We start from the raw sequence: 57671 nt of genomic DNA, 5'->3' as shown, positions 1-57671 counted from the left end.
GAAATAAAGAAACTGTCTTCCTTTATATTCCATTCCCAAACTGCTATATTAGCTTCATCTATTGCTTGTTTATATTTTTTTAATATTTCTTCATAATCCAAATCACTTTTTTCTATCTCCATAACAGATTTCTTTGCTCTCCTTAAAAATAAGTTCATTTGATTATCTTTCATGATTATAACCTTCTTTATGGTTGTTCAATTCTTTCATATACTCTACTATCAGATCATCTAAATGCTGGCTTATAGTTAATCCATTATCTATATCTACGTTTCCATCAAGTGTGCAGCAAACTTCATTCAGAATTTCTCTTACAGCACTTATATTTTGATTTAACTCTGATAATTTGATTGTTTTTTCTTTAATATTCGCTGAATCAAATTCATACATACTTTCTTGATTTACAATTGTCCTATTTCTTCCACTAGCTTTGGCTTTATAGAGATTCTTATCTACTTTTGATAATAAATCATAAATATTCACATCTTCATCAGAAGCTTCGTACACGCCAAAACTTGCTGTTATTTTTATCTCAATACCATCATAATTAAAAGATGTATTTTCTAATACTTTTCGTATCTTCTCAGCAACTTTATACGCACCTTTAGCCTCAGTATAATTTAATATTATAATAAATTCTTCTCCACCAAATCTACCTACCCAGTCTGACTTACCTCGGACCGATTTCAATATTAGATCTGAAAAATCAATCAGTATTTTATCACCTATAATGTGACCATATTGATCATTTACTTTTTTAAAGAAATCTATATCTGCCATAATTATCGATAAAGGCATTTTACTAATTTTCATGTAGTTAATATCTACAGGGAGTCTCTCATTTATATACCTTCTATTATATAATCCTGTCAATTCATCTTTAATTACCTTTTCATTCATTGAGATAATTAATTCTTCCACAAAGTCAGAATCCTCAGTCATCTTATGAAATACACTTCCGATATTGGTAATATCCTTTAATATTTCCACAATATATGTCCTGCCATTTAATTCTACTGGTGTTGCTGTGATTAAGACAATTTTTTCTTTATCATACTCTATTTTTACAAATGTATCATTGTTGTTATATGCTCGCATAGAAATACAGTTTTCACAAAATGTATGTTTCTTCCACAACAAATAACATGTGCCATTTAGCCCTTGTAGCTCATTGTCCTTAACAAGAGCCGCTTTTTTATTTATTGGATCCACTATTCTTATAACATCATATAATTTTTTAAAAATAGATAGCCTTTCTTTTACTTGGTCTATTACTTCCATAAGATTCCCTCCCTTTTAAATTTAAAATTCTCTCAATTCCCCTAAAACTTGCTTATTAAATTCATATGTACTTCTTAAAACCTCTTTTAGAATTGTTCTTCTTGTTACGTTAATTCAAAAAATATATCCCATAGCTTTGAAACAACTTTATCGTTTATTCTTATATTTGATGTTATCATTTCATAAAGTAAATAATCCTCAAGCTTTTTACATTTAATCAAATAACTATTTATATTTTTAGTTATAAATTTATCATTATATTGAGGATTACCCATGATATCAAGAATGATTTTGTTTTCTTCAGCTATATAGAATTTATATTTTTCTCGTATTACATTTGCTATCTCTTCTGGTGGAAACATGTGGCATCTAAGAATAAACTTTCTCTTGGATATATCTAATATATAATACTCTATCTTCTTTTTTAATAAAGTATAAAGCTTTTCCTTAAGAGGCATATTCTTGTCCATTGTCTCAATACTCTCCATGTAATCAATATAATCTTTATAAATATAATCATAAATATAGAAAAACAGATCCTGCTTTGACTTATAGTAAAAATATATTGTTGATGCTTTAACTCCAACTTCCTTACAAATATCTCTAATATTAGTAGCCTCATATCCGTTCTCCAGAAAAAGTCTAAAAGAAGTATAAAATATTTTATCTCTTGTTGAATTTTCCAAAATACTTACCTCCATTTACAAATTTACTGAAAGTTTTTTAATAACTTTGTTATTATTCTCATAAATTACAAAATTATATATATAACGTTCGTTACATAAATCATATCACTGTATTTTTCCCCATTCAATTTATTTTGTACTCTATTTTTACTCATAATTCGACTCATTTTGAATGAAAACTATTTCTTTAGGAATGTAATCATATCACTATTCAAATACATATATCTAACAATTATATTTTCTTTATAGATCTCAACCTTCTTAATTAATTTTTTCCTTGATTTATTCACGGCCCAGATTAAATATAAATTTATAAAGAGTAAAAAAAGCAGCACCAATTATTAGTGCTGCCTTATAAGCCTCTATGTTCTTAAGTTGAATTCTATAATATTTAACAAATTTTCAATTTCAAATGGTTTAGATATGTAATCATCCATTTTTGCCTTTATGCATTTTTCTTTATCTTCCCGCATAGCATATGCAGTTATTGCAATTATTGGTATATGTTTTCCTTCTAATTCCTCAACTCTTATAGCCTGTGTTGTTTCAAAACCATTTAGTTCTGGCATCTGTATATCCATTAATATTAAATCAACTTTATTGTTTTTTAATATATTTATAGCCTCATTTCCATTATATGCTGAAATATATTTATACCCGTTACTCCTAATTATGTTTTCCATTACTTCTTGGCTTATTAAGTTATCTTCAACATATAAGATAACTTTATCCTCTCGATCATTATGTTGATTAAGCTTATCACTTTCAATATTTTTTCTTTCCATAACTTGTTTTTTATCATTTGTTTTTTTGAATTCACATGTGAAAATAAATGTTGAGCCCTTACCAAAAGAGCTTTCAAAACTTATTTCTCCATTCATCAAATTAGCAAACTGTTTTGAAATTGATAACCCCAATCCTGTTCCCATATACTTTTTCATTGATGATATATTTCCTTGAGTAAAATTATTAAATATCTTATCTTTGAACTCATCATCTATACCAATCCCTGAGTCCTTAATCGTAAATTGAATTTTTTCACTATCACTATCTTCTGAAATCATACTTACTCTAAATGATATATATCCGTCATCTGTAAACTTTACTGCATTGCTAATTAGATTGGATAATATCTCCTTTAACCTAAGCTCATCACCAATAACTTCAAAATCTATGTTATGGTCTAAATAGTAACTTACTTCTAAGCCCTTAGAATTTCCAGTGACTAAAAGGCTATTATAAATACTATTTATAGTCTCTTTTAAATTAAACGGTTCCCTATTAATTCTAAATGTACCTGACTCTATTTTTGACATATCTAATAAATTATTAATAAGCCTAAGCACAGTATTTGCTGAATCATTTAATATTCTAATATATTTTTTTTGCTTTTCATTAATATCTTCTAACTTTAATAACTGTATAGCCGCCGTAATTCCATTCATTGGAGTTCTTATTTCATGGCTTATATTAGCCAAAAAAATTTATTTCGCTTTATTAGCTTCCTCTGCTTTCTGTTTTAACAATTCTAATTGTTCACACTTTTCCCGCAGATCCTTTTCTATTAGTTTCCTGTCTGTAATATCTTTATACATTGCTACTACTCCGGAAAAGAGATTATTATCATCATAAATCGGAGATGCTGACATTAAGACATTAACCAGGTTTCCCTCCTTGTCTATTCTAACGGTTTCATAATCTTTAATTACCGCTCCTTTAGTAATTGTATTTATTAGTTGTTGTGATTCATTTAATTTATCTTTTGGAATTAGCCGTCTCATATCATTTCCTATTATGTCCGCTTCCTTAAATCCAAACTTTGTCTCAGCGCCTTTACTCCATCGAGATATATTCATTTCTTTGTCAAAAATCACAAATGGATCATCAAGTATATCTAAAGATATTGAAAATATCTTTGAATCTTTAAATAGCCTTTCCATATCCGAAATATCTCTTATAATACTGACTGCCACATCTCTTGATTTCTTATTACTACAAACGGACCTTACTTCAACCGGAAATCTTGTCCCATCTTTTTTGTGATGATAACTTTTAAACTTTATTCCCCTATCTAAAGCTTTATTTAATTGATCTTGGGTGAATTCCCTGCTATCCTCATTTCTAAGGGTAAAGATATTTAAATTTACAAGTTCATCAAAAGAATACCCATACATTTCAATAGCCTTTTTATTTCCATAAAGTATTTCCCCAATTCTGCTTACTACAAGAATACTCTCTAATGCATTATCTATAAAATCTCTTCCTTCTATAAACAACTTTTCATTTGATAATATGCCTTTACTTTTTATGAATGTGCAAAATATATACTTTTCAGCAAATTTACTGAAACTAACTTCATAAACAGTATCTCTAATGACTAATGTATAAATATTGTTATCAATTCTTTTTAAATAACTAAATAAATACTCTCTTAAATACATCTTAATTTCATCAACACAGTTATGGGTTAAGTTTTCACAGTCAAATTCCTTTCTGAAACTTTCATTTATAAATTTAACACTGAAATCATAAATAACTTGATTTGAATCAGTTAATGGTTCGTATATAGATATTATGTTATTAATATTATTTAAATATGATATTCCCTCTAATACTGAGCTAACCATAATTTACACCATCCCCTTATTATTTTTATAACACACTCTTTCATTCTCATAAATAGATTTCGAAGATGTTATAAATTTCTTCAACATTAAATGGTTTTGATATGCAATGATCAATTCCTAGATTCATAAGTATCTCTCTATTTTCCATAATGGTATATGAAGACATTCCGATTATAGGAATATTTTTTCCTTTTACTCTTGATATTCTCATTTCCTTAATTTTTTCAAAATCTTCTAATTTATTTAATTTCATATCTAGCAATATTAAGTCTACATAGTTACAATTTAGGATTTTCAAGGCCTCGCTTATATTATGCGCATGGATATATTTACAGCCTTTTCTCTCCACTATACTCTCCATAACTTCTTTATCAATTGAATTAGTTTCAATGCAAAGGATGGATTTATTCATCCATAAATTATTTATATTATCATCTTCGCTAATTTTATTATCGTTCATTACCTCTATATTCTTTTCATAATAATCACTTTTTTTAAAACTACATGTAAACGTAAATGTAGACCCTTCTCCTAGTGTGCTTTCAAAGCTTATATTCCCATTCATCATCATAGCAAGTTGCTTAGATATAGATAATCCTAGACCAGTTCCTGTATATTTTTTATTTACAGATATATCACCTTGACTAAATATGCCAAAAATTTTACTCTTAAATCTTTCGTCTATTCCTATCCCCGTATCTGCTATTGTAAATTTAATTTTTACATAGTCATTATCTGACGATACTTTTGTTACCCTAAAGGATATATATCCTTTTTCAGTAAATTTTACCGCATTACTAATTAAATTATCTAATATTTGTTTTAACTTTAGTTCATCTCCAATTGCTATAAATTCTGCATTTGGGTCAAAATAATATCTTATCTCTAATCCTTTAGAATTTCCTGATTCCAAGAGATTTGTATAAATATCATCTGTTATCTTTTTCAAAGCAAATTTACCATCATTTAATTTATGTATACCGGCCTCTATTTTTGAAATATCTAAAATATTATTTATAATTGTTAATAGTTTATTTCCAGAGTTTTTTAGCAGTGTTATATACTTACTTTGCTCCTCACTCATAGGTGTTTTTTCAAGAAGCTGAATTGTTCCAAAAATGCCATTCATCGGAGTCCGTATTTCATGGCTCATATTGTCTAAGAATAACGACTTTATTTTATTAGCAATTTCAGCTTCTTCCTTTAATACTTCCAATTGCCTATATTTTTCAACAATGATTTTTTCTTTTTCAGCTAGATCTGTAATATCATGATAACAAGCTAAAGCCATAATTAAATTTCCACTTGTGTCATATATAGGAGTAGAATTTACTCTAATAGTTAGTTCTTTATCTGAACGCTTAATTATGATTGTTCTATTTTTTATTTTTTCGCCTCGTAATGCGCATTTTAAAGACAAATTCTCTACATGGATTTCATTCCCTGATGTATCAAAAGCTTGCTTAGTTATGTTAAAATCTTCTGCATTCTTTACAGCATAATAATCAGAAAGAAGACCTCTTCCTTCTGCATTCATCAAAATTATTTTACCTTCCTTATCTGCAATATAAATTGCATCAGAAATATTTTCAATGACAGCTTCTAATTGCTTTTTTTGCATCTTTATAATTGTATTACTATTAACCTGTTCAGTAACATTTCGAGTGCACAATAGCGCCTTTACTATATCTCCATCTTCATCATATAGAGGACTGCCACTTACATTAAAGTGATATTCTAATCCCTTTCTCTTAAGCGTCATTCTATATTCATTAATCTTTTCACCTTTTAGTACTCGATAGCTAGGCAAATTTTCTGGTTTGATTATATTATCATTGGAATCGTAGAATTTCACTTTTAACAAATTTTCACTGATTTTGTTTGCTAATTCAATATTATAAAAAAAATCTTTTGCACTGGAATTTAGAATATTAATATTACCTTCTTTGTCAATTGTAAACAATCCCTCGGACATATTTCTAATTATAGCTTCTAATTTATTCTTTTGCTCTTCTATAATTTTTGCTTGTACCTTTTCCGTTATATCGTCAATTATTAAAACATATCTTTCAAAATTTCCTTTTCTATCAAATATAGGCTTGCCACTAATAACAACATGTTTCTCTAAATTTCTAGTTCCTATTATTACTCTATAATTATTTATTTCCTTTCCTTTTTCTATATAACTAAACTTACTCTCTTCAAATTCAATTTTATTTTTATTTACATCAAAAATTATTATTTCATCTTTTATATCATTTATATTGCTTATTTTATTTGCTTGAAATAATTCCAAAATAACTTTGCTTATTTTAATTAACCTTCCACTTTTATCAAAGATGCTTATCTGCTCATCTGCTAAATCCATTATTGCCTCGATTTTTTTATCCCTTCTCTCAATTTCAGCAGCTTGAGCTTTAATAACCATTTTATTTCTTATTCTATCTGTTACATCAATACGATTCTCAATATAATATTTTACTTTCCCATCTTCATATATTGGTACTATTGCTGAATCAAAATATGTTGCTCCCGTTCCATGTCTATCACTCATAAAATCTTTTACATAGCCCGTCTTACCTGTTTTTATAACACTTATCCATTTTTCCCTTATTTTATCTTCCTTAAAATCTTTAGCTATTTCTTCTATTGATTTACCAATGCAATTCTCTTTCCTATTAAATGGTTCATCCATATAATAAATGTATTTTTCATTAGCTTTTAATAAAGTTAAATCTGGCGCTGAATAAATTCCAATCCCATATCTATTATCCAAACATAACTGTTCTGCATATAAAAATTTATTTTCAATACGGGAATTCTCTTTTTCATAGAAGAAATATAATATATTCATTTTCTCGTGATCTATCTTCTTAGAAATAATCACTTCTCTTGGCTCAAGTGACTTAGTGAATATGTAGATATCTATTTCATCACTAACACTTCCAAATTCATCACAAAAATCAGATTTCAATATTTTACTCAGTTCTTTATATGATTTTCCTAATAGTTCCTCTTTGTAATACCCTGTTAAATCAACAAATTCTTCGCTTACTTTAATTACTATCTTATTTGAAATAGTAATAGATGCTTCTTGATTTCTTTTACTATTAAGTGGCATTGATTCTTCCTCCGTAAATATAAACTCTTATAACATGTATGGAATTTCCATAATGCATATAAAATATAAATTCTTCAAATAGAATACATTTAATTTATTATATCATCTATACCATTATTAATAAAATAATAAACAGAAGTCTTTGATATATTAATAACTTTAAAATCACAAAAAAGCCAGTAGAACAATTAATTATATAAATAGTTCTACTGGCTTTTCGTAATCTTATTAAATTTCTAAAGAGTTATTTTCACGACCTTAGTCTTATAGTTATTACTTAAGACCTTGTTCGTAATCTTGAATCATATGTTTTACCATATAACCGCCAACATATCCATTTTGTCTTGAAGAAAGGCTTCCTTTATCGATGTTTTCATAATCACTTAATCCAACTTCTGAAGCAACCTCAGTTTTTAATCTGTTTAATCCTGCCTTTGCTTCTGGTACTAATGTTCTATTTCTTCCACTGTTATTTGATGACATATACATCAACCTCCCTTAATTAATATAAATTTTGTTTGGCATTAATATATTAACCATTATGACAAATTATAATCTATTAAAATACTAGCAAAAATAGTACTGATAGCTTGTATTAAATATTTTTCCCTATTGAAGAATTATATTGATATTTATAACTTAGACTTATGCAATAATCCACCGAAATCATAAATATTTTGATTCCAAAAAGCTATAAAAATATCGCTGAAATGCTAAATTGCAGCTTGCACCACTAATGCTTGCTCCCATTTTCATTGTGACAAGCATTAGTTTAACAATCTACAATATATATCCAATATATATAACAAAATCCATAAATAAGGTTTTCCTATTAACATATTGATATATATATGCTAACATAATATACGTTGTAGTATTAAATACTTTAATACTATATACTTTTGAGACACGACAATATTTGAGGCATAATAATGGAATTAAAACATAAAACAAATACCTATAAAACTTTATTTCATTGGCATAGTTTTAGATTAAGACTTGTTGTTGAAGGTATTGGGATAGGTATTACTGCTGGTCTATTGATTGAAAAACAATTAATTTCCAAATCTTTATTTAGACGAAATTCTTACTTATTTAAATATTTTGTTTTCTGCCTTATTAACTAAATACTTGAACCAATAAGTATATGCTTCTGACCTTTCTATAATGTCCTTCTTAACTTCATTAATATCAACCCACTTAAAATCATCTACTTCATCTTTGTTTACAATTATTTCTCCATCATATTTCCCAATGAATACATGATCATATTCATTTTCAAAAAGATTATCTTCAAGTTTTACTTTATAAATAAAACTAAATACTTCTTCAAGTTCACATGTAAAACCCATTTCTTCCTTAAGCCTTCTATAAATCGCATCCTGTAAATTTTCACCGTATTTAGGGTGACTACAGCATGTATTTGTCCATAGACCGGGTGAATGATACTTTTCCAAATTTCTTTTCTGTAATAACAATTGATTTTTAGAATTAAATACTAATATAGAAAAAGCTCTATGTAATGTTCCTTTACGGTGAGCCTCCATTTTTTCAATTGATCCTATTTCTTTATCAAACTCATCTACAGCTATTATATATTCTGCCATTTAATTTCCCCTTCCATTTAAACTAATATAATCAAAATTTACATCATTAAAATAATTGTATTCGCCATATAAGTAAAAAAGCATCTTCCATTAACCAATATATGAATTTGCTATAATAAGCTAACACTATTATCTTCATTTATTAATTTTTTATAGCCTTTTCCCCAGTCACACATTGCACTTAAAATAGGCGCCATGCTTTCTCCAATGCTTGTAAGTCCATATTCTACCCTTGGTGGTGATTCTGGATAAACTTCTCTGTAAATTATCCCATCTCTTTCTAATTCTCTTAACTGCATTGTCAGTGTTTTCTGAGTAATATTAGTTAATAACCGTTGTAATTCATTGAATCTAATAGTTCCTCTTGACAAATGCCAAAGAATTGCTATTTTCCACTTCCCTCTAAGTATATTTATAGTTAAATTCATCGGGCAATTCGATTCTAAATCAATTGATTTTGACATTAATTTATTCTCCTAACACATTTTTGTAACAATCTATCTTCTATTTAATTACCTTAATGGTATCATTTTTGATATCACATATCAAATTTGTGCGTACTTTTATGATAATTCTATTAATGCTATTATTTTATAAAACCAATAAGGAAGGAAGATATTATATGAATGAAGTTTTGAAAGCTATAAGAAATAGGAGAAGTGTAAGAACATATTTACCTACACAAATAAAACAAGAAGATTTAGATCTAATCATTGAATCTGGGATATATGCACCTTCTGGTCATAATGATCAGCCATGGCATTTTACTGTTATTCAAAACAAAGAAATATTAAAACATATCAATGATAAATCAAAAGAGTTAATGGCTCAATCAGAAATCAGTTGGATCAAAAATATGGGATCAAACCCCAAAGTAAATTTAATATACGATGCTCCAACCTTAATAATTGTATCTGGTAATAAAAATGCACTTTCCCCTAAAGTTGATTGCTCCGCAGCGATACAAAATATGCTTTTAGCAGCAGAAAGCTTAAACATTGGTTCTGTTTGGATTGGCCTCATAACGTTTTTCTTAAAATTAGAAGATGAAGCAAAAAAACTCGGTATTCCAGAAGGATATGAAGCCTATTATGGTGTCGCTCTAGGATATAAGTCATTAAACAAAGAATTAATTGCTCCTAAGAGAAAATTAAATGTAGTGAATTATATACGATAATGGTTAAATGATTCAATAAATATCTGTAACTATAGATAACTCAACTAATACCTGAACTTATGCAATACTTTACAGGAAGAAGAAACATTGTTATTTCACAGGACTATGAAAATTTCGTTGAAAGTTCTAAATTGCAGGTTTACCAACTAAAGCTTGCTCCCAATTTCATTGTGACAAGCATTAGTTGAACAACCTACAATTAAGAGCTTTTAACAACTCATTTTCAATGCCTGCTGCATAAAAATGTTTCTTCTTTCTAATAAGGTATATTCTATGTGCCAATTAATTTCTTAATCTCACTTAACAAAACAGGAAATTTAGTATACCCATCACGCGCGATAAAATGCTTTCCTGATTCAAGAATAATAAGATTTGCGTCTAACTCTTCTGCTAGTTTTTGCGTTGCCTCTGTTGGCACAATGTCATCGTCTATTGCAGTAATAGCTATTCTCTTTGGAATTAGACTTTTTATTCTTGCAACATCAAGTAGACTATCTACAAATTCTTGAAGACCTTCTGTTTGTTCATCCATAGGATTTTTATTCATGAAACCTGAGATAAGTATTGCACCTTTTATTTTTATGTTTTTCTCTAGAATATAGCGCAGTGCTGTGATACATCCAAGGCTGTGACCAATTAATATCGTATTTTTATCAATATCCATAATACATTTATGAAGATGATTAATCCAAGGTTCAAGATGTGGATCTTCAGAATCAGGCATATCCGGAACATTAACCTTAATAGAGCTATCTTTAAACTGTTCTTTCAACCATGGAAACCACTCTGATTTACTTGAAGATGTATAACCATGGATAACATATATATTATTGGATTTCATTTTATAATTTCTCCTTGTAAAAAATATTTACACCTTATTTAACTCATTCTTCTAATAGCTTCATCAATTGAGATACATTCTGCATATCTTCCATTCCATATAAATTCATTGTGATATTTATAACTATTTTCTGCTGACATAAATTTATTATCAACTGTTGTATTTGCATAAGCAGGAACTATCATATTGAAGCCATGCTCAAATCCACATTTTATAGTTGCGTCAACACATAGATCTGTTTGAATTCCTACAATTATTATATCTTTTTCGTCTTTATCCATTAAATATTCTAATAAGCCTGTCCCTTTAAACGCGCTGTTTACTTTTTTATCAAATATCTTTTCGTCATTAACTGGTTGAAATTTTTCATATACTTCAAATCCGTCAGTTCCTTTTGTTAACTCGCTCCCAGGTCCATCATCATGACGTATATATATTATTTTAATATCGTTTTTCCTTGCTTCACTAATTATTTTCTCTACATTCGATACAAATGCATTAAAGTTATATAATTTATCGTTTGTTATTAATTTTTGTGTATCAACTACTAATAAAACCATTTTTTTATTCTCCTCTTATAAATTACTACTTTCCTTTATTCCAATTATAAAAATCTTTTAAATCTTCTTTACGTTTCTGTGATAGCTCTGTTTTCTTAATACCATGAATTGCACCTTCCAGTGCCAGCAACCTATGGATACATGCAGAAGGATCAATTTCTTGTATCTTGAGCCATGCCTGCTCTGCTCCAATTGCTTTTAATTCATCATAGGTAAATATCCCTACTTGATTCAATTGCCTTTCCACTTCTTTGCCGATATTAGGTAGATTTGATAATTCTCCCATGATAAAACTTCCTCTCAAATCTGATTAATAAAAATCAAATACATTTTAAAGAAACCTAGATAATTTTTTCTATTTTTAAGTATATCAAAAAGCTTAACATATTTCATCTGATTTTATAACTAGCCTCGCATATTTTTTGAATCTACTTTTTTGAACCATATGAGAAGAATTTTGAATTCAAATATATTTTCTCTTGAGATGTAACCATCTAGTTCCTTCTTTTTCGTAATTTATACTCGTTACAATATCTATTGATTTCACTTCAATATAGACTCCTAGAAAATAAAAAAGAAAGAGAATCTTACCTGTTACAGCTCGATTCCCCTTGATTACTTAAGTAAATTATTAATTTATCATCTAGTCGAGAATATACATTCTAAAATTCTTAAGAATATTTATTCTTCAGAATATGCTCTATTTAACTATGTTCTGCAATGATTCTCATTAAATCTAATATTGACTATAAAATTAAATCATCTAAAAATTATATTCCTTTTAAAAATACATTTGTCCTATGCTATATAGATAAACTAATCATGAACATATTTACAAAGTTGCTGAAACCTTAAGTCTATATCTTCACTAGAAATCATAAATATATTTATGATTTCGGTAAACTATCATGGATATCCATATTAATGACTACCTTAAAAGAATTTTATTTTATCTTCCACTTTGAACTTTCCTGCTGCAATTCTACCATCTTTGCATAAATTCTATTTTGTTTTAATAATTCTGATGGGGTTCCTTGCTCTGCTACATACCCATCGTTTAATACAACTATCTTATCTGCGCCTGATATTGTTCGCATTCTATGAGCAATAACAAGTACTGTTTTATCTTTAATAAGGTTTGAAAGTGCCTCTTGTATCTTTGTCTCATTTTCAACATCAAGAGAGGCTGTTGCTTCATCTAATAAAATTACAGGAGCATTTTTTAACAAGGCTCTTGCAATAGAAATTCTTTGACGCTCTCCTCCTGATAAAGTTGAACCATTTTCTCCTATCACCGTATTATATCCATCTGGCATCCTTTTTATAAACTCATCACAGCATGCTGACTTAGCTGCCGCTATTACTTCTTTGTCTATTGCATTACGTTTCCCCAAACGAATATTATTCATAATTGTATCATTAAATAGTATTACATCTTGAAATACTATAGAATAATTTTTAAGAAGTACTTCTGGATCCACAGAATTTATATTTACTCCCCCAAGAGTTATGCTTCCTTCATTAACATCCCAAAATCTTGCTGCTAACTTTGCTACTGTACTTTTTCCGCCTCCTGATAAACCTACTAAAGCAGTTATTTGTCCCTGCTTCGCAGTAAAAGATACGTCTTTTAAAACTTTTTCGTTATTTTTCTTATCATACGAAAATGCTACATGATTGAAAATTATATCATATCCATTTGTTTTGTATATCTCTGATCCAAGTTGAACTGGATGATCTTGCATCTTCTTCATTCTTTCTATTTTAAGGCTTGATGAAAATATATCTGCAAGATTCATTAATGAATCACAAATTGGGTCATAAAATCTTGAAGCTGCAATCAAAAATACTAAATATATAAATAAATCCGTCTTTCCTTTTGCAAGAAGAGTTCCACCTATTAAAATCACTGTGGCAAAGCCAACTTTTAGAAGCATCTGTCCGCTAACTACCATAATTCCTGTAGTAAGCTCATTTCTAACTTGTATCTTTTCAGCATTATCTATAATATCATCTAACTTTAAAAGATATTCTTTTTCTTGATTATAAGCTTTTAAATCCTTTATAGTCTCTAGACATTCCTGTATTCCATCAGCCACTTTTCGTTTCGCAGCGATGTTTTTTATGCTAAATTTATTTTGCAGTTTCTTAGAGCAAATGACTATTAAAAACGATATAGGAGCTACCCACAAAAGTGCAATTCCAATACGCCAATCAAAAATCAACATTCCAATTCCAACAAGTATTGTAGATACAATAGCACCAATAAACTGCGGTATTGCATGCGAAAATACATGTTCTAAATCTGTACAATCTACCATAATCGAATTTGTTAAATCAGATAAGTCCCTCATTCTAAAAAAAGATAAAGGAAGCTTTCTTAGTCTTTCAGCTAAGTTTATTCTTCTGTTAGCACTTTCACCATAAACTGCAATAAATGAAGATTTGTATTGCATCCAATTTACAGCAAACAATATAACTAATGTTATAAGAATCATTATAATATATTTGGACAGTTGTAAATTACTGTTTATACCATCTGTAATTGGAGCTAACATATCTCTAATAACCATAACAACTAGCCCCACTGGAATCATTAAAGCAATATCTGCCAGTGTACTAAAAAGTATTCCTTGTAGCAAATCTTTTGCACCTTGCTTGGTCAATGCAAATTTATCACATAGCATATTAATCATATAAGAACCTCCTTGTCATTACCTCTACCTAACCTCTTACTTTTCTTGAAATAGCTATCGTTAATCTCATCTAATTTCTTTGTTACCTTCCATGAAATAGATCTGCAGTACTCATTCCACATATGAGCATATATGCCGTCCTCTTTTAATAATTCTTCATGCTTTCCTTGTTCTTTTATCCTTCCACCTGACATAACTAAGATTTTATCCGCTCCACATATAGTAGATAATCTATGAGCTATCATAAGCACTGTTTTTCCTTTAGTAAGTTTTTCGAAAGCCTTTTGTATTTGACTCTCATTCTCAGGATCTGCAAATGCTGTTGCCTCGTCTAATATTACAATCGGTGAATCTTTTAATATAGCCCTAGCCAAAGCTATTCTCTGACACTCTCCACCAGATAAATATATTCCTTTTCCACCAATTACCGTATTAATGCCTTCTGGAAACTTTTCTATAATATCTGCGCATTGTGCTTCTCTAACTGCTTCAAGTACCTCATCTATTGTTGCTTTTGGTTTTGCTATTCTAATATTTTCTAAGATACTTGTTTTTAAGAGCCTTGTATTTTGAAATACGAAGGAAACTTTGTCCATTAAATCCTTTTTTAAAACATCCCGAACATCAACACCATCTATTTTAACATTCCCCTTATTAACATCGAAAAATCGTGGTATTAAGCCTGCTACCGTACTTTTTCCACTACCAGATGGCCCTACTAATGCTATAGTTTCACCTTCATTAATAGAAAAACTTATATCATCTACTGTAGGCGACGTATTTCCTGGATAAGTGAACGTAACATGTTCAAAAGAAACTCTTCTTCCATTTATTTTTTGTGGATCTTCTGGCTCTTTTAAAGGCTTTTCATCCAAAATAGCATCAATCCTTTTAACTGCCTCCTTAGCCACCATGATGTTTTCCATTATCTTCATTATCTTAGTTAACATATTAACACTTACTGGTGTAAATAATACATAAAATATAAAATCAAGTAAAAAACCTTTATAATCTGATGTATTTTTAATAACGAGAATACCAACTGGTATCAAAAATGCGAAAGCCCCATTGACAGCTACTGTGAAGATAGTCATAGGAATCTGACACTCAGCAGCATAACTAGATGCAAATTTACTATATTTATTAATTGAATCGTGGAAACTCTTAAAAGAAAATACAGTTTGTTGAAATACTTTTACTACTGGAATTCCTCTGATATATTCCACAGCTTCATTGGACATTTCTTCAAGAGCATTTTGATATTTTTTTATAGAATCTGCTTTCTCTCCCCCCATCAATTTTTTCAAGCAAAGAACACCTATTACTGTAGGAATTAGGCACACTGCTCCAAGTCTCCAATCAAAAATAAACAGTAAAACAAATATTGCAATTGGTGATACTATCGCTCCTGCTAAATCTGGAAGCTGATGCGCTAAAAATGTCTCTGTTAAACCTGCATTATCATCAATAACCTTTCGGAGCTTCCCAGTATTGTTGCTTGAAAAAAATCCCAATGGAAGTTTTACTATATGATGAATAGCCTTAATTCTCATGTTTCTTGCAATCCTAAATGCAGAAACATGTGAACACATAAGTGCTATAAAATATATAATCATACTTATTACAGACAGCAATACAGCGCGCCATCCATAAAATGAAAGTTCATTAACATTAGGTGCTTTTGGAAGTGACGTAATAATCTCTCTTGCTACAAACCATAAGCAGACAAATGGTCCTAATGCTAAAACAGCACTTATAGCTGACAGAATAAATGCCAGCAAAGTTAAAAACTTATGCCTTCCAGCGAACTCCATCATTCTTGAAAGTCCTTCTTTCTTTTTACTCATTTAAATTCCTCTTTTCTACTATATAATTTCTTCAAAGTAATATGATTATAATACGTACCATTTTACAATTTAACGTAGATTAACACTCATTTATAAATTAATAATTTAGATTATTATTGGGGTAGATACCATTTAGATTCATAAAGTTAAATTTTCAAACGTAGTCATATCTCCTTTTCTATATTCTGTTGGATTCACCCCAATTGCTTCCTTAAAAGCTGCTGCAAATTTGCTTTGGTTTTCATATCCAACTGTCACTGATATATTCATAACAGTTTCATCAGTTTTTCTAAGCAAAGATGCAGCATATTCTATTCGATAGTCCTTTATATATTTTGCGATACTTTTACCATAAATTGCTTTAAAGCAACTGCTAAGCCCTGATTGACTTATATTATATTTTTCTGCTATCTGCTTAAGTGTAATATTATTAGACAGGTTTTTAACAAGCTCATCATGAACATTTTTAGCAATTTCAGTTTGCGCTTTCAAATAGTATTTATTTTTAGCTTCATTTTCATTGGCACAAGTTTCATTTAAAAGCAAAATAAGTTCTAACACTTTAATCTTTAAATAACTTTCTATAACTGCTTCTGGCAAATCAGGCAAACTAAATAAATCAAGAAAAATTCTTTCTATCTTTCCCCCTACCCAATTAATGCAGTTTCCAACTTTTACGAAATATTTTTCTGAGGGAAACAACCTCTTCTGAAAAGCATTTATGTCAATCAAGGCGTCTTTTAAAATTTCAGGTAAACACTTAGAAATTTCATCAATATAAATGTATATGGAAATTCCTTTATACTCTGCGACTGGAAATGTATTAACAGGAGGATATTTTCCCATAAGCCCTGCATACAAATCTCCACTTCCCATATATACACATACGCCTCCCTCAAATTCACACTGAATACGTCCTTCATGGCAATATCCGATTTCAATCATTTCCCCACTTATTTTTGGCATGACTTGTTCATTTGCGAATAATGATAACTCTTTACACTTAAACTCTTCATAGTTAAGTACAATTCCAGGAAATATTTCATGCATGCAAATACTACCACACCCTGGGATATCTATTCTCTCCAAACTAATTCACCTCTTATATTTATAATTTAAACACTCCAGCCAAGTTAGTCTTAACTAACTATACTGAATTATACTATATTCCATTTTTTTCTTACAAGCCCAAAACATTATCTTTAGCTCCAAAACATAATCCAATTTTATAAAAAAGAAATATTGTACGGCTACTTAAAATAGTTGTACAATATTTCTGAATTCCTTTAAATAAATTTTAAACTTTAATTATTACTATTAATATTAGAACACTTGTATTCTAGTATTTTTTTTAGCGCAGTTCCACTGCTCTGATGACATCGTATTAATTCAGCTTCATTTGTATCATTATTAGATAACACGCATTGTATCATTTTATGCGATACAGTATTTGTAAACAATACAAGCAAGTCAGGCTTTCCAATTTGCTTTTTCAAATTACCTTGCATTTGAGTAAAAACCTTTGCTTTACAATTATAATTCTTACATATTTTTTTGTATTCACAAACCATTCGATCATGACCACCAATTATAACAATACTCATTTCTATCTTCACCTCTCCTATCTAACTATATAATAATATTTTTAAGTTAATTTACTTTTCGGCAATTCGCCAATATAATTTCCTTTAACTATTATGTTTTATCTATAAATATTAAAAATTTTTAATTTCATCTTTTTTATTGTTACCTAATATTCTATTCAAAGTTAGTCTTAACTAACTCAATATTATATTTATATAGTGCCCCTATTTCACAATAACATGTATGATAAAATCATCACAAAAATTCAAAACAATTGAACTATTGGATAATAAAACAGTATCAGTTAGTCTCAACTAACTAATACTAGTTTAATATATTCTAGTAAGATTGTCCAGTGCATTAATGACTTTTCTCATAAAATCACAGATAGAATGTATACTGTGACTCCTATGATATCTTAAGTCTGCTGTCTTTTCTAAAAGTACCTTTATATTTTATATTCTCATCACAATGATTTTCATATATACTATTCTTCCTCTAAATTTGATGTTAAATATACATTATGATATACTTACTTCATTAAAATTTAAATTTCATTACATAGATTTTATTGAAAGAGGGTCTTTATATGGCTATAAATGAATCAGTCGAAAACTATTTAGAAACAATTTTAATTTTAAGCCAAAAATCACATGCAGTTCGTTCTATTGATGTTGCTACAGAGCTTAATTTTAAAAAATCCAGTGTAAGCGTTGCTATGAAAAATCTTCGCGAAAAAGAATATATATCTATAACAGATGATGGAAATATAGTTCTCACTGACGCAGGTAAAGAAATAGCAAATATGGTCTATGAAAAGCACACTTTTCTTTCTAACTGGTTAAAATCTATTGGTGTAGATGAGAAAGTTGCTGTTGAAGATGCCTGCAGAATTGAACATGTTATAAGCAATGAGAGTTTTGAGGCTATGAAGAAATATGTAAATAAAAATACTTAAACAATAGATAACCAAAAAGTGGAGAGCCTTGCTCCCCACTTTAATAAGTTTAAATTGATTTAACTAAAGCTCCACAATCTTTGTTGCAACATTTTTGCAAAACTCACTGTCATGTTCTACAAAAAGTAGTGTTGGTGAATATTCAAGCAACAACTCTTCTATCTGCATACGAGAAATAACGTCAATGAAATTAAGGGGTTCATCCCAAATATACAAGTGAGCTTTTTCACAAAGACTTTTTGCAATCAGTACTTTTTTCTTTTGCCCACCACTAAAGGATGATATATCCTTCTCAAATTGCTCTCTTGAAAAATCGAGTTTTCTCAAAATTGCTTTAAAAAGGCTTTCATCAATGCTGTTTTCAAGAGCATAGTTAGTCAAGTTTCCCTTAAGATAAGAAGTATCCTGTGACACGTATGATATTTTTAGTCCGCTGCCTTTTCTAAAGGTACCTGTATATTTTATATTCTCATCACAAATAAGCTTGATAATGCTTGATTTTCCACTTCCATTTTTACCTTTAAGTGATATTCTTTCACCTTGTTCAATACTAAAATTGACATCTTTACAAACCATTGTATCTTCATAAAATATCGACACATTTTCGAGTTCCAAAAGCTTATTTTTATGATAAGCAAGCTGAGAGATCTTCAAGCTATCTGAGCTTTCAATGTTTTTTAAAAGCTTAGATTTTTCTTCAATTGAAGATTCTCGTCTACTTTCAATTGATTTGGAACGCTTCATCATTTTAGCAGATTTATGACCAACATAGCCTTTATCAAGCTTAGAGCCAGAGTTAGTTGTTCCTTTTTTCGATTTCTCCACTTCATTTGACCAGCTACTAGTTCGCTTAGCAGATTCCGATAAACGATTAATGTCTTTTCTAAGTTTTTCGTTTTCTGCTAACTCATATCCATCCTGTCTCTTTTTATTCTCCCACCAACTTGAGAAATCACCTTTCTGTATTTCTATATTGGTCTTATTTATTGAAAGAACATGGTCTATACAATTATCTAAAAAGGCCCTATCATGTGAAATTAAAATAAATCCTTTCTTTTTTCTTAAATAATTACTAAGTTTTTTTCTAGCCTCAGCATCCAAATGATTTGTAGGTTCATCAATAAGCAAAAAGGAATTTTCCTTCAAAAACATAGCAGCTAACAATGCCTTGGTCTGCTCTCCTTTTGATAAAGTATAAAATTGTCTATATAGAATATCATCATCTATATCTAACATGGATAATTCTTTCACTATTTCCCAATCCATTGAATTTGGGCTAATTTCCTTTATAACATCTATTGTAAAAGTTTCTTGTTCTTCTACCTCATACGGAAAGTATTCAAAATTTACGTTGTTTGAAATATTTCCAGTATATTCGTATTTTCCAAGTAAAAGATTCAAAAAAGTAGTCTTTCCTCGTCCATTCCTTCCCGTAAATCCCAATTTCCAATCAGTATCAATTTGGAAACTAACATTTTCAAAAATAGTATCATAATTCCCATCATAAGAGAAGGTAAGGTTTGTAACATTTATTAAAGACATTCATTTGTCCTCCTTTGTAATTAGTTTATTATTAATCTAAAATAACAAAGTCGGAAAATTAGGCGACTGCTTCTACTTCATATAAATATAAACGTCGCTTGAAGTATCCGGCTTTATATGAAGATTGTCATGTGTTAGATTTGTATCTTTATTTTCCATGATACTTTTCACCTCCTTATAATTATAATTTAGAAAAAAATAAGAGCTGCAAGAAATTATTATTCTTACAGCTCATAAATACACATAGTTTAGCCAATTTATATAGCATAACATAAAATATATATTAAGAGAAAATAGAATAACTTTCTTGCATAGGTACAACAAAATAAACTGAGTCCACTCATTCACTCCTCTATTATATTGCACTTTAAAAATTAGCAAGAAAATTTAATCATCATTTCACCTCAAATTTCAAATTTAATGATATTGTACCACCATAAATAAAAAAAATCAACATAAGATATTCCTACGTTGATTTTTTATAAGTTCAAGAATTTCTCAAAATATAAAATAGATTCTTTGCTCTATTATTGGTTTGGTATTAACTAATTTTTTGGAAAGCAGCTTTTAGGGATTAACCACTCAAGAACCCTCACATTATAAAAACCTCTATAGTAAAAATTTATTTACTATAAAATCTAAAATGTAGCAATTATCGTATCATTTTTCTCACCTGTTTTTTTATATATTTTAATATTTTCAGACTATAGAACAAAATCGCAGACTACTTTGAATCTGGAGATTTATTACATATCAACCTCTGATAGGCGAATACATTTTCTTTTTTATTCTCCTCTAAAACATGATCTTCTAAATCAGCCTTTTCCATAATTTATACCCACAGAGGGTACAATACCACTGATTTAATTGTAATTTCCTGCGAAAATAAAACTATTTTCATTATACTTTGCGAATACTTTTGTGTTTACGCACACCTCTAAAGAATCAAAAAAGAGTTATAAGAAAATCTTATAACTCCTAAAATAATCAAAACTATCTTCTATTATTTTGTTGCTTTCTAGCTCTTCTACAATCAGGACATCTAACTGGTTCGTTGTCAAATCCTTTTTCTTTGTAGAATTCTTGTTCTCCAGTTGTGAAAACAAATTCATTTCCACAATCTTTACATACTAAAGTTTTATCTTGCATATTCAATTCCTCCTTCTAAAATTAAAGATTAATATCGATTCATATAATTCTCTAAAAGGAGAAATCCATACTATCTATAAAAAACCTTTTTCTTTTTCTTACAAAATTTATTATAACAGCTTTTACTTTAAATAGCAACCTTTTATTTCATTAATTGCTTAATTTTTTATATCTGTAATTTATGAATGGTTAAATTATAAAAAAAGATTGTAAGATAACTCTTAATATAAACATCAAAACTAGCACTTTAAACATTCATAAATCTACTGTAGTATACACTACATTTCATTTAAAGTATAGTGTTTTTATATGGAAATATAGATATCCAACTTTAAAACTAGATTTATGTGTGGAAAAACCGAAATTAGATACAAATAATAAAGTATAAGTATATCTTTTGAGTTGGATATCTATACCATGAAAAATTTAATTTGTTTTCTTAATATAGAGAATCCTAAATTTCTTCGATACTAATCACTTTTTCTTCACCACTAATCATATCTTTTATTTTAACTTGTTTACTTATTACTTCATCGTCACCTATTAATATCACTTTCTGTATCCACAATTTATTTGCATAATTAAGTTTTTTCTTTAATTTATCATCTTCAAGATATATTTCTACATACTCTTCCAGTCAAATTAATTCATTTAATGATTTCTTAAACCCTTCATTTTCTATCTTATTGAACTTAATGAACAATATTATTTATTATATGTTCCATTAATTCTTTTACATCTATACTCTAATTATTTCCTATATTTTCAGCTTTTGCAGCACGTCTTTCTTCAAGTTCTGCAAGAACTTCATCAAGTCTCTTTTTATTTAATGGATATAAGAATACTAATATTAAAAGTACAATCAAATATGCAATTGCAGGTGTTAATGTTGAAAAATTCTTAATATTAGTTGCCACTTGCGCTGTTTGAGAAGCGGCTCCTCCAACATACCCCAACATTCCAAGTGCAGCTCCTCCAAATCCACCTGAAACTGCTTGCCCAATCTTACGTGCAAATGAATATATTGAGTATATTGTACCTTCTTCACGTGTATCGGTTAAATATTCTTGATAATCGATAACATCTGTAACAAAGGCCCATATTATTATATTAAATACCCCTATTCCAAGTTGTCCAATAAACATAATTGCAAGAAATATATTAACATTTTTTATTGGTAAAATAAACAACAAGAAGTATGCAACTACCGCTGCCGCAACACTATAACAAGCAAATTCTTTTTTACCAAATTTCTTTACCAATGGTGCAACAAATGGTGCGGCTATAATTGAACATGATGTTGTTATTATTCCAGCAATAGTCAATATTTTTGTATTATGGAAATAATCTTTAAATACATATGCATTCATAGAGTGACAAAGCATATTTGAAATTAGTAGTATTAATGCTGCTGTTACAAGTGCTAATAGAGGCTTGTTTCTCTTTATACCTGCAAGTGTCACCTTCCAATAGAGCTTTTCTTTTCTACCTTGACTTACAATACGTTCTGTTGTTAGAAAATAGCATAATGAATAGCATATCATTGCTGAAATTGCGAATCCAATTGCAACCAATCTAAATCTACCTGCATCAGCTCTACCATTAATAAATACAGTAAGAGGAACAACCACACTAATTATTATTCCAGCTATTGCTGCACCAACACATCTGTAAGTTGAAAGGCTTGCACGTTCAGTAGGATCGGATGTAATAACTGAAGCCATAGAACCATACGGAATATTTACTGTACTATATAATGATCCCCAAATTATATATGTTGCAAATGCATAAATTAAGTTAAATCTATCTGACATGCCTGGAAATTTATTAAATGTTAATACACCAAATACTACAAGCGGAAATGCCATACGTATCATCCATGGTTTAAATTTACCAGCCCTTCCAGGTTTACATAAATCTATAAAACGTCCCCATGCAACATCCATAAACGCATCCCAGATACGTGCTACCAAAAATATTACCCCAATCATAGCTCCGCTAATACCCATGACATCTGTATAAAACAACATTAAAAACGAGCTAACAAATGTAAAGAAAAAATCATTTCCAAAATCACCAAATAAATATCCTATTTTATCACTCAAACCAAACTTTTTCATAATTATACTCCTCTTTCTTTTATATAAATGTATATTTTTATGTTAAGTCCCTCTTGATAATCGATTACATTTGATTTAAAATAAACCAAATTTCCTATTACCCTCTGCTTTTTTAATTAATTTATATTTACTTCAAATTATTCATAAACATAGCGTATAGCATAAATTTATGATGTAAGTTTCTTTACATTAAATTTATAAAATTATACTTGAATAATTTTATCTTTCTTATAGTTAATTCCTCAGCATATCTGTATAAAGCAGGATTTGCTTTTAATGTTATAATATATCTTCCATTATGTTATTTTGAAATTTCATAATATTAAACAGCAGCTAAAATATATATCTTTAGATAATGTTTTCTATAAATATAGTTTAAAAAATAACTAATAAATGTTGTTGATTTTTTGGAATTAAAAACATTTATTCAACGAAATCCTGCTTTAATTTTCTTTGCTTATTGAAATTTAATGATTTATCTAATACACTATTAATATGGACTCTCTTCTGTTACGTGTTTTTAGGCAAATTAACCACAATAAATTTGAGTCCTTCTTTTATAATTTGTTCTTTTTCCTACTAAGCTAAAAGAACAAATTATAAAAGCTACTTAACGAATATATGATGTATAATTTTAATATCTGGACTAAGAATTTTGGCAATGTATGAGATTCTTATAACGTCCCTTGAAATTTATCACCAAATATATAATCCATCGCCTTTAAGCTTAAAGATAGCTTCCATAAAATAATAATCCCCATATATGATATTAAAGTGATGTTCTTTACGATTATAAGCTGCTGTACAGTTCTTCAGAATACAATCACACTCAGTAGTCCAATCACAACGCTTTTCATCTAAAGCTTTTAAAAGCTTTAGTGCTGCACTCATATACATATCTTTTTCAAACTCTGGTACTTGTTTTGCTATTTCGATTAAACCACATGCTGCAATTGCTGCTGCTGTAGAGTCTTCCCATCGTGGCTCTTTAGGCTGTCTAAAATCAACTGGAATAATTCCATCCTCAGGAATATTGGCAATAAAATAATTTGCAATGCGTTTTGCTGTATTTAAATATTCTTCTTTTCCTGTGTGTTTATAGCTAATCAAGAATCCATATATTCCCCATGTTTGTCCCCTTGTCCACGAAGAGCCATCTTTATAACCTTGCCCTCCATGAGTTCTCACTAAACCACCATTAAATGGATCAAATTCAACAATATGATTTACAGAACCGTCAGGCCTTACAAATACATTCATAGTTGTATCAGCATGTTTCATGGCAATTTGCTTAAATCTTGGGTCTCCCGTTTCTTCTGTAGCCCAATAAAGCAAAGGTATATTAATCATACAATCTACTATTGCCCAGCCTCTTCTATCAGTTTCACCATCATCATTCCAGGCACGAATAAATTCACCTACTGGATTATAACGTCCTGCTAAAAGGTTAGCCACATGTAAGCTTCTCTTTCTTGATTCAGAATTTTTTGTCATTTTATAATTGGTAACACTTGTAGGCAGCCACATAAAGCCAACATCATGATGAAGTCCATAGAAATTTTCTATACACGCATCTAATTTATTTTCTAGAATATTAGCTATCTCTTTATAACGCTCTTTTTTAGTTTCGTGATACATAAGCCACATCATTCCACCCCAAAAGCCATTAGTCCACCAGCAAATACCATCTTCTGCCTTTCCAGTTGGGTTAATGGCACGATCATCATGTTCTCCATCTATTGTAGTATATGGAATTTTATCAGCCGATTTTTCACTTACCCATTCCATCTTGTTTGTAATCTTTTCTACTACACTGTCTACCCAATTTTTATCATTTTCATTTATCATATAAATTCCTACTTTCCATTATTTCAAGCATAAAACCTATTTAATCACTTGTGTAATTACATGTGTTTCTAATATATTTTCTCCTTTGTGCAATTCATATTTTATTGCTGGTATCCTTGTCTTTGAATTAATCAAATTAGTATTAGGTTCTGATTCAATAATTGTTCCTAGTCCATGCTCATTATGAGAAATCACTTTACAATTTGAAAATGAATTAATCACATATGCTTCTCTATCTGTTGCAATTTCTTCATACTTTCCATCCTCAGTAACAGCTACAGAAAATCCACAATCATAGGCAATACAGTCATAATCACACTTCACTTTATGTCTGCGTATGTGCCCATTTTCATTTGGGATTAGTATTGTTTCTACCATAATCCCTTTAATAGGCGACCATTTTGAATATATTTCATTATTTTCAATTCTAAACTCCTCGCATCTTCTTCTATTAAAAATATATTCATCAACTTCAAATGCAAGCATGCTGTCTGGTGCAGCCTCACGTAAACTACTATTAGTACGAGGAATACTAAAGCCAAATCTTGTTGAATAAGCAAATTTTGAATATTTTGACGGATAATGTACGTGTGGGATTTTCGAATAATTCCCTGGTACATAAGCTACTACATCATGTAATCTTCTTTGAACTACCATATCCGCATATTTTAAAGTTTTTATACTTTCTAACTCTGGCAATGGTTCCGCTTTTGCCTTCCAAAATTCATGTCCATTAGGCAGTGCCAGAATAATGAAAGTTTTAAGTGCCCAATATGGAGATCCTGGTGCATTATATCCTTCAGACATATGAATGTTCGGATATTTATAGCCAATAGTCAGTATCCCTTTTTTATCAAATATAGGAGCATTAATCCAGTCCATAATGTTTCTTTCGATCAATCCTTTCATAATCCCTAACGAAAAAGGATTGACATCAGCAAAAATACATGCTGCCCAAAAACTTGATTGAGCAAATTTATAAGTAAGAGATCTTCCAAATGGCAATGCTGCTCCATTCTCATCAAACCAGTAAATAAATTCATGAGCAAATTCTTTAGCTCTTTCTTTAAATAATGTACTTCTTTTTGGATCTTCTTTTTCCATAACCTTAGCATAAATCAAACTATAGAAATGAATGGCAAATGATATATAATAATCCTTGTGGTTAGAATGTCCATCTTTATACCACCCGTTTCCTAAATAAAAACTTTCAATCCTAGACAATCCACTTTCCAATTTTTCTTCACTATAGCTTTTTCCTAATTGCTTTAGTGCTAGATTAACAAGTACCCTAAAATAATTCCAATTATTATCAGCTAATTCGTATTTGTTTATCTCAAATAGCCATTTTGCCAAATTGTCTTGCTCTTCCTCAGTTAAAGGTTTCCATAACTTATCTGGTGTTATCAACAATCCATAAGAAATAGCTGCCATTTCTACAAAACGCTGATCAATGTTTTTAAAACCACTCCAGTATTCTTCACTAGACGGATTTGCACCCGAGGCAAGACCTTTTAAATATATTTTTTCAAATTCCTCTGACTCTCCGCCACCTGCCCAAAAAGGAACTAATCCCCAAAGAGGTCTAGCAAACGCTTCCATAGGTATTACTTTCTGCTCATATACTGCTGACGTATCACCTATATGAAGTTCTGCTTTTTCTTTTGAATAATATTCCTTTAATGGTTCGATTAATTTAATTAATAATTCTTGAGCATCTTGTTTATTATTAAAATACTCTTTTTTTAATTCCATTAAATCACTCCTTTTTAATTTTTATTCTTTTCAGATAATTTATTAAAATATTTACTATTTACTTTATTATATAATAGGATTATTGTATTTTCTTTGCATATATCGGCAAATATATTGCGAATATCGACTATATTAATGTGTATTACAAAATACACAACTCTGTTAATGCAATTATCCATTTTATTCATTTATAAACTTAAATTTTATTGATTTCTAATGTTTCACCAACTATACTTTATAATTGATATTTTATTTCATTTAGTATACACTGAAATTATTATAAATTACTTACATATATTACAAATAGCTGCTATATAGAGGTGCATTATGAAAAAAGGTTATTTTTATGAATATCTTCCTGAACATATTCACATAAAAAAAAATTATTCTAATTTTGCTACAAATTCTACCTTTCATCTACATAATAGTTTTGAAATTTATCTTTTTTTGAAAGGAGATGTTAATTATTGGGTTGAAAAATCTGTTTACCCCCTAAAAAGAGGAACTCTTCTTATTATTAATAACCAAGAAATTCATAGAGTTGTTAATCCATCCGCTAAGGACTATGAACGTTTGCTAATTCACTTTCATCCTCAATTTGTCGAACTGTTTAATACAGATAATACAAATTTGCTTTCTTGTTTTACAAATAGAGAAAAAGGTCAAAATAATGCTATTTTATTATCTGATCGACAAATGGATATTTTTATATCATTAGTCAAAAAATCAAGTGATAATTTGCATAATAAAAAATATGGAAGTGACGTATTATCTAGAAATTACCTTGTAGAATTACTAGTTTTTATAAATACGCTTTATCAACAGAATAAAGATTTTTTAGTACAATTTACTTTATCTAGAAGGCTTTATGATATATTAACTTTTATAGAATCACATTTATCAGAAGATCTGTCTCTAGATAAAATTAGTCATCATTTTTCTATGGATAAATCATACCTTGGAAGATTATTCAAGAAAGAAACTGGAAGTACTATTTATAATTATATTTTGTTAAAAAGAATTTCTCTTGCAAAACAACTCTTATCAGAAGGTAAAAATGTATCTGAAACCTGTTCTCTATCCGGATTTAATGATTATTCTAACTTTATTCGAACTTTTAAAAAGATTACAGGCTCCTCACCATCTCATTATAATACCCACATTTAGACTCAAAGCTGTACTCAATTGGATTTTAAAAAATTGGATATTATACCTGTTTACCATTTCTAATAAGAAATAAAAAAATTGAAATTATAAAAGCACTTTCTTTCGTTGAGAAAATGCTTTTACAATTTCAATCCCACTATTAAGAATTATTTTTCTTATCTAGTATATACAAATTATCGTCTGTCCATCCGTCATATATAATTTAACAATTTGTTTTATATATTTAAAATCCAAGTTCTTCAGCAACCATTATAACTGTTATTCTTCCTGCTTCTTTACGCCCATTTTCAATTATACCTGTGTAATTACACATAGAGCTTCGTATTTCACAATTCATGCACTTTCCTGTTTCAGTGCAAGGTGTCTTATGTCCAACTCTTGTGGCATTCATAGGTGCAATCTCTTTTATTCTTTTAAATGCTTCTTCTAGATTATCAGCTACTTTATTAGCACCTGCAACTATAATTACGTTTTTAGGTCCAATAATTATTGATGCAACTCTATTTCCAGATGAATCTGTATTAACAAGCTGCCCCTTTTGGGTTATTGCATTAGTGCTTGAAACAAAGTAGTCGGATAATAATGATTGTCTATATAATTCATATAATTCTTCATATGGCATCTTTTGAAATCTATCAAAGAATTTATATTTTTCACTTCTAAATTCTTCTATCATATTCATAGCTCCAAGAGTTTCTGATCCACCTACAGATATGCTTGAACCTTCGGGTATTAAACTTAAAATTTTTTGTTTAGCCTCTTCTTTATCTTCAGCATAATAACTTATGTATCCTTTTTCATTTAAGATACCAACCATTTCTTTGGCTAATAAGCGATATTTGATTTTTTTATATTTATTCATGCTCTAATCCTCCAATATACTCCATTGCATAATTCATATTTAATTTCTTTTATTATATAATGGAGTTATTGTAAATTCATTGCATATATAGACTAATATCTTGCAGATACCGACTATATGAAGCTGCATTATTTTGTATTAGAGCTTTCTTTGTCTTCCATGAATAATAGTTAGAGACTTTTTGCCTCAGTTCTAATACTTTCTTTTTCATCATCTTCCTCAATATTAGATAACACCTCTTTAATAAATTCAGTATTAAAACTTTCAAAAACTCTTATCAATATCTTCTAGGATTCATATTTTTTTAAAGTTAAAGCTTTTATTTTAGTTATCAATTCTGGATAGCTTTAAAAAATTCTTGCAAATGTGAGTCATCTTTAAGCTTAATATGTTTCCATATATCCTTATACTTAATTTCAAATTCTGCATGATCACCAAGTTCATGAATCCCCCTACATTAACCCCGCATGTTTCCTATAAATATTTATATATTTAACTAGTTTATATTCCTATAAATATAGATACCTATAAAAATATTTTCCTAGAAATATATAAATCTATTTTTACATAACAATACCAATTAAAATTAATTACTTTAATTAAACCATAAGGTAAATATATGAATACTCATCCATTGCATACCTAATATCCCTTGTTTTTAAGTCCGGATACAATTTCCACATATTTTTCCATTATATCAGAATATCTATAATCATCTCTTCTTAGTTCTATAATATCTACATGAGATATTCCACTCATTCTTTTATTTCTAAGTCCCACTTTAAATTAGCCTTATTTAGCAGAATCAACAGATACTAAGCCATCATTTCCGTCTTCTGTTAAGTTTACTAAAATATAAGGTATTGCTACTAAATAATCACTAAATATATTTTTTACTATCGATGTATAACTTTGATAATATACTTGCTCTACATCATCTACTTCTTCATTAAATTTTTTACTATGATAAGTTGAAAACTGTCTGCTTGCAGTGTAAAAGTCTGGGTTCTTATCACCTATAAATCTATAACTTTTATCAAAAAATCTTGCAATAGCTTTATAAATTTTATCAGGAAGTTTACATGTAAGATCACAAAATTTACACCTATTTTTCATATGCTATGCAAAAGTTACAGTCTCTCAATATCAACTATTTTTTCTTCACCGCTAATCATATCTTTTATTTTAACTTGTTTACTTATTACTTCATCGTCACCTATTAATATCACTTTCTGTATCCCCAATTTATTAGCATAGTTAAGTTTTTTCTTTAATTTATCATCTTCAAGATATATTTCTACATATTTTTCTTTATCAATAAATTTTTTATATATCTCGGTGCAATATTCAAGTGTATCACCAATTGGTATTATTAAATATTCCATTGATTTTTCTACCTTGTAGCCGTTAAGAAATCCTATTTCTTTTAATACAAAAAATAATCTCGTAAGGCCGATGGATATACCTACTCCAGGTAATACTTTATCTGTGTAGTTTTGTGCTAAGTTATCATATCTTCCACCTGAACATATGGAGCCATATTTTTCGTTTTCCCTTAAAAATGTTTCAAATACTGTCCCTGTATAATAATCTAGCCCTCTTATTATTTTTAAGTTAATTACATATTCATTATCTTCTACACCAAAAATCTTCAGCATTTTTTTAACTGCTTCAAGTTCTTCTAAACCCTTTTCAAACTCCTCTGAATTGAAATTTAAATTTTTTAGTTGATCTAATATATTTTCATTACTTCCATCTAAATTTATAATTTTATTAATAATATCTGCTTTTTCTATTCCAATTAATTCATTTAATGATTTCTTAAACTCTTCATCTCCTATTTTATCGTACTTATCGATTAATATTAGAACTTCAGTTGCATTAACAATCTCTAAACCATTTAAAACAGCTGATAATATCTTTCTATTGCTTATTTGAAATTTATATTTTTTTAAACCGATAGCTTTAAATCCTTTAGAAACCATACTTATTACAAATGCATCATTATTAATACTAAGCTTGTTATTACCTATAATATCAATGTCACACTGATAGAATTCCCTGTATCTTCCCCTCTGATTTCTTTCACCTCTATATACCTTTCCAATTTGATACCTTTTAAATGGGAAGGTTAATTCATTAAAATACTGCGCTGAATATCTTGCAAAAGGCACTGTTAAATCAAATCTCAAAGATAAATCATTACTTCCCTTATTGAATCTATAAACTTGTTTTTCTGTCTCTCCTGCACTTTTAGCTAATAATACTTCAGACTTTTCGATGACTGGAGTATCAATTTCCAAAAATCCATTTTCTTCATATACTTTAGTTATTTTTCTTACCATGTCTTTAAATATTTGTTGCTCCTTAGGCAATAGTTCCATAAATCCTGGTAATATACTTGGTTGTATCTTATTATTCTTCATAATCTTGATCTCCTTCTAATAATTAATTTTTATATTTGATAGATAAATTATTTTATATTTTGCTTTAAATAACAAAAAGCCATGCAGGCATATCTCCTACATGGCTTAACAAATTATTACTGACATTTAATTTATCATCACCAGCAGATACAAGCCTACGAATTATAGACTTGTATCTGCCTCTTTAAACAGACCAAGTCTTACTGGTGATGATGTATGAAATTTATTGTTTTCATATTAAATGCTTTCATAATATTTTCTCCTAAATTTTAATTTCTATCATTATACAATATGCTAATCTTATTTTCAATAGTAATTTTACTGTTTCTAACTGATTTTTAATACTATAATAATCATTCAAAGTGATAAACTTCCTGTCATAAACTAAAGAAATCAAGACAAAATATATTTGTTAGTTAAATTAAGTCTATCAAAATTTTACTAGTTTATAAAAAGTGAAAGGGGAATATAAATTATGGTTAGAAATGCATACGACGTTAAAGGTTTAAAGATACTAAATTCAGATGATTCAGTACAAAATTCTGTTAGCAGCGTTTACTCTGGTAGTGCTAAAAAGTCTGCTTCTAAAAAAGGTAATATAACAAGTTCTTCAGATTCATCAGATAGTTCAAAATAAAACTAATTGTATTAAGATGCAAGCATATACTAATTCAAATAAAATTCCAATCCATAAAAATAACCCATATAAACTTCATTAAGATAATATATAGATTATCAAATGAAGTTTATATGGGTTATATACACTCTAAATAATTTTATTTTTCAATTAAACTATCTTATGCTTTTTATAAAAAAACTAATCTATAATTGTATACATAAGCTTTTTAAGCTCACCTTTATCTCTGCCATTTCTGTTTGCATAATCGTTAAACTGATCCTGATCTATTTTATTAATGTCAAAGTATTTAGCATCTTTATTTCCAAAGTAAAGACCACAGGTACTTGCAGTTGGTGACATCATATAGCTTTCAGTAAGTTTTACATTAAGCTCTCCTTCTTTATCAAGTAAGTTAAATAATTTAACTTTTTCTGAATGGTCTCTAAGTGAAGGATAGCCAATTGCAGGTCTTATTCCTCTATATTTACCTTTAAATATTTCTTCGATGGATAAATTTTCATCTGGCGAATATGCCCAATATTCTTTTCTCACTTTTTCATGAACATATTCTGCAAAGGCTTCTGCAAGTCTATCTGCAAGTAAAATAACCATTGTTGCACCATAATCATCACCAGAGGCTTTAAGCTTATCTGCGTATTCTTTTGCACCTATCCCACCTGTTGTTATGAAAGCACCTATATAATCCTTTATTCCAGTATCTTTAGGAGCTATGAAATCACATAAGCACATATATGTATTATCTTTTTTCACTTCTTGCTGCCTTAAAAGATTAAAGTTAATCATTTCAGAATCATTATAGACTTCAATATTATCGCCTACAGAATTAGCTTCGAAGAGACCAAAGGCTGCATTTGCTTTTAAAATATTTTCACTCTCCATTTTATCAAGCATTTTTTCAGCATCAGCTAATAATTTCTTAGCCTCTTCACCGTATTTTGCATCTTCAAGGATTTGTGGATATGTCATTCCCATATCCCAAGCGATGAAGAAAAAGCTCCAATCTATATATTTTCTTAATTTCCCTATAGGAAAATCAATAAATTTCTTTATACCTAACATTTTAGGCTTCTCGATTTGCTCTTTATCCCATTCTTTCTTGAAATTATTTTCCCTTGCATAATCTAAAGTGACAAATTTTCTAGGTACTTTGTTAAATGTTTCTCTTAAAGTTTCATATTCTGATTCTATCTTATTAAGATATTCTGCTTTTTTATCCTTATTTAAAAGAAGTTTAGCAGCTTCAACAGCTTTTGACGCATCAGTTGTATGAATTACTCCACCAGAATACTTAGGTGCAATTTTAATTGCTGTGTGAGCCTTTGATGTTGTAGCTCCGCCAACCATAAGTGGAATTTTAAATCCTTGCTTTTCCATTTCTTCTGCTACATTTGACATTTCTTCTAAAGATGGAGTTATAAGGCCGCTTAAAGCAATAATATCTGCATTTTCTTTCTTAGCTGTCTCTAAAATAATTTCAGTAGGAACCATTACCCCAAGGTCTATAACTTCAAAGTTATTACAAGAAAGCACTACTGACACAATATTTTTACCTATATCATGAACATCACCTTTTACAGTTGCAAAAACTACTTTTCCAGCACTAATGCTTCCACTGCTACTTTTTTCCTCTTCTAAATATGGTCTTAAAACTTCTACAGCCTTTTTCATAACTCTAGCGCTTTTTACAACCTGAGGTAAAAACATCTTACCATCGCCAAAAAGTTTCCCTACTTCATTCATTCCATCCATAAGAGGTCCTTCTATTACTTCTAAGGACTTGCTATATTCTGCTCTTACTTCTTCTACATCTTCTTTAATATATTTATCTATACCTTTTACTAAAGCAGTTTTTAATCTCTCTTTGACATTTTCATTTCTCCAAGCTTCCTTGTTTTCTTCTAACTTATTGTCTACTTTATTGAAGTTAGCTGCAAATTCTAAAAGCTCATCTGCTGCATTTTCGCTTTTATTAAAAATAACCGCTTCTACTTTTTCAAGTAAGCCTTTATCAATTTCATCATAAATTTGTATCATTCCAGGGTTTACGATCCCCATATCCATACCATTCTTTATGGCATGATATAAAAATACTGAATGCATAGCTTCTCTTATTACATTATTACCTCTAAATGCAAATGAAAGATTACTTACACCACCGCTTACTTTTGCATAAGGTAAATTCTCTTTTATCCATTTAGTTGCATTAATAAAATCTACTGCATAATTATTATGTTCTTCTATTCCTGTAGCAATTGTTAAGATATTAGGATCAAATACTATATTTTCTGGTGGGAAATTAACTTCATTTACTAAAATATCATAAGCTCTTTTACAAATACTTATCTTCTTTTCATAAGAATCTGCCTGCCCATTTTCATCAAAAGCCATAACTACAACAGCTGCTCCAAAATCTCTTATAATGGACGCCTGTCTCTTAAATTCTTCTTCTCCTACCTTAAGACTTATGGAATTTACAATTGGTTTTCCTTGAATGGCTTTAAGTCCAGTTACAAGAACCTCAAACTTAGAAGAATCAATCATTACTGGAACCTTTGAAATTTCAGGTTCACTTGCTAAAAGCTTTAAGAATTTATCCATCTCTTCTTTGGCATCTAAGAGAGCATCATCGAAGTTAATATCAACTATTTGTGCTCCATTTTCAACTTGATCTTTAGCTATAGATAAAGCTTCTTCATAATTCTTTTCTCTAATTAATCTTGCAAATTTTGCTGAACCTGCTACGTTTGTTCTTTCACCAATATTAATAAAGTTATTTTCCTTATTCGCTCTAAGAGCTTCTAAACCACAATAAACAGTTTCAGTTTCAATGTCTGGTATCTTTCTAGGTGAAATGTCTTTTATAGCTTCACTTACTGCTTTTATATGGTCTGGTGTTGTACCACAACATCCACCTACAATATTAAGGCATCCGTCCTCTGCTAAACTTTTTATTAAAGCTGCAGTTTTTTCTGGCTTTTCATCATATTCCCCAAAAGAATTTGGAAGTCCTGCATTAGGGTAAACACTTATGTATCTATTTTGAGTTCTTGAAAGATATTTTACAAATGGTATCAAATCTTTTGCTCCAAAGGAACAATTAAGACCTATTGCAATTATACTTTCATCTACCATAGTATTTGCAAAAGCTTCTAAAGTCTGACCTGAAAGAATTCTTCCACTTTTATCTGCAATAGTCCCAGATATTATTACAGGTAAGTCCTTACCTTTTTCTAAAAATGCAGACTTTGTTCCCATAAGAGCAGCTCTTGCATTTAATGCATCAAAAATTGTTTCTATAAGAATTAAATCTACTCCTCCATCTATAAGCCCTAAAACTTGTTCTTTATAAGCTTCAACTAATTCATCAAAACTTATATTTCTATAACCTGGATTTTCAACATCAGGTGATAAAGATGCAGTTTTATTTGTAGGTCCAAGTGATCCTGCTACGAAACGCGGTTTATCTGGGTTCTCTGCTGTAAATTTATCTGCAGCTTCTTTTGCAAGCTTTGCACCTTCAAAATTAAGTTCATATATTTTATCTTCCATTTCGTAGTCTTTTTGAGATATACTCGTACTATTAAATGTGTTAGTTTCAATTATATCTGCACCAGACTCCAAATAAGCTTCATGAATTTCTCTTATTATATTAGGATTAGTGAGATTTAAAATATCATTATTTCCCTTTTGATTACAAGAAATGTTTAGATTGCCCCTATAATCTTTTTCCTCTAATTTATAATTCTGAATACAAGTCCCCATAGCCCCATCTAGTACTAGTATTCTTTTTTCTAATAACTCTTTAATTTGTAAATTCATCAAGTTTCCTCCCCAAATTGTTTTATATATAGTCTAATAGGTTTTTATTAGTATCAAAAAATTTATGTTATTTTCTTTTATCCTTAAGTAAGCCCTAAAATACACACTAATAAAAATAAACCTATATTTTCTTATATCAATTTTAAATGATTTACCATAAAGAGTCCAATTATTTTGATATTTTATTAAAATAAAATAAGTAATATCCAGGGCAATCCTAAATCTCCTATCTCTAAAAAAATGAAGGTGCCTCTTCTATAAACCTAAGAGACACCTTCAAAAATATAGTTTCAATTCACAATGCACATTTTACAATTCACTATTACAGCTAAAATTCTAGCAATATTTTTAGAATTATCATGAAAAATTATTTTTCTAAAATATATATACTCTACTATTTAATTTTTATTGTGAATTTTTCATCACCATAAACTTCGATAGATTTTGATTTATCTATGGTTTTAACAGAATAGTCTCCATCTTTAATTTCTTTATCACAAGTAATTGCATACTCATCAGTATCTGCATTATAAGTAGTAGCTTCTTTTTGTTCTTCAAAATTATAATCCTCATTAAATGAGATTATATTTTCACCAGTTTTATTATCTACTATTTCAATTGGTGCTGCATTGACTCCATATCTTGATTTATAATAAATCTTTGTTTTTCCATCTTCAGTATTCACTTTAGTAATAGTCATATATTCTTTTCCATCACTGGAATACAACTTTGTTTCTCCTTTTAAGTTTAATTTTTCAATAATATTATTTTCAGTTTCATTGCTATCATTATTTTTATATTTCCACGGTATAAATGTCAGGTAATCAGTATCATCATGAATTTCTTTAAAACCATTACTGAAATACATTATATAATTTCCATCTTTATCTTTATCACCTACTGCTTCTTCTGACTTGTTTTTAATATATCTTCCTTTATTATCAAATACAGCAAAAGATAATCTATCAGCATTTTCTTCGTCATCCATACGTGTTCCTTGTATCACTGTATTTAGTGGTGTTGTAATAATTTTGTTTATATGATATCCACTAACTATATTGCTTAAATCTATATCACATTCCTTTTCATTCACTTTTCCATTAACCTTTTCACTACTTACAGGAATATTAAAGTTCCAAGTTCCTTTAATAGGATTCTCTAGTCCTATTTCATCTATATCTAAATTTAATACAAATTCATCTGGTATATCTACATATCCACCCAAAAAATGTTCATTTTGAAACTCCTCAGGCATTGAATTATGCTTTGACACATTGTACTCTATAGAACCAACAAAGGTTTTATTATCATTCATAAACTTTCCTGTTCCACCTGCACTAAAAGTCGTTTCCTTTCCATTTATTCTTAATTTTGCTCCTGGAAATCTTGGAGTATCTTGTATTTCCTTTTCACTTTCAATAGTATAAAATATTGATAATTGAACTTCATCGTAAACAACTTTATCAATAGTCATCTTTAAGCCACTACTTTCCTTAGCTATGTTTAAATCCGAAGCGTATTCATCATAATTTTCATAAGTCTTGTTGCTAAACATTTTAAATATATTCCCTATAATAGGAATATTGCTTGCATATGTTGGCATGGCCATTCCAAGTAATATTGTCACCCCTATACAGCTTACCAATATGCAGCAAGCTTTCTTTATAGTAAATCTTTTCTTATTTATCTTGTTAAGTGTACTATCAATCTTTTGATTGATATCATTTGGTACATAATTAATTTCATCCTTTAGCCTTTTTCTTATTTTATCATCAAATAAATCATCATTTATTTCTATCATATCTCCACCTCGCCCATTATTTCTTTAAGTTTTGTTCTTGCCCTTGTGAGTCTAGATCTAACTGTTCCATCTGAAATTTTCAGCAATTTTGCAATATCTTTAGTACTCATATCCTCAAAATAAAATAATACTGTTGTCACTCTTAACTCTTCGTTTAATGAATTTATAGCCTTTGTCAGATCAATATTTTCATAACTATCATTATAGATCTCTGTATCGCTATTTTCAGATAAATAAGTAACCCTCTTACCTTTTCTTAATATTTGTGTACACTCATTAATTAAAATCTTTATTAACCAAGTCCTAAAATACTCATCTTGTTTTAGAGAATTTATTTTTTGAAATGATTTTATTATTGTATTTTGAATCGCATCTTCAATATCCACTGTATCCTTTAAAATCCCTCTGGCTACTCTGTAAATATTCAATCTATTTTCATCTATAAGAGCTAAAAAAGCTTCTTTGTCACCTTTCTTCGCTTTAGATACTGTTGACTTTTTCCTATAATCAAAAAATGATATCAACTCCATCTTTTTCCTCCTTAATCTATACTACCTAGCTAAGTATTACAATAATTAGATGGGGCAAAAAACAAAAATGTTCCCGTAAAATAAAAAAAACAATAAATCTTTTCCATCATACTCCATGACTCTTATGTTCCTGTAACTTTTCCATAAATTCTAATAATATGATACTATATTTTCCCTTTAGAAATAGTAAGAAATTTTTACATAAAAAAATAGCCATTCTATATGAACGACTATTTTTTTAAAGTTATTCTGTTGTATTATTTAGCTTGCTTCAAAACATAGTACCAAGGAGTTGCTCCTCTTTCTATATAATCACCATTTTTCCATTCAAAGAACATATACTTTGAACCGTTTATTTCTTTTATTATATATTTAGAAGCAGTTTTATCGCTAGTATTTAAAACTAGGTCTTTTGTCCAAGTTATATTTTTATTCTCTATTTTACCATTTTCATCAAAGATTAAATTATCTAAATACAAATCTCCATTCCATGACTTTTTCTCTGGATTAAAGTTATTTATATCCTGGACAAAATCAACGCTATCCCATTTCCCAATTACTTCAGGATCATTAATAAAAGCGTAGTCGACTTTATCAGCTCTCGTTTCAACTTCATTTCCAGATATATTAGTATTAAGTGATGGGGTAGAACTAATTTTTTTCAATACGTAGTAGCAAGGTTTCTCTCCTCTAATTGTATAATCCCCGCTCTTCCATTGAAAGAACATATAAGTTGAACCATCAATATCTTTGATTACATAACTACTGTCAGTTTTGTCAGCATCATTAAGAATGTGATCCTTAGTCCATGTAAATACAGTTCTTGCTACCTTCCCATCTTCTGTAAAATTTAATTCTTTAACATATAGATCACCTTTGAATTTCTTATCATTTACATTGAAATCTTCTATGTTTTCAACAAAATCTACACCTTGCCACTCACCTATTATATTAGGATCATTAACAAAAGCATAATCAATTTTATCTACATTTACTGCATTACTTGCTCCATTTATATTTGCAGATGCCTTTGCATCAGTAAGCGCAATACCGCTAATTACAAGTAGAGATGCAACTGCCATTGCAGAAAATCTATAGGCCTTTTTATTAAAAACTTTTATCATAACAATTCTCCTTTTTACTTCAGATTTATTATTTACTATGGAAGTTGCCCCAACTAAATGAACCGACTTTGAAAAATGTTCTATCAAATTTATGATTGTAAATCCATATTCCACAACTTCTTCATCTTCCGTATAAGAAAGTGCAAGTGAATCACAGCATATTTCCATATCCTCTTTCATCTTTCTAAGACCATAATGAATAATTGGATTAAACCAATAAATAGCCTTTAAAAAGATTATTATCCAGTTTATAACTATATCTTTACGTTTCAAGTGAGATAATTCATGAAGAAATACATATCTTAATTTATCAACAGATATTATCTTATGAATATCTGTTGGAATTAGAATCATTGGATTAAAGTAACCCAGTAGCGCTGGTGTCTTTACGCTAGAAGTCTCAACTAGCAGTATATCTCTTCTAATTTTCATTTTATTTTGGCAGTATTTTAAAACATCTAAAAATTCAATGTTATTTTGTATGGACTCGCTGCTTATCTTATTTCTCAATCTTTTATATGCAAACATGATATATGAGAGTATAAACACTGTGCCCATAAGCCATATAAAACTCAATATAGTTAAACTTGATAAACTATACCCATTAATTTCGTTATTGCTAAAATCAATAGAATTTATAGTTCCTAGGATAACATCATGATTAGACATAGAACTAGCTTGGCTACTACCCTTTTCTAACATACTTCCAAAATGTACTTCCTTATTAGGAATTAATAACAATATATTTTTTCCTAATTTATTTATAAGATTAAACATGCTTAAAGTGCTCTCAGGAAGCTTAAATATGGTTAAACGCAGTATTACTAAAAACCATAATGCATACTGAAACTTTATACCTATTCTCTCTTTGTAAAATCTTCTAAAAATTAAAATTAAACAAATCAATATGCTACCAGTAATAGATGTTTGAAATATTATTTTAAATAGCTGACCAAGATAATTAAAAAACTCGTACATACACTACTTATTCCTCTCGTCTAATATCCTTTTAAGATCATCTATATCTTCTTTGCTTAAATCACTTTCTTTTATAAAACTTACTAACATATTTTTAATAGCTCCATTATAAACTTTACTTAAGAACGTTTGATTCTCTGCACGTATGCATTCATTTTCATTTACAATTGGATAATATAAGTATTTTCTGCCTTCTTCTTTAAATCCAAGTGCATTCTTGCTAACTAGTCTGCTTATTAATGTCTTTATTGTTTTTGGCTTCCAATCTTTTGTATCTTCTAATGCCTCAATAATTTGATTTGATGTACGTGGTGAATCTGTCCAGACAATTTTCATAACTTCCCATTCTGCCTCAGATATCTTAGGTATTTCTCCCATAACTTTCACTCCTCTTTTTTGTATTACAATTGTAATCTATAATTAGAATACAACTGTAATCCTTAATTGTCAATATATGTTTTGAATAAATTTCAGATTAAATATCAATACTATATACGTATCTATTTTAGAATATCTTTTAATTTTCTGCCCAATTAAATAGACCTGATTTCAATATTACTATTAAAATCAGGTCGTATTTTTTATTGCTTATCATAAAACAATCCAGCTTCTTTTATAATTTCTTGCTCTGTGAATAAAATCTGTACAGCTTCAGTATAATCGCTTAACTTTTGTGCACTTCTTATTTTTTTAGCGTATTCTTTATTATCCGAAAATATGTAGATCATATATCCAAATAGCTCTTTCATTCTATTTATTGCATATATGTCTTCTGGAAACACCTCTATATATCTATTTAAAATTTCATCATGGAAATCTTTTAATATATTTTTGCTTATGTTAATATCATTTTTTATTATGTTAATCAACCCTGGATTAGCAAGTATGCCTCTTCCTAGCATTACTGTATTTACCTCAGGAAAATCCGCTACTAATTTATTATGATCATTAATTGTGAAAATATCTCCATTGTAGCATACTGGGTTATTACTTAGTGATAAGGCATCTCTAAATACATTTAAATTAGGTTTATTTCCATAAAAGTCTTTTTGTGTTCTAGGGTGAATAATTAACTCTTCCAAAGGATATTTATTGTAAATTTTAATTAGCTCATAAAATTCTTCTGGATTATCTTTTCCTATTCTAGTTTTTATAGAAATTTTCATATCATCCATCTTGAATATTTCATCTAGAAATGAATCTAGTTCTTCCCTTTTTGCCAAAAATCCTGAGCCCCTATTCTTTGAAACAACAGTCTTAGCAGGACATCCTAAATTTAAGTTAACTTCGCTATACCCTAATTGTTGTAATTTTCTAGAAGTATTAATAAAGCCTTCTGCATCGTTGGTAAGTATTTGAGGCACTATGTTCATGCCTTTATTGTTTTCAGGTAAAACATCTACAAGCTCCTTAGTTTTAAGACTTCTACTTTCATTTGGCACAATAAAAGGTGTAAAGTATTTATCTATATTTCCAAAAAACTTTTCATAAGAATTTCTATATATGTATTCAGTAATTCCCTCCATGGGCGCTAAATAGTATTTCATTTAATAACTCCTTTATGTATCCTAAAAAACAAAGCCTTTTAATACATCATTTATTGTTTGTAAAACTTTTAATAATAACTTTAAGATGTATGGTAAGAAAAATGATGCTAATAATACTGAACCAGCCAAAATTAATATATTATAATTTATTGCTTGTCCCATTTTAACCTGATATAAGTGTATGGCTCCCACAGATATAGATCCAACAATTAATACTTTAGTTGCTATCCACGAAATTATGTTTATAACCTGTAATACTGCTATTATTACTGACAATACAACTATAAATGGAAACACCAATATCTTAAATGGTAACATAACCAAATTAAATGCCTTTTTAGTATCATTTTGCGATTTCTTTTGAGCTGCTCTTTGTTTTCTTCCCTTTTCTTCTTTATCATCGTTTAAGCTGTTTTTTCTCTCTTTATTTCTTGAAGTTTCTTTTCCCTTTAGATTATTACTTTTCCCTCCAGAACTCTTTGCTTTACTTCTAGAATTACGCCTACTTTTATAAGCTTCATCTTCATTACTATAATCTTTTTCTTTTTGTATTTCTTTTGGATTTATAGCTACTGTTAAATTTTCTTTAACCGATTGATTTTCCTCTAAGCTGATTAAAGCTTCATAAGCCTCATCAAATATCTTTAAGAATTGATTAAGTCTTTTTTCATTAACCACTTCTTTTTTTATTTTCTCTACTTGCATTTCATAGGCCTTTTTTATCTCTTCTTTGGATGCATTCTTTTCTACGCCTAATAACTTATGGTAATCTGTCATTACTTCTCTCCATTTCTTTAAATTAGGATAATCCTATTTTAATTTTAACCTTAGTACTCCTTAAAGTATTATACTTAAAATTATAATCAATTTAAAGCACTGACTTTATACAATTCTATTACAATTATCTATTTCAATTAGGATTTATTAATACTTTTTGTAATTATAGCCAAACTACTTAATATATAATAATTAATTTATTTAACATGCGCTAATCATAACTGCTTACTTGGAGGTTTTTTATTATGGAGCAAAATAAAGTAGATAGACGTATACGAAAAACTAAGAAAGTTTTAATAGAAGCCTTAACAAAACTTATGTCTGAAAAGAAAATAAAATAAGATTACTGTTAAAGAACTTACTGACTTAGCTGATGTTAACAGGAATATATTTTCTTTCTTATTTTCTCTTAATCTGCATTATTTATAATTTATGTAAGCAAACCACACTATCCTCGTACTTGACTTTAATGCAACTTTCTACGAAATAAAAAAATGAACAACGCCATTAAATGACATCATTCATTTCCCAATGCTATAATTTTTTTAAACTACATATCTCTAGTAATACGGAATTAATTATTTATTGATTTCAATTATAGGAAACTTTAATTCCTTATATTTTGCAAATTTTTCTTTAACAACTGCCAAATTCTCGTCTGTATAGAAACCACCCTGTGTATGCATGATTTCCTTTACATGATGTCCTCTGCCTTCAACAGATGTACGATCACGAATTAATCCATTTTCTTGTATAACAAATTTCCATTTTCCGTCTTCTGTCTTTTCTAAGTTTCCACCAGCACCGCAAACTTGACATTCAACTGGGTAATGTAGCCCGTCCCATTGCACTTCTCCAAGAATTAATGCATTTGAATGGCAATGTGGGCACCATCCCATACCTTCTTCTCCAAGCCAAGTTCTTTCTTCTACTGGAGTATTTAATGATTTCATTATATTTTCACCCATTTTATGAGCACGTTCTATCATATCATCATGTAATAAGCACTGTTTTGGTGCTGGAACTCTTGTTGCTAAATACATATCAACTACTTTAAAATCATTTGTAAAACATGTAGCCTGCATGCTTTCAAGCGCCATTGACTGCCAAGAACGAGTAGATCCTCCAACTGCGATTAAACCTGCAACTCTATCCTTATGTTCAATTGCACCAATAAATTCTAGGAATGCTGATTCATATGCTAGATTTCTATGCATGAATTTTGAAAATGTTGCTGTTGGCATTAAGTCATATGTTGGTGCTGTTGCAATTATAGCATCTACATTTAACATCACTTTCATAATTTCTTCCTTATCATCTTTTTTACTTAACGTACATCCAACATTTTTTCCATTACTCATTCCATGGGTACAAGCTGTACACCCTGAACATTCCATAATATTATAATCTCTTAAATTAATCATTTTAACATCTGCACCTTGTTCCTGACATGCAAGTAATGCTTCCTTTAATAATATTTCTGAATTTGAATCTTTTCTTCCCGCTGTAATACCTAATACTGTAAAACTCATTAATACTTCTCCTTTTAATAGCTTAATATTTTGTTAAAATTAGTTTATACTTTTGCATTTTCTAATTATAATTTAATAAGATAATTAGTTTTGAATTACAAAAACAAACGATTTATCATAATTTTAGCATTATAGAAAATGTCATTCATCAAAAATAAGTCTTAAAATAACACTCTTAAGTTTATAATGTTTAGACATTTTTTCAATTTAAGAGAAATAAGGAGAAATTAATGAAAAAGGAATACGATTTATATAAGAAAAGATATGAACTTTATAATAGTTTATTTGTTCAAAATAATATTGATGATATTCTTAGCATAGCTGAAAACTTTTTAGGAAATCCTATTTTTATTTTAGATACCAGCTATCGACTCATCACTCGTTCTAACCTAGCTAAGTGTGAAAATTCAAGCATAGAAACCCATAATGGTGAAGATTATTTATTATCAGGTATCATTAGTTTAATGAAAGAAAATAAATGCATGGACACTATTTACAAAACAAATAATTCATTTTTTCATTATTCTGATGAAAATTTAATATTTTGCTCTATTAAAGTTAATGGAATTTCAATAGGATATATAAGTGTTCTTCAACGTGATCGTGATTTTCAAGATGAAGATTTGGAACTAACAAATATATTATCCAATTTACTTTCTATTCAAATACAAAAAGAAAATCTATTTATAAGTAACTCAGGTCTAGATGAAGAATATTATTTGATGGATTTATTAGTAAATGATATAGATAATATGGAATATGCCAGCGAACGCTTAAAATATAGTAGCTTTACTTTAAGTAAATACAATTTAATTCTTTCAATACCCTTCAAGCAGAAATATGAGGATTATAGACATAACTTTGGATTAAGAGACTTAATTCAAAGACTTAAAGGTATACTTGGAAATTGTATTTCAACCTATTATAAAGATACAATTATTTTTCTTATTAGCAGTGATAATGAACAAATTATAAGTGAATACATAAAAGAAAATCTATTAGAATTTTTAAAACTAAACAATTTAAGATGTGGAGCTAGTATTAATTTTAATAATTTATTGGATATAAAAGATTACTTTAAGCAATCAATATGCGCTTTAAAGCTATCATCATATATGAAAATCCATAGTAATATAAGTTATTTTGAAGATTACATTGAATATTATCTTATTCATATATCTGCAAGTTCAAAAGAAAATAATGATTTACCTAGAATTGATATAACAACCTTAGTTAACCCTCTAATAAAAAAGCTTATTAAATACGACGAGAAGAATAAAACCGAATTATTTGTAACACTAAAAACTTACTTAGAATGTAATAGAAATGCCAATCATACATCAAATAAATTAAATATACATAGAAGCACATTATTTTATCGTTTTAATAAAATTCAAAGCTTACTTGATATTTCCTTGGAAGACAGTAATAATTTATTTAAATTAGAATTATCAATTAAAATCTTAAATTACAATGAATTTTATTAAGCTTTACCTAAATATTATGTAACAACTTTTAATACTGCCTAATATATTATTAATATAACAAATGATTTTGATTAACAAAGGAGAAATGGGCTATGAAAAAGTGTTGCAAAAAATCTTGCAAGCCTTGCTATAATAACAATTACGGATATGGTAATTATGGTATGAATTATGGAAATTACGGTGGAAACTGTGGTTTAAACTTTGGAAATTGTGGCATGAACTACGGCAACTGTGGAATGAATTATGGTAACTATGGAATGAACTACGGTAATTACGGAAACGGCTTTAATAATTCTTGGAATTTATGGCCATTTTTATTTCTTTAAAATATATTGATAATTATTTTATCCTCAATATTATTAATACGCTCATAAGTATATTCAATCTAAATTCTGTATTAATTTAAATAAAGGCAAGTATATTATAGTAAAAAATAGACCTAAAAGATTTATTAATTAAATCTTTTAGGTCTTGTTGTTTAAGATATAAAATTTCGCTTTACATCTTAAACAACTATTTTTATTCTCTTGGTCTTATACTTATTACTTAAGACCTTGTTCGTAATCTTCGATCATATGTTTTACCATATATCCGCCAACATATCCATTTTGTCTTGAAGAAAGGTTTCCTTTATCCATGCTTTCATAATTGCTTAATCCAACTTCTGAAGCAACCTCAGTTTTTAATCTGTTTAATCCTTGTTTTGCTTCTGGTACTAATGTTCTATTTCTTCCACTATTATTTGATGACATATGCATCTACCTCCCTTAATTAATATAAATTTTGCTTGGCAGTAATATATTAACCAGTATGATAATTTATAACCTATAAAAATACTAGTAAAAGTAGCATCCATAGCTTGTATTACATACTTTTCCTTGTTTAAGAATTATATTTCATTTAAGTCCATAATATCCTATTAGTTTACCCTGTAAATATTAATTTTTTAATAGATGTTTACGATCATATTTTTTATAGCAATATAGAAATATTTCCATACCTATTAGATCCTTCAGGGATATTTTCATAACTTTTTGGAACAAAATATTTATTATTTCTTCGGTAAGTTACCAAATAAATCTGAAACTTACATAGATAAACAAATCAAAAGCTTGATTTATAACTTATAAATGATATTTTTCACAAATTAAAGATAATATCTTAATTAGTGAAAAATAACAAGAGATAAGTTTGGGAGCAAGCATTAGTGGCGCAACCTCCACTTTCAGTGAAATTTTCATAGTCCTGTGAAATAACAATATTTCTACTTTCGGTGGATTATTGCATACGTCTAAGTATAGTTTATAAAATATCTTCCAACCAGAAATGAGCGATATACTTTTGTGGAATGTTTCATTGGTAATTTTGATGGATGTGATTCTTTGGCTATAAGTTGTTCCAAATGTGCTAGTTCAAAAAGTGAGAATCGAAATTTTATATTTCGTTCTTCGAACTTTCTCTGTGAGCGCTTGTTCTTTGAGGCTAGCACTTTGGGCGCAACTTTATAGCCTTAGAATCACCCATCAGAATTGCCCCGAAACTGTAACAAAAGTATATTATTCATTTCGGTGAGGTATGCACATAAGTATAGATTATAGTAGGTTTATCTATATAAGTCTCAAATTTCAAGATAACTGTATATTTTTTATATATAATGCAGAAAATTAATATATAAAATTGGTTATTTATATTCTAACTACTAAATATTCGGAGGCTCATATGGAAAAAGAAATGCTTTCTCAGTATTATATATTTTTAATCTTAATACCAATACTATGTGGTACTGCTGCTAGATATATTACCCTAGTAGTTGATTACAGGCAGTATCCCAGCTATCCAAATGGATATTTAATTCATTTAGTAGCTGGATTCATATCTTCTGGAATAGGCGCTATTGCAATTCCAGCTATTCTCGAAAGGAACTTTGAAGCAATAACCTTCCTAGTTCTTGCTACTGAACAGTTTAGAGAAGTACGAAAAATAGAAAAAGAAAGTCTCCAAGATCTTGATAATGTGGAACATGTTTTTAGAGGAGAAGCTTATATTGACGGCATTGCAAAAACTTTTGAAGCGAGAAATTATTTATCATTATTAGTTTCTTTTTTAACTAGCTTAACCATGCACCTTGTGCCTCATAACATCATTCTAATAAATATATTAAGCGGTATTTTAGCTGGAGGCATAATTTTTTATATACTCAAAAATTTTTCAAAGGGTAAATCTATCGGAGATATTGCTCAAGTAAAGCTAGCCAAAATAACTGTAAAAAACTCTGAACTATATGTGGATGATATTTTTGTTACAAATCATTTAGGTACAGATAGAGCAAGAAATTTAGTTAAAGATGGCGGCATGGCAGCAATAATTTATCCAAATGAAAGGCACTTCAACAGAATAATTGATCACCACGGTCAAAGGCAGGCCATAATATTTGAAGCGTGCAGAATGTTAGGACTAAAAAGATATCACTATACTAAATGTGACTACGAAACAGGAAGAGTCGCTGTTATGCTAGTCCCAATAATTTATAATGAAGGCTCTTTTATAGAAACAATAAAGAAAACACCTCTTTTAGAGAGTATAAAAAAGAGTTCTAGTTTAATGAAATCTAATCTTAATAAGTAGAAAGGCAGGAATACCATGGGTACAGATTTTTATAATACTGGTTATGAAATAATAGCATATATAACCCTATCTAAAGATAGGGCACAAAATGGAAATCCCTTAATTTTAGTTGCCCAAACTCAAGAGGAGCAAAAGCAGTTAACTGATGATATTTCAAAGGCTTTAAGAGCGGAAGTAGTTCAACTCACTTGCGGCGATTATATGATTATTAGTAAAAATTAACTAATTAAACCTAGTGGCATGCTCAAGATAATTGACATTAAAACCGATATTTAAATACCTAATGCTGACAGCAGTGATTATACTTTAACATTTAGAAATATATAATTCACGATACACAGTTCAGTTCTATTCGAAACAATTTTTATCTATTGGAAATTTTATATTCAATCCCGCTAAATAAAGATTTACTGGTATAGGTGTTGCATAATTATTATTTGGAAAATATAATCCTGGATCTCCTTCTAACCCATTTAATGCCAATAATATAGTATAATTAAGTTCTGTTATATTTATTTGATAGTTTACAAAAGTCGCAATAGCATTTCCATTAGATATAACGAATGTTAACATATAATTAAATTCTGCTGCATTTTTTGATTGAGACTCGTTATCTCCTTCGCTTTTATCTGACTTCTCACCAATTTCATCCTTTTCCGATTCCTTGGGTTTTTCATTCATTTCTGCATCAGATTGATTTTCTTCATTATTTTCTTCACATATATTTTGAAGACATTCATGTATTAGTAAATCAATCTTTTCATCTGGGTGAATTGGTTTAGTTTCGTCATACTTAATGACACCCATTTGAACTTGATTAATAAATAAACCAATTATAAATGTTGTAATGCTAATCTCAACATTAGTTTCAAGAGCCTCACCTAAACTGCCTGTAGGACCATTATTTGAAGCACTTGTAGTAATAAAGGTATATATTTTATTAGCATTTCTATAAATCAACTCTCCATCTAATACCGATATATTTTCATTTTCTAAATATTCCGCACATGGTGGAATAACTGCATCTGCAAATGGATTGGGATTGCATTGTGATTTCCTTTGTTTATTTGTTTTCTTACTACCTCTACATTTTCTATCTTTCTTACATTTACACTTCTTCATATGTATCCCTAATTACAATTAATATAATAATATAATATGAACACTATTAAATTATGCTCACTAAAAGCCCTATAAAATTAATTCATAAAAACTTTATAGTTCAAAGCAATGTAGCATATTCATATACCAAAGTAAAAGATTAAAAAAATAGAGAACCAATGTACGTGTTATATTTTGTAAGTTATGTTATAATAAGTATTATACAGAACTATAATCTAATGAACAATGATTACAAAAGACGAACTAACTAAAATAGAAATGATATAGAGCAAAAAACTAAAAGGTGGGGTAAAATGAATGCATTTTTGACAGTAATACCACTAATACTTATTAGGTATGGGATTTTAAGTATAATAGACAAAGAATCACTTAAACGTGCGGGTTTCTTTGCTCCATTAATCGGAAGAGAAAAAGTAGCATTCTGGGTTTATCAAATTACAACCGTACTTATTTTACTATACCCACTATTACTCAAAATCAAAACCGACTCTGATTGGTTTTACATAGGTTTAGGAGTATATAGTTTAGGAATTATTTTATATGCCATATCTATAGTAAATTATGCTAAGCCTAAAATGAATGGAATAAATTTAAACGGATTATACCGAGTATCCCGCAATCCTATGTACATTGCATATTTTATTTATTTTTTAGGGTGTGCATCGCTAACACATTCCTTGATATTACTTGCGTTATTAATCTGTTTCCAAGTATCCGCACACTGGATTATTCTTTCAGAAGAAAGATGGTGTATTAAAAAATTCGGAGAAGAATATATAAAATATATGAATAAAGTGAGACGTTATATTTAGACAGCTATGATATAACTCTATTATTCAAGTTATGGTTTGTGTTCTTCTTATATTATTCACCAAAGAAAATATTTGTAATGTAATAAATATCCAATATCGAGCATTATAGATGGACAATCCACCTATAATTTTCAAGGCTATATTTCAACATTATATTAAAACATAGCCTATTTATTAATAATGAAATCCTGTTTTTTATCCATTTGACTAGCATACAAGCTAAAAATCCTCTACTATGTAAACTCCCCTATCTATTTTTCATAGATTCTTCTATTGCATAATTTTTATCAAGTGTTATAACTCCACTATCCAAAACAAAGCATGGAATCCCTATTCTTTTTTCATCTTTAACATCATCAAATAATGAATTTTCATCACGAATTGCAACAAATTCCTTTAACGCTTTTATATCTTGGCAAAAATCTCTATAATCAAAGCTGATATTTTTTTCTTTTAGTTCCTCTATAGCCTTTAGTGTAGATGGACACACATTACTTCCATAAATCTTCATAATAAAACATCCTTTCATTTGTATATTTTGCTTTCTTAAAATATTCTTACTGTGGTTCATGATTCTTCATATAGATAAACAATATATAACTTAAACTTATGAAATAATCCACCGAAAGTAAAAACATTGTTATTTCACAGGACTATGAAAATTTCGCTGAGTAAACAATTCTCACCAAATCAAAGATGCACTGTTATGACCCTTGTAGTTACAAATATATTTATGATTTCTAGTGAAGATACGAATTTAAAATCTTAGCAACTTTGTAAATATATTCATCTAATAAGAAGAATCTAATCCCAATACTTCAATAATTATTTTTTTCAAAATAATTATATTTATACTTTTTGATACCATAAATCAAATTTGAAATATCAAAATAATGTACATATAGATACAATTACAAGATATATTTATACTATGAAATATATCCAAACTAGAAATAAGAATTATGCTTTTGTAACCACAAGGGTCATAATATGAAATGTTTCATTAGAAATTTGATGGTTCTGATTCTTAGATTAAAAGTTTTTCCAAGTATGCTAGTTCAAAGCTCGACTTTGAGGCTAGCATCTTGGGTGCAACTTGTAATCTTAGAATCATCCATCATAATTTCATTAGAAACTGGAACAACAGCATAATCCTTATTTCGGTTAGCTGCATAATAAACAGCTAATTTAGCTTTCTTTTAAAAATCTTTTTTTTAATTTTTGCTGAAATTGTGGCATGCTCTTATACATGCTCATTAGACTCACTACAACCAACAGTATCCATCCTAATAGTGATGAAAATAGTAGTAATATAACTAATGTTATAATCAACAATATTATTGATATTTTTAAAATTATACCATCTATACATTTGAGACTAGCAATAAGTCCAAGAAGTGCATTACATATAAAGAAAGTATTTGCAATTCCTACTGTCCATTCTACAGTAATATAGTTGTAGTGAATGAGGACAATAAGTATGCAATGAAATATAGTTAATACTAATAAAGCTCTTTTAGGAGATCTTTCTTCCTCTTTCTTTCTTAAAAAAGCAGGAAGCATACCATTTTCTGCTCTAGCAGCCATTTGTCTTGTAACAGCGCCTAATATCATGATCAATGTGGCATAACACAATCCAGCTGCTACAATTCCCATAACAATGTAAGATAAGTTACCGAATAAAGGAATAAGAATTAAACTTACATTGATGTCTATTTCTTTTGTAATAATTTGATTTCCTATACTATTTTGCAGAGCAAAAGTAGTCAATAAATATATAAAAATAACAGCTGATAAGCTTATTTTCATAGCACGCATAAGCGTTTTCTCTGGATTCATGACCTCTTCAACATAACTTCCAATTACTTCCCACCCTATAATTGCCCAAAATAATAGCAAAAGCGTAGAGCCAAGAGTTGTAATTGGTGGCATACCACTTGGAAAAGTTACATTATCTTGCTTTAAAAGATTAAAAACACTGCCTATAATAAGAATAAGTCCAGTAAGTGAAGAAAGTACTAAAGTAACCTTTCCCATTGCAGTTATTCCCATTAGAAGCACAACTACATTGAGAAATAATAATATAAAAATGACAAGGGTTCTATAATTATTTGCTCCCGGAAACATATCACAAATAAATCCAGAAGCCGTATATAAAACAGCCACAGGTCCAAAGCAGACAGCTGCTGTTAAATAATTCGAAGATAATTCCCTAAAATTTTGTCCAAGCTTCTCACCAATTACCACATTCACCCCTTCATTACTCAAAGTTAATATACTCATCTTTGTAAATATGTAAGCAAATATGATACCCATAAGCATTGTTATTATCCATGCAATAATGGCTTTGTCTCCAATCATATGAATTGCTATAGGTGGTAAGAGTACAATACCTGAACCTAAAATTGGACCTATCATTAGTCCACTTATAGAAATAGTATTTAGTTTTTTATTCATTTTTCCCCTCCTTGATGTTGATTATCTTATTATAAGAGGGCTTAGTCTATTTGTAAAATTGAAATTTTAAATGCAGCATATCAATAATTTTGATGATTAAAAGTTTTATATTTAATAAAACAATCCAAATAATCTTAGTTATGCCTAAGATCATTTGGATTGTTAAATCTACCTATATTTTAAAATTCAAAACCAATTCAGTTAATTTTTCTGCTGTTTCTGCTTGATTCTGAGCTACTCTAGCAACTTGTTCTATTGCTTTATTAGTTTCATCTATACCTGCTTTAATTTCCTCCGAACTGTTTTTAGTATCTTTCATATTTCCCGCAATAGTTTGTACAACTGCAGAAATCTCCTCTGTAGATGCATTTAACTCCTGTGACATTGATGCAATGTTTTGTGATAAGTCACTAATATATGCAGCATCATTTTCGTATTTATTCCCTGTCTCAATCAATAAATCATAATCTTTTTTAACATTCTCGTTGACAAAATGTAGTACCTCTTTTGAATTTCCTGATAGATTATTAAAGGCAGCCTGAACATTTGAAACTACATTTTGAATATTCTTAACATAATCTGCTGACTGCTCAGCAAGTATCCTTACTTCATTTGCAACTACCGCAAATCCCTTTCCTTGTTCTCCAGCTCTTGCAGCTTCTATATTTGCATTCAAGGCAAGCAGATTTGTCTGTTCTGCTATTGATGCAATTGATTGTGCAATTATACCTATTTCACTAACCACTTTTCCTTGCTCTATTGCATTAAGTATACTATTTTTCTTTTCTTCATACAATTCATCTGTAGCTTTCATAGAATTAATTCCAGTTTCCTTCACTTCAGTAGCTCTTTCTTTAATTTCAATAGACTGATGACTGCTTTCAGTTGAATTCGAAGCCAGCTGAGTTATTCCAGAATTAACTTCCTCCATTGTTGAAGATAACTCTTCTGTAATTGAATTTATACCTTGTATGTTTTCTACTATTCCAGATGTGTTCTTATCTATGCTTTCAAAATTGCTTGATAATTCTTCTAATGTAGCAGATAATTCTTCACTAGATGCTGTTACACCCTGAGCCTGAATCACAATATTTTCAATCACTGATTTAATTTTTTCTTTTGCATTATTTAATGCCCTAATTAATAATCCTAATTCATCATTGTTTTTACTTTCTATTGAATATGTTAAATCTCCGTTTCCTAAAGCTTCAGCAAATAATAAACCCTTTTTAATTATCATAGATATATATATTGATAATCCTGTCCCTATAGCAATCGCCAAAATAATCCCTACTATTAGAATTGCATGCATTATATGAGTTGTTGTACGATAGTTTTCTTTTGCACTGCTATAAGCTTCATCTGCTTGTTTTTGGTTTATTTCAACCAAGTTATCAAGATGTTTTGATATAATTTCTGTAGTTTGGTTAATTTCAGATAATTTAATTTTTGCTTCTGAATAATTCCCATTTTTAAGTAACTCAAAAAGATTGTCTTTTTCAGTTGCAAACTTATCTCCTAAAATAGAATTAAGATCATCAAACTCTTTCTTCTCATCAGTTGACATACTGATATTACCAAAAGCTTCAACTACAGCTGAATTTTTAGTTTTGATTTGATCAAGTTGTTGTAGCGCTGTTTGTACCTTAGAATTATCCTGTTCTAGAACTACATCATTAACAATTTTAATTTCAATTAAAAAATTCTCTTTAACCGAATGTATTTCATCAATACTTTTTAAATCATCAGAATATATTTGTTCTATACTGCTCTCAGTATTTGATAGACCAAACTTTCCGAAGAAACCAGTTATACCAATTAGTATAACCATACTCATAAAGCCAATTAATAATTTTGTTTTTATTGATAAATTCTTTATCATCAGTATACCATCTCCCTCTTATAGTAAAATTTTAAAGTTTATAATAATTTGCAGCTTATTTTAACCCCTTACTAAATTATATTTTATCAAAAATTGTTAAAATATAATAGCATTTCGACATAAATTTTTCTAATTATTACAATTTTATATGTTTTTATCTATATATATTGCAATTCACAATGCACATTTCACAACTCACAATTATGGCTAAAATTCTTGTAATATTTTTAGAATTATGATGAAGAATTATTTTTACAACATATATATATTTTTTTTATTATCATACTACTAATTTAGATTATAAATATTTAGTTTTTAACCATATATACCTATACATTTCCTTTTTATACAAAGTGTGCATCATAGAGCATCGTTATACAATGTTTTATTTTTTTCCAATTAAATTAAATAGGCTAGTTATTCATTTTCATAACTAACCTTAAAATTTTACTCATTTATAGAATTTATATTAATCCTCTCTCCAAATTTTGTTAGCGTGTTTTTTATTTCGAAGAAGTGAAAGCTTCTATAACACCAGTTTTCTTATCTTCTGTTATTGCTCCTCCACATCTTTTTTTAATGCATATCTCTTGTTCGGTTCAATTATAGGAAATTATTGTTACAGTTCTGTCACAGAGATTTATCAATAATGTTACAGATTATATAAATAAATCTAAAAATTATAATCTCTTCATTTTAGCTCACATTAATCCTGATATAGTCTTATCTCACTACATTGGTTTAAAATAGTGTAATTCTCTGCAAAAATTATCTATTTACCGCACCTTTTTATATTGTTACCTTTTTTTATTGGTTCATTTTTAAATTGTTTTATGTTTTAATTTATAAATTCTTATATTGTTATATTCCTATATTCTTATATTCTTTTATTCTTAACTTCGTATATTCTTAAGAATATACATTTTACCTGAACCTATGATGTTAATATAGTTTTATGGGCACATTCTTTTAATTAAATTATTTTCCTTACTAAATCTTCTTTCATTTGCAGAGTAATATAAATAATAGAACCATGAATTATTTTTTGCCTCATGGTTCTATCTAGCTATTTATCACAATTTATTATTTTATCTTTTCTTTAGCTTATAGCCTAAAATTTATTTACTTTCATTAACAATGGCAATACTGTTGCTTGATCCTATTCTGCTTGCTCCTGCATTTATCATCTCCATAGCAGCTTTAAAGTCTCTAACTCCACCTGATGCCTTTACGCCTAAATCTGGTCCAACAGTCTTTCTCATTAAAGCAATATCTTCCTTAGTTGCTCCACCAGTAGAAAATCCTGTTGATGTCTTAACAAAATCAGCTTTAGCTTCCTTAGCTATTTCGCAAGCTTTAACTTTCTCCTCATCAGTTAATAAACATGTTTCAATAATAACTTTAACTAATGCTTTTCCTTTAGCTGCATTTACTACAGCTTCTATATCTTCTTTTACAAATTTATAATCCTTGGACTTTAGTGCTCCTACATTTATAACCATATCTATTTCGCTCGCACCATTTTCAATAGCTTGAGATGTTTCAAATGCTTTCGCTTCCTTTGTCATTGCTCCAAGTGGAAATCCTACTACCACGCAAGTTTTTACTTCACTTCCTGCAAGTTCAGTACTTACTAATTTTGCATAACATCCATTTACGCAAACTGAAGCAAAATTGTATTCTTTAGCTTCTCTGCATAATTTTTTTACATCTTCTACTGTTGCTTCTGGTTTTAATATCGTATGATCTATATATTTAGCAATATTCATATTTCATTACTCCTTAAATTTATTTTATAACTATATATTTTACAATTTACAATTCACAATGCACATTTCGTAATTCACAATTACGAATGAAATTCTTGTAATGTTATTGGAATTATATCATGCAGTTTATTTTTTAGATTGATTAAATAACAAGTTGATACTGGTGACAAATTACAGGTGAAAAGTGATTCACTTATCACTTAATCAACGAACGTATGTGAGTCGAGTTTCCCTAGGAAATCTGTAGCAAACATTAGTGGTGCAACCTGCAATTTAGAACTTTCAGCGAAATTTTCGCAGTCCTGTGAAATAACAATGTTTCTTCTTTCTATTAACGAGTACCTTTTTCGTAGGGAACTCCATCAGCTTTTGGTGCAACTGATTTTCCAACAAAAAGAATCAATACTACAATTGTTAAAATGTATGGTAGCATTGCAAGTATTTGCGAAGGAATAGCAAAGGTTCCACCACCTAATACAACTGTTAATGCTTGAGCAAATCCAAATAATAAACAAGCTCCGTATGCGCCATGTGGAGTCCATTTACCAAAAATAACTGCTGCTAATGCAATAAAGCCTTGACCGCTGATTGCTGTTGGAGTGAATTGCGCTATTATTGCAAGTGTCATAGATGCTCCACCAAACCCTGCTAGTATTCCAGAAATTAGAACACATACATAGCGAGTTCTAGTTACACTTATTCCAAGAGTATCTGCCGCTGCTGGATGCTCTCCTACAGCACGAATACGAAGTCCCCATTTAGTTTTATATAAAATGAACCAAATAACTACTGTAATTATAAGTGCTATAAAAACTGTAATATCTACTCCAAGTACTTTAGGCAATTTAGTAGCTACTGGTTTAGTCATAGTAGCTCCTTCAAATAATAACCTACATGTAAATAACGAGAAACCTG

48 protein-coding genes and 2 pseudogenes (1 of these 50 running past the window's edge) are annotated in these 57671 nt (G+C 28.9%); 10 read left to right on the top strand and 40 right to left on the bottom strand.

Annotated elements, in window-relative coordinates; all coding sequences use genetic code 11:
* The 9 genes from L3B96_RS16675 to L3B96_RS16635 all read right to left on the bottom strand — a co-directional run.
* A protein-coding gene (locus L3B96_RS16675; RefSeq protein WP_238948126.1) for an EAL domain-containing protein crosses the window boundary here: on the bottom strand, window positions 1-173 show its beginning. The gene continues 1582 nt to the left of window position 1, outside the view; only the first 173 of its 1755 coding nucleotides appear in the window; the start codon lies at window positions 171-173; the stop codon falls past the left edge of the window.
* Window positions 163-1281, bottom strand: a complete 1119-nt coding sequence (locus L3B96_RS16670; protein ID WP_238948125.1) for a GGDEF domain-containing protein — start codon at window positions 1279-1281, stop codon at window positions 163-165. Before L3B96_RS16670 ends, L3B96_RS16675 begins: the two co-directional genes overlap by 11 nt.
* Window positions 1282-1385: 104 nt before the next feature.
* Window positions 1386-1967, bottom strand: a complete 582-nt coding sequence (locus L3B96_RS16665) for a TetR/AcrR family transcriptional regulator (protein ID WP_238948124.1) — start codon at window positions 1965-1967, stop codon at window positions 1386-1388.
* 362 nt (window positions 1968-2329) lie between these two features.
* Entirely contained in the window at window positions 2330-3445 is a 1116-nt protein-coding gene (locus L3B96_RS16660; protein WP_238948123.1) for a response regulator, read from the bottom strand.
* Between the two features lie 6 nt (window positions 3446-3451).
* The gene (locus L3B96_RS16655; protein ID WP_238948122.1) at window positions 3452-4594 is read right to left on the bottom strand and encodes a PAS domain S-box protein; all 1143 of its coding nucleotides are present in this window, start codon (window positions 4592-4594) and stop codon (window positions 3452-3454) included.
* A gap of 46 nt (window positions 4595-4640) precedes the next feature.
* Entirely contained in the window at window positions 4641-7715 is a 3075-nt protein-coding gene (locus L3B96_RS16650) for a PAS domain S-box protein (protein WP_238948121.1), read from the bottom strand.
* 273 nt (window positions 7716-7988) lie between these two features.
* A complete protein-coding gene (locus L3B96_RS16645; protein ID WP_012059270.1) occupies window positions 7989-8198 on the bottom strand; it encodes an alpha/beta-type small acid-soluble spore protein in 210 nt (69 codons plus the stop codon).
* A 608-nt stretch (window positions 8199-8806) separates the two neighbouring features.
* Complete coding sequence (idi, locus tag L3B96_RS16640) at window positions 8807-9322, bottom strand: isopentenyl-diphosphate Delta-isomerase (protein WP_238948120.1); 516 nt, start codon at window positions 9320-9322, stop codon at window positions 8807-8809.
* 110 nt (window positions 9323-9432) lie between these two features.
* Entirely contained in the window at window positions 9433-9786 is a 354-nt protein-coding gene (locus L3B96_RS16635; RefSeq protein WP_238899642.1) for a helix-turn-helix domain-containing protein, read from the bottom strand.
* Window positions 9787-9944: 158 nt separating this feature from the next.
* On the opposite strand from L3B96_RS16635, the gene L3B96_RS16630 reads away from it, so the two are divergent.
* Window positions 9945-10499 carry a nitroreductase family protein gene (locus tag L3B96_RS16630; RefSeq protein WP_039773369.1) on the top strand — a complete coding sequence of 185 codons (555 nt, stop codon included), beginning with the start codon at window positions 9945-9947 and terminating at the stop codon, window positions 10497-10499.
* Window positions 10500-10770: 271 nt separating this feature from the next.
* Here L3B96_RS16630 and L3B96_RS16625 read toward each other — a convergent pair whose 3' ends face one another.
* The 7 genes from L3B96_RS16625 to L3B96_RS16595 form a co-directional block, all read right to left on the bottom strand.
* A complete protein-coding gene (locus L3B96_RS16625; RefSeq protein ID WP_238899640.1) occupies window positions 10771-11340 on the bottom strand; it encodes an alpha/beta fold hydrolase in 570 nt (189 codons plus the stop codon).
* A gap of 38 nt (window positions 11341-11378) precedes the next feature.
* Window positions 11379-11900 carry a cysteine hydrolase family protein gene (locus L3B96_RS16620; protein ID WP_238899639.1) on the bottom strand — a complete coding sequence of 174 codons (522 nt, stop codon included), beginning with the start codon at window positions 11898-11900 and terminating at the stop codon, window positions 11379-11381.
* 25 nt (window positions 11901-11925) lie between these two features.
* The gene (locus tag L3B96_RS16615) at window positions 11926-12186 is read right to left on the bottom strand and encodes a TfoX/Sxy family protein (protein ID WP_077867774.1); all 261 of its coding nucleotides are present in this window, start codon (window positions 12184-12186) and stop codon (window positions 11926-11928) included.
* 658 nt (window positions 12187-12844) lie between these two features.
* Window positions 12845-14596, bottom strand: a complete 1752-nt coding sequence (locus L3B96_RS16610; RefSeq protein ID WP_238948119.1) for an ABC transporter ATP-binding protein — start codon at window positions 14594-14596, stop codon at window positions 12845-12847.
* Window positions 14593-16443, bottom strand: coding sequence for an ABC transporter ATP-binding protein (locus L3B96_RS16605; protein ID WP_238948118.1), 1851 nt, complete (start codon window positions 16441-16443; stop codon window positions 14593-14595). The genes L3B96_RS16610 and L3B96_RS16605 overlap by 4 nt, the downstream gene beginning before the upstream one ends.
* Before the next feature lie 138 nt (window positions 16444-16581).
* Window positions 16582-17532 (bottom strand): AraC family transcriptional regulator, encoded by a 951-nt coding sequence (locus tag L3B96_RS16600; RefSeq protein WP_238948117.1) that lies wholly within the window; start codon window positions 17530-17532, stop codon window positions 16582-16584.
* Between the two features lie 215 nt (window positions 17533-17747).
* Entirely contained in the window at window positions 17748-18047 is a 300-nt protein-coding gene (locus tag L3B96_RS16595; protein ID WP_038457681.1) for a DUF2325 domain-containing protein, read from the bottom strand.
* Between the two features lie 569 nt (window positions 18048-18616).
* On the opposite strand from L3B96_RS16595, the gene L3B96_RS16590 reads away from it, so the two are divergent.
* A complete protein-coding gene (locus L3B96_RS16590; protein ID WP_012059278.1) occupies window positions 18617-18985 on the top strand; it encodes a metal-dependent transcriptional regulator in 369 nt (122 codons plus the stop codon).
* Window positions 18986-19048: 63 nt separating this feature from the next.
* Here the strand turns inward: L3B96_RS16590 and L3B96_RS16585 are convergent, their stop codons facing one another.
* From L3B96_RS16585 to L3B96_RS16560, 6 genes and pseudogenes are all read right to left on the bottom strand, one after another.
* On the bottom strand, window positions 19049-20527 hold the full coding sequence (locus tag L3B96_RS16585) for an Lsa family ABC-F type ribosomal protection protein (protein ID WP_238948116.1): 1479 nt from the start codon (window positions 20525-20527) through the stop codon (window positions 19049-19051).
* Between the two features lie 993 nt (window positions 20528-21520).
* Window positions 21521-21676: a zinc-ribbon domain-containing protein gene (locus L3B96_RS16580; protein ID WP_008425645.1), complete on the bottom strand. Its 156-nt coding sequence runs from the start codon at window positions 21674-21676 to the stop codon at window positions 21521-21523.
* A 454-nt stretch (window positions 21677-22130) separates the two neighbouring features.
* Window positions 22131-22337 (bottom strand): annotated as a pseudogene (locus tag L3B96_RS16575) (His/Gly/Thr/Pro-type tRNA ligase C-terminal domain-containing protein); the annotation flags it as partial.
* A gap of 85 nt (window positions 22338-22422) precedes the next feature.
* Window positions 22423-23796 carry a glycoside-pentoside-hexuronide (GPH):cation symporter gene (locus L3B96_RS16570; RefSeq protein WP_238948115.1) on the bottom strand — a complete coding sequence of 458 codons (1374 nt, stop codon included), beginning with the start codon at window positions 23794-23796 and terminating at the stop codon, window positions 22423-22425.
* A 696-nt stretch (window positions 23797-24492) separates the two neighbouring features.
* A complete protein-coding gene (locus L3B96_RS16565) occupies window positions 24493-25644 on the bottom strand; it encodes a glycoside hydrolase family 88 protein (RefSeq protein ID WP_238948114.1) in 1152 nt (383 codons plus the stop codon).
* A gap of 36 nt (window positions 25645-25680) precedes the next feature.
* Window positions 25681-27399, bottom strand: coding sequence for a DUF2264 domain-containing protein (locus L3B96_RS16560; protein WP_238948113.1), 1719 nt, complete (start codon window positions 27397-27399; stop codon window positions 25681-25683).
* A gap of 327 nt (window positions 27400-27726) precedes the next feature.
* Between L3B96_RS16560 and L3B96_RS16555 the strand changes: the two genes are divergently transcribed.
* Window positions 27727-28566, top strand: a complete 840-nt coding sequence (locus L3B96_RS16555) for an AraC family transcriptional regulator (protein WP_238948112.1) — start codon at window positions 27727-27729, stop codon at window positions 28564-28566.
* 223 nt (window positions 28567-28789) lie between these two features.
* Here the strand turns inward: L3B96_RS16555 and L3B96_RS16550 are convergent, their stop codons facing one another.
* The 3 genes and pseudogenes from L3B96_RS16550 to hisS all read right to left on the bottom strand — a co-directional run bounded on the left by L3B96_RS16550 (window position 28790) and on the right by hisS (window position 31854).
* The gene (locus L3B96_RS16550) at window positions 28790-29428 is read right to left on the bottom strand and encodes a lactate utilization protein (RefSeq protein WP_238948111.1); all 639 of its coding nucleotides are present in this window, start codon (window positions 29426-29428) and stop codon (window positions 28790-28792) included.
* A gap of 642 nt (window positions 29429-30070) precedes the next feature.
* Window positions 30071-30532 (bottom strand): annotated as a pseudogene (locus L3B96_RS16545) (triacylglycerol lipase); the annotation flags it as partial.
* A 26-nt stretch (window positions 30533-30558) separates the two neighbouring features.
* Window positions 30559-31854: a histidine--tRNA ligase gene (gene hisS / locus L3B96_RS16540; protein WP_238948110.1), complete on the bottom strand. Its 1296-nt coding sequence runs from the start codon at window positions 31852-31854 to the stop codon at window positions 30559-30561.
* A 475-nt stretch (window positions 31855-32329) separates the two neighbouring features.
* On the opposite strand from hisS, the gene L3B96_RS16535 reads away from it, so the two are divergent.
* Complete coding sequence (locus tag L3B96_RS16535) at window positions 32330-32491, top strand: hypothetical protein (protein WP_170816481.1); 162 nt, start codon at window positions 32330-32332, stop codon at window positions 32489-32491.
* A gap of 180 nt (window positions 32492-32671) precedes the next feature.
* Here L3B96_RS16535 and metH read toward each other — a convergent pair whose 3' ends face one another.
* The 8 genes from metH to L3B96_RS16495 all read right to left on the bottom strand — a co-directional run bounded on the left by metH (window position 32672) and on the right by L3B96_RS16495 (window position 44602).
* On the bottom strand, window positions 32672-36313 hold the full coding sequence (gene metH, locus L3B96_RS16530) for a methionine synthase (RefSeq protein WP_238948109.1): 3642 nt from the start codon (window positions 36311-36313) through the stop codon (window positions 32672-32674).
* 394 nt (window positions 36314-36707) lie between these two features.
* Window positions 36708-38114, bottom strand: coding sequence for a DUF4179 domain-containing protein (locus L3B96_RS16525; protein ID WP_238948108.1), 1407 nt, complete (start codon window positions 38112-38114; stop codon window positions 36708-36710).
* Window positions 38111-38644, bottom strand: a complete 534-nt coding sequence (locus L3B96_RS16520; RefSeq protein ID WP_238948107.1) for a sigma-70 family RNA polymerase sigma factor — start codon at window positions 38642-38644, stop codon at window positions 38111-38113. Before L3B96_RS16520 ends, L3B96_RS16525 begins: the two co-directional genes overlap by 4 nt.
* 257 nt (window positions 38645-38901) lie before the next feature.
* Window positions 38902-40746 carry a M56 family metallopeptidase gene (locus tag L3B96_RS16515; RefSeq protein ID WP_238948106.1) on the bottom strand — a complete coding sequence of 615 codons (1845 nt, stop codon included), beginning with the start codon at window positions 40744-40746 and terminating at the stop codon, window positions 38902-38904.
* 3 nt (window positions 40747-40749) lie between these two features.
* Complete coding sequence (locus L3B96_RS16510; protein ID WP_009170362.1) at window positions 40750-41124, bottom strand: CopY/TcrY family copper transport repressor; 375 nt, start codon at window positions 41122-41124, stop codon at window positions 40750-40752.
* Window positions 41125-41327: 203 nt separating this feature from the next.
* On the bottom strand, window positions 41328-42293 hold the full coding sequence (locus L3B96_RS16505; protein WP_238948105.1) for a tRNA-dihydrouridine synthase family protein: 966 nt from the start codon (window positions 42291-42293) through the stop codon (window positions 41328-41330).
* A 21-nt stretch (window positions 42294-42314) separates the two neighbouring features.
* On the bottom strand, window positions 42315-43070 hold the full coding sequence (locus L3B96_RS16500; protein ID WP_238948104.1) for a molecular chaperone DnaJ: 756 nt from the start codon (window positions 43068-43070) through the stop codon (window positions 42315-42317).
* Between the two features lie 578 nt (window positions 43071-43648).
* On the bottom strand, window positions 43649-44602 hold the full coding sequence (locus tag L3B96_RS16495) for a flavodoxin family protein (RefSeq protein ID WP_238948103.1): 954 nt from the start codon (window positions 44600-44602) through the stop codon (window positions 43649-43651).
* 230 nt (window positions 44603-44832) lie between these two features.
* Here L3B96_RS16495 and L3B96_RS16490 point away from each other — a divergent pair, with 230 nt between their 5' ends.
* Both L3B96_RS16490 and L3B96_RS16485 read left to right on the top strand, forming a co-directional pair.
* Window positions 44833-46089 (top strand): helix-turn-helix domain-containing protein, encoded by a 1257-nt coding sequence (locus L3B96_RS16490; RefSeq protein WP_238948102.1) that lies wholly within the window; start codon window positions 44833-44835, stop codon window positions 46087-46089.
* Between the two features lie 92 nt (window positions 46090-46181).
* Window positions 46182-46415, top strand: coding sequence for a hypothetical protein (locus L3B96_RS16485; RefSeq protein WP_238948101.1), 234 nt, complete (start codon window positions 46182-46184; stop codon window positions 46413-46415).
* A gap of 216 nt (window positions 46416-46631) precedes the next feature.
* On the opposite strand, the gene L3B96_RS16480 is transcribed toward L3B96_RS16485, so the two are convergent.
* A complete protein-coding gene (locus L3B96_RS16480; RefSeq protein WP_023974968.1) occupies window positions 46632-46841 on the bottom strand; it encodes an alpha/beta-type small acid-soluble spore protein in 210 nt (69 codons plus the stop codon).
* Window positions 46842-47808: 967 nt separating this feature from the next.
* On the opposite strand from L3B96_RS16480, the gene L3B96_RS16475 reads away from it, so the two are divergent.
* A complete protein-coding gene (locus L3B96_RS16475) occupies window positions 47809-48714 on the top strand; it encodes a YIEGIA family protein (protein ID WP_017213125.1) in 906 nt (301 codons plus the stop codon).
* A gap of 15 nt (window positions 48715-48729) precedes the next feature.
* Window positions 48730-48936, top strand: coding sequence for a hypothetical protein (locus L3B96_RS16470; RefSeq protein ID WP_012059301.1), 207 nt, complete (start codon window positions 48730-48732; stop codon window positions 48934-48936).
* Between the two features lie 126 nt (window positions 48937-49062).
* Here L3B96_RS16470 and L3B96_RS16465 read toward each other — a convergent pair whose 3' ends face one another.
* Complete coding sequence (locus L3B96_RS16465) at window positions 49063-49836, bottom strand: hypothetical protein (protein ID WP_238948100.1); 774 nt, start codon at window positions 49834-49836, stop codon at window positions 49063-49065.
* Between the two features lie 293 nt (window positions 49837-50129).
* Here L3B96_RS16465 and L3B96_RS16460 point away from each other — a divergent pair, with 293 nt between their 5' ends.
* The gene (locus L3B96_RS16460; RefSeq protein ID WP_238948099.1) at window positions 50130-50648 is read left to right on the top strand and encodes a methyltransferase; all 519 of its coding nucleotides are present in this window, start codon (window positions 50130-50132) and stop codon (window positions 50646-50648) included.
* A gap of 247 nt (window positions 50649-50895) precedes the next feature.
* Here the strand turns inward: L3B96_RS16460 and L3B96_RS16455 are convergent, their stop codons facing one another.
* Entirely contained in the window at window positions 50896-51159 is a 264-nt protein-coding gene (locus tag L3B96_RS16455; RefSeq protein ID WP_238948098.1) for a glutaredoxin, read from the bottom strand.
* 479 nt (window positions 51160-51638) lie between these two features.
* Here L3B96_RS16455 and L3B96_RS16450 point away from each other — a divergent pair, with 479 nt between their 5' ends.
* A complete protein-coding gene (locus L3B96_RS16450; protein WP_238948097.1) occupies window positions 51639-51800 on the top strand; it encodes a hypothetical protein in 162 nt (53 codons plus the stop codon).
* Between the two features lie 36 nt (window positions 51801-51836).
* On the opposite strand, the gene L3B96_RS16445 is transcribed toward L3B96_RS16450, so the two are convergent.
* The 4 genes from L3B96_RS16445 to L3B96_RS16430 all read right to left on the bottom strand — a co-directional run.
* Complete coding sequence (locus L3B96_RS16445; protein ID WP_238948096.1) at window positions 51837-53105, bottom strand: APC family permease; 1269 nt, start codon at window positions 53103-53105, stop codon at window positions 51837-51839.
* A 172-nt stretch (window positions 53106-53277) separates the two neighbouring features.
* The gene (locus L3B96_RS16440; protein WP_238948095.1) at window positions 53278-54987 is read right to left on the bottom strand and encodes a methyl-accepting chemotaxis protein; all 1710 of its coding nucleotides are present in this window, start codon (window positions 54985-54987) and stop codon (window positions 53278-53280) included.
* A 1118-nt stretch (window positions 54988-56105) separates the two neighbouring features.
* Window positions 56106-56756 carry a deoxyribose-phosphate aldolase gene (gene deoC / locus L3B96_RS16435; protein ID WP_023974974.1) on the bottom strand — a complete coding sequence of 217 codons (651 nt, stop codon included), beginning with the start codon at window positions 56754-56756 and terminating at the stop codon, window positions 56106-56108.
* A gap of 331 nt (window positions 56757-57087) precedes the next feature.
* Window positions 57088-57671 (bottom strand): ABC transporter permease (locus L3B96_RS16430; protein ID WP_238948094.1); only part of this gene is annotated, 584 nt, incomplete at its 5' end.

Origin of the sequence: Clostridium sp. YIM B02569 (assembly GCF_022320765.1) — a bacterium.
Classification (GTDB): domain Bacteria; phylum Bacillota; class Clostridia; order Clostridiales; family Clostridiaceae; genus Clostridium; species Clostridium beijerinckii.
The sequence above is the reverse complement of the archived record's forward strand: the minus strand, read 5'-3'. Positions and strand labels throughout refer to the sequence as shown.

Excerpts from the sequence above, each read along its gene's own strand:
- L3B96_RS16535 (WP_170816481.1), top strand. The coding sequence starts at position 32,330 with ATGGTTAGAAATGCATACGACGTTAAAGGTTTAAAGATACTAAATTCA.
- L3B96_RS16555 (WP_238948112.1), top strand. The coding sequence starts at position 27,727 with ATGAAAAAAGGTTATTTTTATGAATATCTTCCTGAACATATTCACATA.
- L3B96_RS16550 (WP_238948111.1), bottom strand. The coding sequence starts at position 29,428 with ATGAATAAATATAAAAAAATCAAATATCGCTTATTAGCCAAAGAAATG.
- L3B96_RS16495 (WP_238948103.1), bottom strand. The coding sequence starts at position 44,602 with ATGAGTTTTACAGTATTAGGTATTACAGCGGGAAGAAAAGATTCAAAT.
- L3B96_RS16460 (WP_238948099.1), top strand. The coding sequence starts at position 50,130 with ATGAATGCATTTTTGACAGTAATACCACTAATACTTATTAGGTATGGG.
- hisS (WP_238948110.1), bottom strand. The coding sequence starts at position 31,854 with ATGAAGAATAATAAGATACAACCAAGTATATTACCAGGATTTATGGAA.
- L3B96_RS16470 (WP_012059301.1), top strand. The coding sequence starts at position 48,730 with ATGGGTACAGATTTTTATAATACTGGTTATGAAATAATAGCATATATA.
- L3B96_RS16610 (WP_238948119.1), bottom strand. The coding sequence starts at position 14,596 with ATGATTAATATGCTATGTGATAAATTTGCATTGACCAAGCAAGGTGCA.
- L3B96_RS16580 (WP_008425645.1), bottom strand. The coding sequence starts at position 21,676 with ATGCAAGATAAAACTTTAGTATGTAAAGATTGTGGAAATGAATTTGTT.
- L3B96_RS16485 (WP_238948101.1), top strand. The coding sequence starts at position 46,182 with ATGAAAAAGTGTTGCAAAAAATCTTGCAAGCCTTGCTATAATAACAAT.
- L3B96_RS16520 (WP_238948107.1), bottom strand. The coding sequence starts at position 38,644 with ATGGAGTTGATATCATTTTTTGATTATAGGAAAAAGTCAACAGTATCT.
- L3B96_RS16510 (WP_009170362.1), bottom strand. The coding sequence starts at position 41,124 with ATGGGAGAAATACCTAAGATATCTGAGGCAGAATGGGAAGTTATGAAA.
- L3B96_RS16440 (WP_238948095.1), bottom strand. The coding sequence starts at position 54,987 with ATGATAAAGAATTTATCAATAAAAACAAAATTATTAATTGGCTTTATG.
- L3B96_RS16625 (WP_238899640.1), bottom strand. The coding sequence starts at position 11,340 with ATGAAATCCAATAATATATATGTTATCCATGGTTATACATCTTCAAGT.
- L3B96_RS16645 (WP_012059270.1), bottom strand. The coding sequence starts at position 8,198 with ATGTCATCAAATAACAGTGGAAGAAATAGAACATTAGTACCAGAAGCA.
- L3B96_RS16445 (WP_238948096.1), bottom strand. The coding sequence starts at position 53,105 with ATGAATAAAAAACTAAATACTATTTCTATAAGTGGACTAATGATAGGT.
- L3B96_RS16570 (WP_238948115.1), bottom strand. The coding sequence starts at position 23,796 with ATGAAAAAGTTTGGTTTGAGTGATAAAATAGGATATTTATTTGGTGAT.
- L3B96_RS16465 (WP_238948100.1), bottom strand. The coding sequence starts at position 49,836 with ATGAAGAAGTGTAAATGTAAGAAAGATAGAAAATGTAGAGGTAGTAAG.
- L3B96_RS16630 (WP_039773369.1), top strand. The coding sequence starts at position 9,945 with ATGAATGAAGTTTTGAAAGCTATAAGAAATAGGAGAAGTGTAAGAACA.
- L3B96_RS16525 (WP_238948108.1), bottom strand. The coding sequence starts at position 38,114 with ATGATAGAAATAAATGATGATTTATTTGATGATAAAATAAGAAAAAGG.
- L3B96_RS16450 (WP_238948097.1), top strand. The coding sequence starts at position 51,639 with ATGAAATGTTTCATTAGAAATTTGATGGTTCTGATTCTTAGATTAAAA.
- L3B96_RS16560 (WP_238948113.1), bottom strand. The coding sequence starts at position 27,399 with ATGGAATTAAAAAAAGAGTATTTTAATAATAAACAAGATGCTCAAGAA.
- L3B96_RS16455 (WP_238948098.1), bottom strand. The coding sequence starts at position 51,159 with ATGAAGATTTATGGAAGTAATGTGTGTCCATCTACACTAAAGGCTATA.
- L3B96_RS16475 (WP_017213125.1), top strand. The coding sequence starts at position 47,809 with ATGGAAAAAGAAATGCTTTCTCAGTATTATATATTTTTAATCTTAATA.
- L3B96_RS16670 (WP_238948125.1), bottom strand. The coding sequence starts at position 1,281 with ATGGAAGTAATAGACCAAGTAAAAGAAAGGCTATCTATTTTTAAAAAA.
- L3B96_RS16585 (WP_238948116.1), bottom strand. The coding sequence starts at position 20,527 with ATGTCTTTAATAAATGTTACAAACCTTACCTTCTCTTATGATGGGAAT.
- L3B96_RS16650 (WP_238948121.1), bottom strand. The coding sequence starts at position 7,715 with ATGCCACTTAATAGTAAAAGAAATCAAGAAGCATCTATTACTATTTCA.
- L3B96_RS16595 (WP_038457681.1), bottom strand. The coding sequence starts at position 18,047 with ATGAGTATTGTTATAATTGGTGGTCATGATCGAATGGTTTGTGAATAC.
- L3B96_RS16590 (WP_012059278.1), top strand. The coding sequence starts at position 18,617 with ATGGCTATAAATGAATCAGTCGAAAACTATTTAGAAACAATTTTAATT.
- idi (WP_238948120.1), bottom strand. The coding sequence starts at position 9,322 with ATGGCAGAATATATAATAGCTGTAGATGAGTTTGATAAAGAAATAGGA.
- metH (WP_238948109.1), bottom strand. The coding sequence starts at position 36,313 with ATGAATTTACAAATTAAAGAGTTATTAGAAAAAAGAATACTAGTACTA.
- L3B96_RS16500 (WP_238948104.1), bottom strand. The coding sequence starts at position 43,070 with ATGACAGATTACCATAAGTTATTAGGCGTAGAAAAGAATGCATCCAAA.
- L3B96_RS16620 (WP_238899639.1), bottom strand. The coding sequence starts at position 11,900 with ATGGTTTTATTAGTAGTTGATACACAAAAATTAATAACAAACGATAAA.
- L3B96_RS16635 (WP_238899642.1), bottom strand. The coding sequence starts at position 9,786 with ATGTCAAAATCAATTGATTTAGAATCGAATTGCCCGATGAATTTAACT.
- L3B96_RS16490 (WP_238948102.1), top strand. The coding sequence starts at position 44,833 with ATGAAAAAGGAATACGATTTATATAAGAAAAGATATGAACTTTATAAT.
- L3B96_RS16615 (WP_077867774.1), bottom strand. The coding sequence starts at position 12,186 with ATGGGAGAATTATCAAATCTACCTAATATCGGCAAAGAAGTGGAAAGG.
- L3B96_RS16505 (WP_238948105.1), bottom strand. The coding sequence starts at position 42,293 with ATGAAATACTATTTAGCGCCCATGGAGGGAATTACTGAATACATATAT.
- L3B96_RS16515 (WP_238948106.1), bottom strand. The coding sequence starts at position 40,746 with ATGTACGAGTTTTTTAATTATCTTGGTCAGCTATTTAAAATAATATTT.
- deoC (WP_023974974.1), bottom strand. The coding sequence starts at position 56,756 with ATGAATATTGCTAAATATATAGATCATACGATATTAAAACCAGAAGCA.
- L3B96_RS16605 (WP_238948118.1), bottom strand. The coding sequence starts at position 16,443 with ATGAGTAAAAAGAAAGAAGGACTTTCAAGAATGATGGAGTTCGCTGGA.
- L3B96_RS16480 (WP_023974968.1), bottom strand. The coding sequence starts at position 46,841 with ATGTCATCAAATAATAGTGGAAGAAATAGAACATTAGTACCAGAAGCA.
- L3B96_RS16655 (WP_238948122.1), bottom strand. The coding sequence starts at position 4,594 with ATGGTTAGCTCAGTATTAGAGGGAATATCATATTTAAATAATATTAAT.
- L3B96_RS16565 (WP_238948114.1), bottom strand. The coding sequence starts at position 25,644 with ATGATAAATGAAAATGATAAAAATTGGGTAGACAGTGTAGTAGAAAAG.